This is a genomic window from Pseudomonas sp. MWU12-2345 (assembly GCF_023242385.1).
Classification (GTDB): domain Bacteria; phylum Pseudomonadota; class Gammaproteobacteria; order Pseudomonadales; family Pseudomonadaceae; genus Aquipseudomonas; species Aquipseudomonas gingeri_D.
Window position 1 is genome coordinate 1,032,919 of sequence record NZ_JALLJA010000001.1, and the last position, 56,975, is coordinate 1,089,893.

55 protein-coding genes and 1 pseudogene (2 of these 56 only partly in view) are annotated in these 56,975 nt (G+C 58.4%); 23 read left to right on the plus strand and 33 right to left on the minus strand.

The features are described 5' to 3' along the window. Positions 1–249 carry the 5' end (the start) of an MFS transporter gene (locus M5C71_RS04215; protein WP_103495297.1) on the minus strand. 1,065 nt of this gene lie to the left of the window's left edge, so only the first 249 of its 1,314 coding nucleotides appear in the window; its start codon is at positions 247–249; the stop codon falls past the left edge of the window. Between the two features lie 136 nt (positions 250–385). Between M5C71_RS04215 and M5C71_RS04220 the strand changes: the two genes are divergently transcribed. Both M5C71_RS04220 and M5C71_RS04225 read left to right on the plus strand, forming a co-directional pair. Continuing rightward, positions 386–1,297, plus strand: coding sequence for a LysR family transcriptional regulator (locus tag M5C71_RS04220; protein ID WP_103495298.1), 912 nt, complete (start codon positions 386–388; stop codon positions 1,295–1,297). Positions 1,298–2,525: 1,228 nt separating this feature from the next. After that, on the plus strand, positions 2,526–3,293 hold the full coding sequence (locus tag M5C71_RS04225) for an NAD-dependent deacylase (protein ID WP_248767306.1): 768 nt from the start codon (positions 2,526–2,528) through the stop codon (positions 3,291–3,293). 209 nt (positions 3,294–3,502) lie between these two features. Here the strand turns inward: M5C71_RS04225 and M5C71_RS04230 are convergent, their stop codons facing one another. After that, positions 3,503–4,516: a hypothetical protein gene (locus tag M5C71_RS04230; protein ID WP_248767307.1), complete on the minus strand. Its 1,014-nt coding sequence runs from the start codon at positions 4,514–4,516 to the stop codon at positions 3,503–3,505. 340 nt (positions 4,517–4,856) lie between these two features. Then, positions 4,857–4,949: pseudogene (locus M5C71_RS04235) on the minus strand (helix-turn-helix domain-containing protein); the annotation flags it as partial. A 98-nt stretch (positions 4,950–5,047) separates the two neighbouring features. Between M5C71_RS04235 and M5C71_RS04240 the strand changes: the two are divergent. After that, positions 5,048–5,362, plus strand: a complete 315-nt coding sequence (locus tag M5C71_RS04240; protein ID WP_248767308.1) for a hypothetical protein — start codon at positions 5,048–5,050, stop codon at positions 5,360–5,362. A 62-nt stretch (positions 5,363–5,424) separates the two neighbouring features. Here the strand turns inward: M5C71_RS04240 and M5C71_RS04245 are convergent, their stop codons facing one another. Then, positions 5,425–6,066, minus strand: a complete 642-nt coding sequence (locus M5C71_RS04245; RefSeq protein ID WP_248767309.1) for a hypothetical protein — start codon at positions 6,064–6,066, stop codon at positions 5,425–5,427. Positions 6,067–6,592: 526 nt separating this feature from the next. Here M5C71_RS04245 and M5C71_RS33725 point away from each other — a divergent pair. Together M5C71_RS33725 and M5C71_RS04255 are read left to right on the plus strand one after the other, a co-directional pair. After that, positions 6,593–8,131 (plus strand): AAA family ATPase, encoded by a 1,539-nt coding sequence (locus tag M5C71_RS33725; protein WP_248767310.1) that lies wholly within the window; start codon positions 6,593–6,595, stop codon positions 8,129–8,131. Continuing rightward, positions 8,132–8,962: a hypothetical protein gene (locus M5C71_RS04255; RefSeq protein WP_248767311.1), complete on the plus strand. Its 831-nt coding sequence runs from the start codon at positions 8,132–8,134 to the stop codon at positions 8,960–8,962. An 842-nt stretch (positions 8,963–9,804) separates the two neighbouring features. On the opposite strand, the gene M5C71_RS04260 is transcribed toward M5C71_RS04255, so the two are convergent. The 13 genes from M5C71_RS04260 to M5C71_RS04320 all read right to left on the minus strand — a co-directional run bounded on the left by M5C71_RS04260 (position 9,805) and on the right by M5C71_RS04320 (position 23,559). Then, positions 9,805–11,727, minus strand: coding sequence for a methyl-accepting chemotaxis protein (locus tag M5C71_RS04260; protein WP_248767312.1), 1,923 nt, complete (start codon positions 11,725–11,727; stop codon positions 9,805–9,807). Between the two features lie 24 nt (positions 11,728–11,751). Further along, entirely contained in the window at positions 11,752–12,852 is a 1,101-nt protein-coding gene (locus tag M5C71_RS04265) for an aromatic ring-hydroxylating dioxygenase subunit alpha (RefSeq protein ID WP_248767313.1), read from the minus strand. A gap of 11 nt (positions 12,853–12,863) precedes the next feature. Continuing rightward, the gene (locus M5C71_RS04270) at positions 12,864–13,817 is read right to left on the minus strand and encodes a PDR/VanB family oxidoreductase (protein ID WP_248767314.1); all 954 of its coding nucleotides are present in this window, start codon (positions 13,815–13,817) and stop codon (positions 12,864–12,866) included. A 7-nt stretch (positions 13,818–13,824) separates the two neighbouring features. Next, on the minus strand, positions 13,825–15,162 hold the full coding sequence (locus M5C71_RS04275) for an OprD family porin (RefSeq protein WP_247263251.1): 1,338 nt from the start codon (positions 15,160–15,162) through the stop codon (positions 13,825–13,827). Positions 15,163–15,300: 138 nt separating this feature from the next. After that, positions 15,301–16,653, minus strand: coding sequence for an aromatic acid/H+ symport family MFS transporter (locus M5C71_RS04280; RefSeq protein WP_103495301.1), 1,353 nt, complete (start codon positions 16,651–16,653; stop codon positions 15,301–15,303). Positions 16,654–16,708: 55 nt separating this feature from the next. Then, on the minus strand, positions 16,709–17,746 hold the full coding sequence (gene dmpG / locus M5C71_RS04285) for a 4-hydroxy-2-oxovalerate aldolase (RefSeq protein ID WP_103495302.1): 1,038 nt from the start codon (positions 17,744–17,746) through the stop codon (positions 16,709–16,711). Between the two features lie 10 nt (positions 17,747–17,756). Next, on the minus strand, positions 17,757–18,695 hold the full coding sequence (locus M5C71_RS04290; protein WP_103495303.1) for an acetaldehyde dehydrogenase (acetylating): 939 nt from the start codon (positions 18,693–18,695) through the stop codon (positions 17,757–17,759). Between the two features lie 16 nt (positions 18,696–18,711). Continuing rightward, on the minus strand, positions 18,712–18,903 hold the full coding sequence (locus tag M5C71_RS04295; RefSeq protein ID WP_103495304.1) for a 2-hydroxymuconate tautomerase family protein: 192 nt from the start codon (positions 18,901–18,903) through the stop codon (positions 18,712–18,714). An 11-nt stretch (positions 18,904–18,914) separates the two neighbouring features. Beyond that, positions 18,915–19,715, minus strand: a complete 801-nt coding sequence (gene dmpH / locus M5C71_RS04300; protein ID WP_103495305.1) for a 2-oxo-3-hexenedioate decarboxylase — start codon at positions 19,713–19,715, stop codon at positions 18,915–18,917. Positions 19,716–19,725: 10 nt separating this feature from the next. Further along, positions 19,726–20,508 (minus strand): 2-oxopent-4-enoate hydratase, encoded by a 783-nt coding sequence (gene dmpE, locus M5C71_RS04305; RefSeq protein ID WP_103495306.1) that lies wholly within the window; start codon positions 20,506–20,508, stop codon positions 19,726–19,728. 8 nt (positions 20,509–20,516) lie between these two features. Continuing rightward, complete coding sequence (locus M5C71_RS04310) at positions 20,517–21,971, minus strand: 2-hydroxymuconic semialdehyde dehydrogenase (RefSeq protein WP_248767488.1); 1,455 nt, start codon at positions 21,969–21,971, stop codon at positions 20,517–20,519. A gap of 17 nt (positions 21,972–21,988) precedes the next feature. After that, positions 21,989–22,699, minus strand: coding sequence for a class II aldolase/adducin family protein (locus M5C71_RS04315; RefSeq protein ID WP_248767315.1), 711 nt, complete (start codon positions 22,697–22,699; stop codon positions 21,989–21,991). Further along, positions 22,696–23,559: a VOC family protein gene (locus M5C71_RS04320; RefSeq protein WP_103495307.1), complete on the minus strand. Its 864-nt coding sequence runs from the start codon at positions 23,557–23,559 to the stop codon at positions 22,696–22,698. The genes M5C71_RS04315 and M5C71_RS04320 overlap by 4 nt, the downstream gene beginning before the upstream one ends. A 105-nt stretch (positions 23,560–23,664) precedes the next feature. Between M5C71_RS04320 and M5C71_RS04325 the strand changes: the two genes are divergently transcribed. Continuing rightward, a complete protein-coding gene (locus M5C71_RS04325) occupies positions 23,665–24,594 on the plus strand; it encodes a LysR family transcriptional regulator (RefSeq protein ID WP_103495323.1) in 930 nt (309 codons plus the stop codon). A gap of 314 nt (positions 24,595–24,908) precedes the next feature. Continuing rightward, positions 24,909–25,481, plus strand: coding sequence for a hypothetical protein (locus M5C71_RS04330; protein WP_103495308.1), 573 nt, complete (start codon positions 24,909–24,911; stop codon positions 25,479–25,481). 257 nt (positions 25,482–25,738) lie between these two features. On the opposite strand, the gene M5C71_RS04335 is transcribed toward M5C71_RS04330, so the two are convergent. Both M5C71_RS04335 and M5C71_RS04340 read right to left on the minus strand, forming a co-directional pair. Further along, positions 25,739–26,350 (minus strand): hypothetical protein, encoded by a 612-nt coding sequence (locus M5C71_RS04335; RefSeq protein ID WP_103495309.1) that lies wholly within the window; start codon positions 26,348–26,350, stop codon positions 25,739–25,741. 342 nt (positions 26,351–26,692) lie between these two features. Beyond that, complete coding sequence (locus M5C71_RS04340; protein WP_248767316.1) at positions 26,693–26,854, minus strand: hypothetical protein; 162 nt, start codon at positions 26,852–26,854, stop codon at positions 26,693–26,695. Between M5C71_RS04340 and M5C71_RS04345 the strand changes: the two genes are divergently transcribed. From M5C71_RS04345 to M5C71_RS04365, 5 genes are all read left to right on the plus strand, one after another. After that, entirely contained in the window at positions 26,853–27,146 is a 294-nt protein-coding gene (locus M5C71_RS04345) for a hypothetical protein (protein ID WP_103495310.1), read from the plus strand. The genes M5C71_RS04340 and M5C71_RS04345 overlap by 2 nt on opposite strands. A 476-nt stretch (positions 27,147–27,622) precedes the next feature. After that, positions 27,623–28,180 carry a GNAT family N-acetyltransferase gene (locus tag M5C71_RS04350; protein ID WP_248767317.1) on the plus strand — a complete coding sequence of 186 codons (558 nt, stop codon included), beginning with the start codon at positions 27,623–27,625 and terminating at the stop codon, positions 28,178–28,180. A 161-nt stretch (positions 28,181–28,341) separates the two neighbouring features. Continuing rightward, positions 28,342–28,635: a hypothetical protein gene (locus M5C71_RS04355; RefSeq protein WP_103495313.1), complete on the plus strand. Its 294-nt coding sequence runs from the start codon at positions 28,342–28,344 to the stop codon at positions 28,633–28,635. A gap of 369 nt (positions 28,636–29,004) precedes the next feature. After that, the gene (locus M5C71_RS04360; protein ID WP_247263237.1) at positions 29,005–29,274 is read left to right on the plus strand and encodes a hypothetical protein; all 270 of its coding nucleotides are present in this window, start codon (positions 29,005–29,007) and stop codon (positions 29,272–29,274) included. A 159-nt stretch (positions 29,275–29,433) separates the two neighbouring features. Then, positions 29,434–29,706 carry a hypothetical protein gene (locus M5C71_RS04365; protein WP_103495314.1) on the plus strand — a complete coding sequence of 91 codons (273 nt, stop codon included), beginning with the start codon at positions 29,434–29,436 and terminating at the stop codon, positions 29,704–29,706. Positions 29,707–29,811: 105 nt separating this feature from the next. Here the strand turns inward: M5C71_RS04365 and M5C71_RS04370 are convergent, their stop codons facing one another. Continuing rightward, positions 29,812–30,603, minus strand: a complete 792-nt coding sequence (locus tag M5C71_RS04370) for a DNA/RNA non-specific endonuclease (protein WP_247263236.1) — start codon at positions 30,601–30,603, stop codon at positions 29,812–29,814. A 285-nt stretch (positions 30,604–30,888) separates the two neighbouring features. Here M5C71_RS04370 and M5C71_RS04375 point away from each other — a divergent pair, with 285 nt between their 5' ends. Beyond that, entirely contained in the window at positions 30,889–31,446 is a 558-nt protein-coding gene (locus M5C71_RS04375) for a DUF4347 domain-containing protein (protein ID WP_178129999.1), read from the plus strand. Between the two features lie 134 nt (positions 31,447–31,580). On the opposite strand, the gene M5C71_RS04380 is transcribed toward M5C71_RS04375, so the two are convergent. From M5C71_RS04380 to M5C71_RS04405, 6 genes are all read right to left on the minus strand, one after another. Beyond that, entirely contained in the window at positions 31,581–31,988 is a 408-nt protein-coding gene (locus tag M5C71_RS04380) for a single-stranded DNA-binding protein (protein ID WP_103495316.1), read from the minus strand. Between the two features lie 2 nt (positions 31,989–31,990). After that, positions 31,991–32,563 carry a DUF3158 family protein gene (locus M5C71_RS04385; RefSeq protein ID WP_247263235.1) on the minus strand — a complete coding sequence of 191 codons (573 nt, stop codon included), beginning with the start codon at positions 32,561–32,563 and terminating at the stop codon, positions 31,991–31,993. Positions 32,564–32,567: 4 nt separating this feature from the next. Beyond that, positions 32,568–33,380, minus strand: coding sequence for a PFL_4669 family integrating conjugative element protein (locus M5C71_RS04390; RefSeq protein WP_248767318.1), 813 nt, complete (start codon positions 33,378–33,380; stop codon positions 32,568–32,570). Between the two features lie 307 nt (positions 33,381–33,687). Next, positions 33,688–34,239 carry an STY4526/YPO1902 family pathogenicity island replication protein gene (locus M5C71_RS04395; RefSeq protein WP_103498057.1) on the minus strand — a complete coding sequence of 184 codons (552 nt, stop codon included), beginning with the start codon at positions 34,237–34,239 and terminating at the stop codon, positions 33,688–33,690. A gap of 25 nt (positions 34,240–34,264) precedes the next feature. After that, entirely contained in the window at positions 34,265–35,929 is a 1,665-nt protein-coding gene (locus M5C71_RS04400; RefSeq protein ID WP_247263234.1) for a ParB family protein, read from the minus strand. Further along, positions 35,910–36,197, minus strand: coding sequence for a hypothetical protein (locus tag M5C71_RS04405; RefSeq protein ID WP_247263233.1), 288 nt, complete (start codon positions 36,195–36,197; stop codon positions 35,910–35,912). Before M5C71_RS04405 ends, M5C71_RS04400 begins: the two co-directional genes overlap by 20 nt. Positions 36,198–36,756: 559 nt before the next feature. Here M5C71_RS04405 and M5C71_RS04410 point away from each other — a divergent pair. Together M5C71_RS04410 and M5C71_RS04415 are read left to right on the plus strand one after the other, a co-directional pair. Continuing rightward, positions 36,757–37,227 carry an FAD/FMN-containing dehydrogenase gene (locus tag M5C71_RS04410; RefSeq protein ID WP_103498053.1) on the plus strand — a complete coding sequence of 157 codons (471 nt, stop codon included), beginning with the start codon at positions 36,757–36,759 and terminating at the stop codon, positions 37,225–37,227. 223 nt (positions 37,228–37,450) lie between these two features. Beyond that, positions 37,451–38,896, plus strand: coding sequence for a DHA2 family efflux MFS transporter permease subunit (locus tag M5C71_RS04415; RefSeq protein ID WP_248767319.1), 1,446 nt, complete (start codon positions 37,451–37,453; stop codon positions 38,894–38,896). On the opposite strand, the gene M5C71_RS04420 is transcribed toward M5C71_RS04415, so the two are convergent. Then, the gene (locus M5C71_RS04420) at positions 38,893–40,974 is read right to left on the minus strand and encodes an EAL domain-containing protein (protein WP_247263232.1); all 2,082 of its coding nucleotides are present in this window, start codon (positions 40,972–40,974) and stop codon (positions 38,893–38,895) included. The two genes, M5C71_RS04415 and M5C71_RS04420, sit on opposite strands and share 4 nt — an antisense overlap. A gap of 275 nt (positions 40,975–41,249) precedes the next feature. Beyond that, entirely contained in the window at positions 41,250–42,134 is an 885-nt protein-coding gene (locus tag M5C71_RS04425) for a LysR substrate-binding domain-containing protein (RefSeq protein WP_248767320.1), read from the minus strand. Between the two features lie 103 nt (positions 42,135–42,237). Between M5C71_RS04425 and M5C71_RS04430 the strand changes: the two genes are divergently transcribed. Together M5C71_RS04430 and M5C71_RS04435 are read left to right on the plus strand one after the other, a co-directional pair. Continuing rightward, the gene (locus tag M5C71_RS04430) at positions 42,238–42,735 is read left to right on the plus strand and encodes a heme-binding protein (protein WP_103499629.1); all 498 of its coding nucleotides are present in this window, start codon (positions 42,238–42,240) and stop codon (positions 42,733–42,735) included. Then, on the plus strand, positions 42,732–44,270 hold the full coding sequence (locus M5C71_RS04435) for an MFS transporter (RefSeq protein WP_177098679.1): 1,539 nt from the start codon (positions 42,732–42,734) through the stop codon (positions 44,268–44,270). Before M5C71_RS04430 ends, M5C71_RS04435 begins: the two co-directional genes overlap by 4 nt. Positions 44,271–44,330: 60 nt before the next feature. On the opposite strand, the gene M5C71_RS04440 is transcribed toward M5C71_RS04435, so the two are convergent. Further along, positions 44,331–44,756 carry a MerR family transcriptional regulator gene (locus tag M5C71_RS04440; RefSeq protein ID WP_103497014.1) on the minus strand — a complete coding sequence of 142 codons (426 nt, stop codon included), beginning with the start codon at positions 44,754–44,756 and terminating at the stop codon, positions 44,331–44,333. A 78-nt stretch (positions 44,757–44,834) separates the two neighbouring features. Here M5C71_RS04440 and M5C71_RS04445 point away from each other — a divergent pair, with 78 nt between their 5' ends. Then, positions 44,835–46,067 carry an NADH:flavin oxidoreductase/NADH oxidase family protein gene (locus M5C71_RS04445; RefSeq protein ID WP_248767321.1) on the plus strand — a complete coding sequence of 411 codons (1,233 nt, stop codon included), beginning with the start codon at positions 44,835–44,837 and terminating at the stop codon, positions 46,065–46,067. Between the two features lie 5 nt (positions 46,068–46,072). Here the strand turns inward: M5C71_RS04445 and M5C71_RS04450 are convergent, their stop codons facing one another. Beyond that, entirely contained in the window at positions 46,073–47,719 is a 1,647-nt protein-coding gene (locus M5C71_RS04450) for a phospholipase D-like domain-containing protein (RefSeq protein ID WP_248767322.1), read from the minus strand. A gap of 196 nt (positions 47,720–47,915) precedes the next feature. Here M5C71_RS04450 and M5C71_RS04455 point away from each other — a divergent pair, with 196 nt between their 5' ends. After that, positions 47,916–48,608, plus strand: coding sequence for a YoaK family protein (locus M5C71_RS04455; protein WP_248746073.1), 693 nt, complete (start codon positions 47,916–47,918; stop codon positions 48,606–48,608). Positions 48,609–48,621: 13 nt separating this feature from the next. On the opposite strand, the gene M5C71_RS04460 is transcribed toward M5C71_RS04455, so the two are convergent. Next, on the minus strand, positions 48,622–49,497 hold the full coding sequence (locus M5C71_RS04460) for a patatin-like phospholipase family protein (RefSeq protein ID WP_248767323.1): 876 nt from the start codon (positions 49,495–49,497) through the stop codon (positions 48,622–48,624). Positions 49,498–49,748: 251 nt separating this feature from the next. Between M5C71_RS04460 and M5C71_RS04465 the strand changes: the two genes are divergently transcribed. The 4 genes from M5C71_RS04465 to M5C71_RS04480 all read left to right on the plus strand — a co-directional run bounded on the left by M5C71_RS04465 (position 49,749) and on the right by M5C71_RS04480 (position 55,965). Continuing rightward, positions 49,749–50,354 carry a glutathione S-transferase N-terminal domain-containing protein gene (locus M5C71_RS04465; RefSeq protein ID WP_103497009.1) on the plus strand — a complete coding sequence of 202 codons (606 nt, stop codon included), beginning with the start codon at positions 49,749–49,751 and terminating at the stop codon, positions 50,352–50,354. Positions 50,355–50,512: 158 nt separating this feature from the next. Further along, positions 50,513–52,270, plus strand: coding sequence for an FAD-dependent oxidoreductase (locus M5C71_RS04470; protein WP_248767324.1), 1,758 nt, complete (start codon positions 50,513–50,515; stop codon positions 52,268–52,270). Continuing rightward, entirely contained in the window at positions 52,257–53,936 is a 1,680-nt protein-coding gene (locus tag M5C71_RS04475) for a thiamine pyrophosphate-binding protein (protein ID WP_177098685.1), read from the plus strand. The genes M5C71_RS04470 and M5C71_RS04475 overlap by 14 nt, the downstream gene beginning before the upstream one ends. Positions 53,937–53,952: 16 nt before the next feature. Continuing rightward, the gene (locus M5C71_RS04480) at positions 53,953–55,965 is read left to right on the plus strand and encodes a hypothetical protein (RefSeq protein ID WP_248767325.1); all 2,013 of its coding nucleotides are present in this window, start codon (positions 53,953–53,955) and stop codon (positions 55,963–55,965) included. A gap of 205 nt (positions 55,966–56,170) precedes the next feature. Here the strand turns inward: M5C71_RS04480 and M5C71_RS04485 are convergent, their stop codons facing one another. Both M5C71_RS04485 and M5C71_RS04490 read right to left on the minus strand, forming a co-directional pair. Next, on the minus strand, positions 56,171–56,581 hold the full coding sequence (locus tag M5C71_RS04485; RefSeq protein ID WP_152741899.1) for a hypothetical protein: 411 nt from the start codon (positions 56,579–56,581) through the stop codon (positions 56,171–56,173). Positions 56,582–56,618: 37 nt separating this feature from the next. Beyond that, positions 56,619–56,975: the 3' portion of a hypothetical protein gene (locus M5C71_RS04490; RefSeq protein WP_248767326.1), read on the minus strand. The gene runs 48 nt beyond the window's last position; 357 of the gene's 405 nt are visible here — the last part of the coding sequence; its start codon lies beyond the right edge, outside the window — the gene reads right to left on this strand; it ends in the stop codon at positions 56,619–56,621.

The window sequence follows — 56,975 nt, forward strand, 5'->3', positions numbered from 1 at the left end:
TGGCAGCATCAGGGTACTGGGTAGCTCAAACAGGACGTAACCGATAAAGAAAATTCCCGCGCCCGCGCCATAGGCCGCATCCGACAAACCCAAGTCACTTTGCATCTGCAGCTTGGCAAAGCCGACGTTGATGCGATCCAGGTAGGCAAAGACGTAGCCGATGAACAACAGCGGTAGCAGCCGCCAGTTGAGCTTGTGGTAGAGGGCATGAATGGCATCACTTCTTGCCGGCGCCAGAAAGGTTGGCATACGAGTCTCCAATTATTTTTGTTGGCCTACGTTCTTGCCAAGGAATGGTGCGCCGACTTGTAAACTCCAGCAATAGCAACTAAGTTCGTATACTGTTGCTCTACAGGCAACGCAATTTTCTGACGGGTAAACCTGCATGCGGGAAATCAATCAACAACGACTTCGCTACTTTCACGAGGTGCTGGTGCACGGCTCGATCCGGGGCGCGGCGGAGAGCATCAATACCTCACCCTCCGTGATCACCCGTCAAATCAAACTGCTGGAAGAGGAATTGGGTGCGCAGCTGTTCGAGCGCCAGGCCCGTGGCGTGCGGCCCACCGAGGCGGCGGCGCATCTGCTGGAGTTCTGGCGCGGTTATCGATCGCACCAGGAAAAGCTCGAAGACCAGCTTCAGGCGATCAAGGGCCTGCAGCAGGGCCATGTGCGAGTCGTCATCAGCGAAGGCTATGTCGATGCCTTGGTAGACAACGTGCTCGCCCCCTTCTGTAAGCAATACCCCAAGCTCGATGTCACGCTGGATATCCTGCCGGTGGACGATGTGTTGAACGAAGTGGCGGAAAACCGCGCGCACATCGGCCTGGCCTATAACCCACCCGCACATCCGCACATCGATTATCGCGCCGCGTCGTCACAGCCGGTGATGCTGCTGGTGCGCCCCGATCATCCGTTGGCGGTGCGCGGAACGGTAGTGAGTGTCGAGGATATTCTCGGCTGCAAACTGGTACTGACACCGACGACGTTTGGTATCGGGCACGCGATCAAGCTGCTGGAGTATGCCGAGAAGATCGAAATCCGCCCGACGCTGATCAGCAACTCACTGGCCGCACTCAAGCGGTTAGTGGCCTCAGGGGATTTTGCTTCGTTGGCAGGGGAGTTCGCGGCCTACCGGGAAATCGAAAAGGGCCAACTGGCGGCAATCTTGATCAACCATCCGCTGTTACTGGGGGTTGAGGCAAAGCTGCTAGTGAAGTCCGGGCGACCACTGGCCGCGCCGGCGCAAGAATTGCTGAACTGGATGCTGCAATACCTGCCAATGTTTAAATCGTGAGAGACGCAGGGTAGACACCCCACCGTCGGAGCCTAGCGGCTAAGGGCGGAACGGTCGTATCTTAAGGGGGGAACGGTGTCCTGTCTTTCATGGGGCTCGTTCACAGCCCAACCTATGACCACTTCACGCAGCGGGTTGGTGCAGGCACCTATCGCATTCATCCCCAAGCGCTTTTGGATCGTATGAATGAGCGCGGGCTGGCTTAAGGAATGATCGCTTACTCAGGGAGTACCCATGCCTTTCAGAGCTGATGTTCGTCTCATCGCGGCAGCACGAGCAGGTGGTATATGCGCTAACCCGCGCTGCTCCTGCTACCTTCTTGACCCAGGTGATGAAGGCCCAAATCAGGTCGATGTGTTCGAGGCTGCTCATATAATCTCGGAAGCCCCGAATGGGCCCAGGTATAGGTTCATACCTAACTTTGATTACGACCATATTTCCAACTGTATTCCCTTATGTCGCGCTTGCCATAGGCTCGTCGACCATCCTCAAAACTGGCGGATGTATGCAAAAGAGGTACTGCAGGAATGGAAAACCGATGCAGAAGAAATAGCTAGAATGCGTCGAAATAAACCTGTAAATGTGCCTTTTTTTGATCCCAACACGGAGTGGCAGATAAAGCAAAAATTTGCCGATCACTTGGCCAAAACTCTCGATCCGCTTTGGGGAATTCAGCATCTTGTTGATCAAGGCATCCTCCCGCAGTCCGTACACGATAAGATTTGGAACGGCTCTTTCGGATTCTCACCCGGAAAGTGGGGACATAACCATCCTGGCCGATCCCACGATGCACGTATCGCCTACGGGCAAGACGGTCTCGTTGAAACGATGACACGACTGAGAACCCTATTCGGTCAACGAAGGTGGGCGTCCTACACATGGCTTCAGAGCATCGAACACTGCTCTTTTCGAGAGATTATATACGCCGATTTGGAGCCCCACTACATTCACAGTCTGAAGCACGAACTACAAACACTTACTCGACAGGCTCATGACTTCATACATATGCCATAGAGGGCAAACATTTCTCATAAATCTTGACTGATTGAGTTACTTGAACTGCCTTATCCAATCAGCGAGATGACGGGCCACCAGTCGGCCAAAATGTCCTTGCCACACGTAGCTGGACTACCGATAACCACGATCCATTAGATTACGACCAACCGGATGCGAGTCCAAGGCCCGTAACGTCGGCACCTCAACTGAAATCCGCCCCCAAGGAGGGCTAATGACCACCAGTAACATGGCTCAGCAGTTGCGAGAGGCTAAACATGTTGTTGTATTCACAGGGGCTGGTGCATCAGCGGAAAGCGGCATCCCGACTTTCAGGGACGCTCTGACTGGACTCTGGGAGCGGTTTGATCCTGCGCACCTTGCGACTCCTCAGGCATTTCGTGCAGATCCGAGCCTGTGCTGGGGGTGGTACGAGTGGCGCCGGCTGAAGGTTATCCAAGCGCAGCCAAATGGGGCTCATCTCGCTATCGCTGAGCTTGCCAATCGTGTGCCCAAGCTGACCGTGGTGACACAAAATGTTGATGACCTGCATGAGCGCGCCGGCAGCCGGGATGTGATCCATCTGCACGGCAGCCTGCATTCACCCCGCTGCATCGATTGTGGGCAGGCGCATACGTTGCCTCTCCCGACTGACGCTCTGCCTGAGGATGGACGCCGGATTGAGCCGCCGCGATGCAGTGCGTGCAATGGGTATGTCCGACCAGGCGTTGTGTGGTTTGGGGAGATGCTGCCCGAGGATGCATGGAGCGCTGGGCTCGCCGCTGCGCAGAAATGCGATGTGTTCCTGTCGATTGGAACGTCCGGGATTGTTTATCCGGCAGCAGAGCTTCCGCTACGAGCGTTGGGGCATGGTGCGACTGTCGTTCACATCAATCCCGTGCGGTTTGATATCAGCGGTCAGGAGCACTTTCTCGAAGGCCCTGCCTCTGTGATGATGCAGAGCTTACTTCGCGAGACCTTTGGCGACCATCCTATCTCGTAGTTGGATGGCTATTTCCGGTAGATCCGTTTTGGGCTTGCCCCCTTCGGGGCACGGCTGGCGTGAACCAAACCCTGACTGCGCCAGGGTTTGGCCCTGCGGGCTTTCATCCTCAAGTCTCTGCCCCGTCGCAGGTCGGCGCGCTCCGCTTGAAGAGCGCTCAAAACGCCACGATGGATGATTGAGCAAGGGTCATAGAATTCACAGGGAATTCAGGATGAAGCAATCCCCAGAAGACGATATACCTCATAGCGTTCGTCCTCCTCCTCAAGTCCTTTTATATGCCCGGCCTCAGTGTGCAGCACAGGGAGTAAGCGCGCAAAGTCAGTGGTCATCTGATAATTGGTTGTAGTTTGGCTTTCGATCTCTTTGCGCGTCACATTCGTTACCGTGAAGCAGTCCAGCAATAACCGCAAATTCCTATCATCTGTGAAAAATTTAGTTTTCGCGTACCCTTTTCCATGAGCAATCCAAACATTAAGTATCATATTTGAAAAGTTGGCTATGCGCTGTACTAACTGAATATCTCCCAGTGCATTGCTCGCATCGAACTCGTCAGGATTTTTCTTGAACTTCACGACCTTAAAAGCAGGCAAAAAGCTATAGACGCAAGCGACTGAAACAATTACAACCGGATGATTTTTCAAGATCCCAAGACTTTGCGCCTTAGAACATATATCAGCAACGAGTTCAAGGCGTCTTTCTGCAAGCGGCTTATCATGCAGCCCCATTGAGTTAACGTATATAAGAAACTCAAGATAGGCTGGGCCCAACTCTTCAGGGTGCTCACCTTTGAGCTCGAGAATCATAGCTGGTGTTATAAGATTTTTTTCATACACTCTAGCTTTAGTGAAGAACTTCTGCATGGCGACTATGTCGCCTGAAACTTCAGCTATGAGATCTTCATCAGCTCTAGGTTTTTTCAAATCACTGATTATCTCAAGAAAAGCTGCGATATACGAGATCCCGTCCCTAGGTTTATCGAGCTTAATTAGTTCAGAAATCGACTCTCGAACCGGAACGGAGGGGGCGGGCGGCTTTTTTAAATGAGTTTTGATGTGGCTAATGGCGCAGACGTCTAGCAAGTGTAAAGTTGGCGCACCGTCTGCCGGACACAGAGACCGCATCAGAGCGGCGGCAGAGGAGTGTTCTCCAGCAGGAATCTCAAATCTAACTTTTATATTGATGGGATGAAAAACAATTTCCTTGTCAACCTGCTCGCTCACCTACTTCTCTCCTTAACTGTAGCTCAACAGACTTTAACTTACAAACACGGTGTGTTAGTACGTTCGAAAACTAGACACCATCCCCGGCTCAGTTCCATTACGAAGCATACCATCAATCTTGAGTCGACTTGAGTTAAACATTCGAATCTAATCAGCGAACCTAGGAGGTTTGACGGGAGCGTACATCAATTCGCCAATTTTCGCCCGGAGTCATCAGTTCAAACGGCAGGCTCGTTCCTAGCCAGAGCTGGTGAGCCTGCCTGACTCGTTCGTGCGTACAGCCACGAACTGCGTCGAGCTTGGCGGCTCTGGGTATACGAGAGTAACGCGGGACGAAAGGTTCTCTGAGATAGCCACGAACAGTGTTGCGGGACACGCCCAATGTCTTGGCGGTCTGTCGAATGCTGTGCCCTTGGCGGGCCAACTCTCTGATCTCCGCTGCTTGACATGGGCAGCCTCAAATGGCTGCGACGTTAGCCCACGTAAAGGGCTTGAAAGCCCCACTCAATCACCAGTCAGGTCTCAAAACTGATGGCTTACGAAATCCACATTTTAAGAGCGAACGAGATAACACTCGAAGAGTGGCAATCGTTCTGTGCTCGTGACCGAGCAATCAAATTGGAAACCGAAATTTCCGGAATCAATCCTCGCACGAGTGAAAGCATCAGCATCAGCGGCAAAGGCTCTGCAATTTGGACGACCCCTCAAACCCAGCAGAAATATCTTTTTGATTTCCGCAGGGGAAGAATCTCCTTCGTCTATAGCGATGCAGCACTGGTGAAGGGCAAGGAAATCGCCACCGCCTTGGCTGCGAGCGTCGAAGGTGACGAAGGTGAGATATATTGAGATCACTCATGGTCGAAGGCGGATATTCGTGGGAGCGCTACTACGGTCAAAGCTCCCCGCAATTACACAAGTTGACGACTGGCCTCTATAAACAAAGTGCGCAGCTTTTGCTTTGCCACCTCTGATAGACGCGGTGAGTAACGTTTATACTCTTCTTCGGCCGCCTTTTGCTTGCCGTTCATGGCCAAGACAAATGCGTAGGCCAGAGGGTGTTGCAAATAGTTGTAGAACCCAAGGCCGCCGGATGACAGGTGCTGTCTCACTAGCTCGAAGGCCTCCGGTAGATCTGATATCAAACGAGTTTTGCTCCAGAACGATTCAGCCTGTGCAATGGCTGCGTTCAGCACCCTGGGGGCATGACTGGCTATGATTTCAGGTCCATAGCAATAGGAGATATCCAATGCCCGATCCCGGGTATCCCAGGTCAGATCAAGCTGCGCTGACTTAGGGGTTCTGTGCCACTTTATATTGTTGCCGGAAACATGAGGGACGAAATCCAGTGAAAGCCCCCATGCTGGTGCTAGCGCACCGCCTTTCCACTGTTTAAGGCAGAATATCTGGCGAATGGGGGCGTCAAGGCTACGCAGCCAGCACAGCGGTCCCTGGACCTCAAACCCCAGCGGATGCAGCAGAGACTCTACTACTGGTGAAACGATTTCATGGATCTGATCTATCCGAATAACAGCGAATGTCCGTTCCTGCATACCTTTCTCCGTGGTTGAAAACCTTTGACTTCATACTCGCAGAGGTCCATTCAGGCTTGGCTCCGAACAGGAATTTTCCTTATCAACGGTATAACGTCAAGCCGATAGTTTGCGTCTAATAATTTCGCCCCCCGTCGGCTGGCTCGAAGCCGCGACCGGACTCAGTGGTAGGAGCTTTGAAGGTCTGCTTCTGGCCGAGATTGCTATCCGTTCCGAAGGGCAACTATCGACCCAAAGCTGACGGTGGCGATGGGCCGAGATCGGCCAGAAGCTGCCAACCATAACTGTTTCTCGCGAGCGAGGTAAGGTCCCCGTAGATGTATAAAATGGCGGTGGATAAGTGGTGGTGCGCACGCGTCGTCACTTGCTAGCGCGACGAAGTTTAAGGTTTTTAGCGAATTGGACGATATAGAAGGAACCTTTGCCAATCCATAGGCAAGGCGGGCTAAAATTGAGCAGCGTCGAAATGGAACGATCGGAAGGCGCCAAATCGCTAATCGTGGACAACATATAAAAAGGGACGTTTGTGTACAGAATATTATTAGAGAGTGACTATAATAAACATCCATCGTCAGGGTGGATTTATTTATCGCCTAGCAACTGGGATGACTATAATTTCAAGACAACATTTTCAGTTTCTGTGCTCTGCAAAGGCTCAGTACTCCGCCTTGGTGAAGTAAAAATAGGCTATGAAGATCAACCGGCTGGATGGACTAGGGATGCTCTTAAAGGTCAAGATCTATTAGGTCTTCCAAAGAATTTTTTCTCGATAGGCCAAGATATTGCATATTATGAAGTTCTATATGAGAGCTTTAGCTCCAGGGATGTTGATGACATATTGAAATCAATGCGTGACGCCTCGTGGATGGACGCAGTGTTACGCCAGTCCCAGAAACATGAAGTTTTCCGTCACTCACTATTAAGAACGGTGAGCCTAGCAGCTTTCCCTCAATACAAAAGAATTGTCCAAGGCCTTCCACCCCTCACCTCTTACAAGTTTTCCTACAACTACTCAAGGGAGAATGGCAGTAATATATCGTTAGGATTTAACGTTAAACCTGGCTCGATGCCGCCAACTAACATACATGTTCTTATTGGAAGGAATGGTGCTGGAAAAACAACGATACTTAACTCTATGGTTTCAAGTGTTGTTGATAAAGCTCACGATTGCGATGGAAGTTTTTTGGTAAGCATGGCAGGATCGTATTCAGAAATGCCCGAGCAATATTTTAGCAGTGTGGTTTCTGTCTCGTTCAGCGCATTTGATACGTTCATGCCACCCGATAATCGCCAAAATAGATCTGAAGGAGTAGCTTACTTTTATATCGGTATGAAGCGAAGAGTTACTTGCGATAATGGGGGAGTTTCCGCGACAGCAAAGGGGCCCTCAGATTTTCTCGCTGACACATTAGAGTCTATTGAGTCTTGCTGGAGCCAGGAAAGAAAGCGCAGTAGGTGGGTCGCAGCGATAAAACGACTAGAGTCAGACTTGAATTTTGCCGAGATGAACCTGGCCAAACTCTCCTTACAGCCTTTTGATTGGGTTAAAAATGAAATTATTGAAAAAATAAGAAGTGCCAGTTCAGGCCACTTTATAATTTTACACACTATTACGCATTTGGTTGATGTAGTAGAAGAAAAAACTTTAGTTCTAATGGATGAGCCAGAGACCCACCTGCACCCACCGCTGCTTTCGGCATTCATGAGGGCGCTGGCAGATCTCCTTATCGATCGCAACGCTATTGCCCTTATTGCCACGCATTCACCGGTGGTCTTGCAAGAGGTGCCAAATTCATGTGCTTTCGTGTTGACACGAAATGGCGATCAACAGCGGATCGATCCGCCCGAAAGAGAGACTTTTGGGGAAAATGTTGGGGCGCTCACCAAATCAGTATTCGGGTTAGAGGCAATAAAGTCCGGATTTCATGACATTTTAGCTAGCTCAGTACAAAGCGGACAGTCATTCGAAGAAATTCTATCTGACTATTCCGGACATTTAGGGCTGGAAGGGCAGTTAATATTAAGAGCAATGCTTGAGTCGAAAAGTCAGTCGGAGATTGAGTGAATGAATATTCTGCCCAAATTGAATATTGACTCAGTTGACGTTTTTGATGCCTGTGTTAGCAGCATTAAAGATGCCGGGCTTCGCGCCAGATTCATTGACTCAAAAAGCGACATTTTAGCTGAGTTTAGGAGCTACGTCGGCCACGCAGCTATGGAGAATTTATCCTCCTTGAAATCCTGCGAGCATGGAAAAGACTGGCAAATCATAATTAACTCTCTAACCAAAGGGCACTTCAAGCAACTTTATACGCAGTGCATGGTTGGCCCCGAAAGTAACGGGAGAGTTTATTATGACAAAATTCTAAACAGTATACCTCTAAGTATGTGTCCGCTGTGCGATTTAACTCATGTCGACAGTGTTGACCATTTTGCCTCGAAGTCTCGATATCCAATTTTTTCAGTTCTTACAGACAACCTAGTACCAGCTTGTATGAAGTGCAATAAAAGCAAGGGCGCTTCCGTAATATCAAAGAAAAATGAATCTTTACACCCATATTTTGAGCATTCAATTCTCACTAGCGAGCCATGGCTCTATGCTCAGTTGAAAGGGGCTGTACTACCAGTGGCCAAGTTTTTCGTAGATCCCCCTGCGCATTGGTCGCCAGAATTAAAGAAAAGAATATCGAATTATTTCCAAGATTTGGAGCTTGAGAGTCGATATGCAAAGCGCGCAGCATCCGAAATAGCAGACTTGCTTAGTTATAGTGGCGATTTATCGTCGAGAGCTAAGGAGTTTGCCACGATAGCTACAGTCGAGCGAGCCAAGAAAAAGAACTTATGGAAAGCAGCTTTATATGAGGCTTTAGCATCTCAATATAGCAGCACGCTATAAGCGATAGAACTTAGCAATTATATACTTCGCGCCAGCGTTTAACCTGGCAGCTTGTTCTACCTAGAGCTTGCTCGGCGGATCGTTGGGGGATGCCTCATTCTCTGAGAGGCTGCTTCTGGCCGGTTTCTGCCCATTGTGAGGGGCAGCTGTGGGTCGATTCTGTTGAAAAAGTCGGTTTCGGTTTTCACGACGGAAACGTACGCGTCTGAGATTAAAATCCGTGTTTTGAGCAGAGGGTGCAGGACTCAGATTTCACGTAGCAGCGTGCAAAAATGACGTTTTCACCGCTCAATGCATGGACCGTCAGCCCGGGTCGACTTTTTCAACAGAATCGATCGACTTCTGCCGGTCAAGGCGCACCCCGTGCGCTGGTCAAACCCGATGCAAGCAACTGGTCAAGTCGAATGCAAATGGGTGGTCAAGTCCATGCAAATGCTCCCCTTACCAAGGCTATTCATGTAGTTTCTAGGCATACGAACACGAGAGTCTACCTCGTAGTAGTTTTGATCAGACAAATTCGGCGCAGGCTCGCAACTGCTGCGCCGTCCAATGGATCGAAGATCGAATTGCGAACTTGGTATCACCGACGGCACACACTACTCATGCTTGAATCCAACCAAATTTTCTTAACATGTCTATTGAGCCGCTGTTGTCCCCCCGTCAAGTTCTGGGCATCAGTGCAATGATGCTTGCCACACTACAATCGAGGCATTAGACCTCACAAGGCAAGTACTTAATCGATGATTATTCCGAGTACAACGCTATCACCGCGCGAATGAACATTGAGCGCCTGGGCGGCCAGGTACATGCCTGGTGCGAACGTATGGAAACTATCTCGCTCATCAGACCTTGAAATGGCTGACCATCTTCTGCAACTGGTTGCCCAAGCGTGCCAGCTCTACGCTGGAGGTAGCGGTTTGATCACTGGAGCAAGCGGTCTGTTCAGAGACGTTACGCACGTTGATGATGCTGCGATTGATCTCCTCGGCCACAACACTTTGTTGTTCGACGGCCGCGGCGATCTGTTGGTTCATGAATTGGATGCTCGACACAGTGCGAGTGATATTGCCCAGTGCCACACCGGCTTCGCGAGTCAGTTCGACCCCGCTTTCAGTCAGGATACGGCAGTTGTCCATGGCGCTGGCCGCTTGCTCTATACCACTTTGCAAACCGGCGACCAACCGTTCAATTTCCTCGGTGGACTTCTGGGTCCGCTTGGCTAAACCGCGAACTTCGTCGGCGACCACAGCAAAACCACGACCCGCCTCTCCGGCTCGGGCAGCTTCGATAGCGGCGTTGAGTGCCAGCAGGTTGGTCTGCTCCGCTACCGCCTTGATCACGCCCATGACGCTACCGATACCGGTGCTTTCCTGCCGTAAGAGATTCATCGCCTCAGTGGAACGTACCACTTGCACCGCCAGCTGCTTAATCTGTGCGATCGCTTCGGCAACTACCTTGTCACCCTCCCGGGCTTGGCCATCGGCATCGGCAGCAGCTTGAGAGGCTTGCTCGGCATTGCGCGCGACTTCCTGCACAGTGACTGTCATTTCGTGCATCGCAGTAGCAACCTGGTCAGTTTCGAGCTTTTGAATGTTGACACCGGTACTGGTCTGTTCGGTCACCGTCGACAGCGCTTGGGCGGCAGCAGCGATCTGAGTCACGCCGTCGCGAACACCGCTGATAAGGCTGCAAAGCGTCTCGCCCATGTGCCGAATACCTTGTTGTAACAGGCCTAATTCATCGCGGCGGGTGACCACCAGATTCTGGGTGAGGTCACCCGCCGCAATGCGTTCGACGATGCCAAGGGTTTCCAGGATAGGACGGGTAATCTGGCGGGTGATGATGACGGCAGCCAAGATGCCGAACAGCAAGGTCAACAGGGTGCTGACCAACTGCAAGATACGAGTCTGGGCAACTTCGCTGTCACGGATGTCCAATTGGCCCTGATAAAGGGCTTCGCTGCGTGCCCACATCTCGCTGCCCTCATCGACCATTTCTTTACTCGTCAAGGCAACAATGTTGCTCGCCGTTTTATAGGCCAACAAGGCCGTGCGGTAGTCGCCTAACACGGTTTGCAATTGACGCAATACATCCTGCTGGGAAGCACTGAAATCTACACCCAGCTGTTTGAGCACCTCGACGGTTTTATTCAGTTGGTTGATGGCTTGCAGTTCGGTATCCAGAGCATCGTTGGCGACGTACTGACTTACTTCATAACGGGTCAGCAAGAACTGTTCTATAGCAAGGCTGATGGCCTGCAAACGTTCGGAACGATCCGTGTTGCCTGAGGGCATTTGAAGCACACTACTGCGGAGCGTGGTCATCAGCCTACCGGCCGCTTCGGCGTTGTCGCCCAAAATCTGACGCGCACGATGGCCGTCTTGAAACGCGTCGCGCATTTTATTCAGCGATTGCTGGAAATGACTGATAACGACCGATTGCTCCTTGAGCGGCTTGAGATTTCCCGAGGGCATGAAAGTACCGAGCAATTTTTGCTGCTGCTTGATAAATGCATCCACACTCACCTGCACCTTCTGCGCAGCGATTTCATCTCCATGAGTGAGCATGTATTGAAGACGAGCCACGCGAACGTTGTTCAGCAATAGATTTAGCTGCGCGATATCGCCTATTCGGTCAGTGCGCCAGATCAGGGTGTCCAGACCAGTCCTGCCCGTCAGGGCAAGCACTGTGGTAAGTGCCAATACCAGTCCGAAGCCCAAAGTCAGCTTGAGGTTGACGCTAAGATTGCAGAGCCACTTATTCACTTAATCGCTCCATAGGGAGTTCTGCTATGGATTTTCAGATCGTTGGAGAGCTGTTTCCATCGACAATGAGGGGCTTTCATGGCGAGTATTCGTCATGTTCTGTTCTTGCTGGATCATCTTCTCCAAAAGGCGCCTGGCGCGTACCGCACCACCATCACTGACCAGCAATACCGGCTTGAGCGCCCAGAAATCCTGGTCGCCTATCACCTCCTGCTGGGCTTGGAGCATGGGCATGTCTTCGGTGGTAAAGGGTTGAAGCAACCACTGGATATTTTCTTCAGCAAGCCGCCTGCCTTCTTCACCGAGTTCTTTGGGAAAGGCAATGCCAAACCAGTAGTGAGTGGTACCGGCGGTCTCCGGGGTGAAGACATGCGCGACATATACCGAGCGACCGTTCTCTCGAGGCTCTCCGCTCGGGGTGTAACCGCTGTTAAGCAGCAGATTGGACGGCGCATTCCATCGCACGTCGAGCCAGCGATCAACCCGTTGCCCACTGGGAATACCGCGTAAACGCTCCAGATCGGGCGTCAGTTGCTCGTTGTGGGTGGTACGTTTGGAGTGTACAACTTCGCCATGCTGTTCAACCTCAATGACACCTTGGGCCACGGCGGCACTGCCCAAAGAGTTACCGTGCAGAAACTCAATATGACTCAGGTCAAGAATGTTATCAGTCTCCAGCACGTAGTTGGCTTTCACGTGCAAGTAGCTCTTTCCGATGTAAGCCGTTTGCGGGTCCATCGCACTGAAATCGGTAATCAATGCCGGGTCGGCTCGGTCCGGTTCGCCCATCCAAATCCAGGCGAAACCGTGACGCTCCTGCATCGGGTAGACCCGCACCCGGGCAGCATTGGGAATCGCACCGTTGCCATGAGGGTTATGCACACAGGCACCGCTGCAATCAAAGCTCAGTCCATGATAGGCACATTGAATTCTGTCATTGTGAAGGCGCCCTAAGTGCAGTGGTACGAATCGATGAGGGCAGCGATCCTGCAGCGCCTGTAAGGTGCCTTTGCTGTCGCGAAACAGTACGATTTTTTCGTTGAGCACGGTTCGGGGCAGTAGTTGACCTTCGATCAACTCGTCGGCCCAACCGGCGACATACCAGCAATTGCGCAAAAAACTCATGATGATCTCCTTCAAATATCCAGTCGTAAAAACGCACTGCTGGCCCGGGAACAACACAGCAATATCTGATTGTTTGAAGCCTTTTCCTCCTCAGTGAGGAACAGGTCACGGTGATCGGGAATGCCTTCCAATACCCGGGTCAGGCAGGTGCCGCATACACCCTGTTCGCACGACAGCGGCACCTGGACCCCAGCCTCCAGCAACACCTGGGCGATGCTTCGACCCTCGGGCACCTGCAAGGTCAAGCCGGATCGTTCCGCGTGTAGGGTGAATCCTTCACCGGCGACGTCGACCTCGGCGGCGAAGTACTCGCAATGCACGTTCGCCACCGGCCACCCCTGCCGGTGCGCAGTGCCTATCACTGCATCCATGAAACCTGCTGGACCACAGACGTAGACATGCCGTTGTGTCTCTGGCCCTCGCAGCAAGCCAGGAATATCAAGCCGCTGCCCATCGTCATCGATATGCAGCCTCACCTTGTCGGCAAACGGTGCCTGCGTCAGCAACTCCAGGAAAGCAGCACGCCCCCGATTACGTACGCAGTAATGCACTTCAAACGATGCGCCAATCTCGTGCAGCCGCCAGGCCATGGCCAGGATCGGCGTAATGCCGATCCCTCCCCCCACCAGCAATGAATGCCCCGCTCCCTCCTGTAGGCGAAACTGGTTGCTCGGAGGGCTAATCGCGATCAGCAAGCCTTCGTGAAACTGTTCATGAATTCTTGCCGAGCCCCCCCTTGAAACAGGCTCGCGCAAGACTCCCAAGCGGTAAACTTGACGATCTTCGGGCGAACCACAGAGAGAGTAATGGCGGCTAAGACCTGGAGCGACCTGGACCTCAATGTGTGCTCCGGCCTCAAACGCTGGCAGCCCATTGCCAGCAGGATCAACCAACTCCAGAGAGATAATGCCCTCGGCTTCTTCCTTTCGGCGGGCAATACGTACTTCCAGTAAACGGCTCATCATCCGCTCCTCAAAAAAAATCGTGGGTGTAGGTCAGGTAAAGGCGGTTTTCGTCCAGGTCCCGTTGGGTGGTAACGCTGCTGCGCAGCATCGCGTTGCGCCATTGCATGCCGAATCCCCGCAACATCGGGCTCTGGAACGTGTAGCTGATCATCAAGTCACGCTCCCATTCGTGTTGGTCACCTTGATCGGACTTGATACCACCGCCACGCTGATAGATGACCTGACTGGTCAGACCCGGCATCCCCATCACCGCAAAGTTGTAGCCATACTGTGCGACCCAGGTGTTCTCTCCTGCACGCTGGAAGCGGGCACCGGTCTGGCGGTCGGTGATCAGGTAGGTCGAGGAACCGTCGCCCTGGTTGAGAAACGGAAAATCACTGGAACCATTGAGGTGCTGATAACCCAGGCTCACGGCATGGCCGCCCAGGCTGTAGGTGAACAACCCGGCCAAGGCACGATTATCCACTTCGCCGTTGTTGTGATAACCGCTGCTCACATAACCCTCCTGACGCCCGGCCAGGGTTCCGTTCAAGCCGGCGGAGGAGCTGTCGAAGAAACGCAGGTCGGTCTTGAGGCTACCCACCGGTAGCTGTTGCGTCTGCACCAGACCGAGGAAGTGCTGCTGGTAGAAGTCCTCCAGATTGCCGTAGTAGTACTGCAACAGCAGGCTCGAATCGACCTGGTAGTCGACCCCGGCAAAATTGAATTTGTTGCTGCGCCGTCCGGCCGGCCCACCTGCCCCGGCAATTGCCAGGTCTTCGTTGTTCGACGAGTTGCGGCTCTTGACCGCGCTGACCTGCCCGCCGGTCAGGGTGAAGTGATCAAAGTCCCGTGAGGTTACCTGCACACCCTGGAATGTTTCCGGCAACAGGCGCCCGTCGTTGTAGATCAGGATCGGCATCTTTGGCAGCAAGGTGCCAGCCTTGAGTTCGGTCTTGGCGATGCGGATCTTGCCGGTCAGGCCGAGAGTGGCGAAGTCATCCACGGCCCGGCCGCTGGCGTCACTGGGAAAGACGAAGCCACCCTGGGCCGCAGCGGTCGGATTGCCATGGGTGCCCTTGCCCGAGTCCAGGCGTACCCCGAGCATGCCCAGCGCATCGACGCCGAAGCCCACCGGGCCCTGGGTGTAGCCAGAGGTGAAGTTGAGGATAAAGCCCTGGCCCCACTCCTGCAGTTTCGACGGTGCCGCCGCACCGCTGCGGTTGTCCTGGTTGAAGTAGACGTTACGCAGGTCGAGCTTGGCCTTGGCATCGTCGATAAAGCCATCGGCGCGGCTCTGCTGCGCGATGACCAGGGTCAGCAGCGAGAGGCCGAAGGCCATGGGTTTGAAGGCACGCGAGATCATCTTGAGTTGACGCATGGTAGTGACACCCTTGGTTTTTTTATTGTCGGGAGCTCGGGGCCGAACGCGGGCAAAGCGCGGCCCCTCCTGCCGCGAACGGCAGGATTGGTGAAGTTGTGTCTGTGAGTCGGCGTCAGTGCCTCAGTGGGCGGCGGACACCTGCGGTTCACTCAGGTCTTCGCGCACCGCAAAGCGCTGCAACGAGAAGATCGCGATAGAACCGAGCAAGGCTGGTACCGCCAGGGCGATAAAGAACAGCTTGGGCTGGCCCAACTGGGCGATCAGCCAGGCACCGAGCATCGAACCGATGATCGAGCCAACTCGGCCGTTGGCCATGGCCCAGCTCACCCCGGTGGCCCGTGCCGTGGTCGGATAGATGCTTGCGGAGAGAAGGTTCAGGCCGTTCTGCGCCCCGGCTACTCCGAAGCCGACGAAGAACACCGCCACGGTCAGCCAGGCCGCCTGACCCAGGGCAAAGCCCACCAGCGCGATCACTAGCGCCGCGCCGAGGTAGGCCAGGCCCAGCACCTTGTACTGACTGACCCGGTCCATCAGAAGCGCCATGAAAACCGCTCCGAGGGTCCCGCCCAGAGGCACCATGGCACCGATCCGCGCCGAGCTGGCGATGTCATAGCCGGCGTCCTTGAGGATGCTCGGCAACCAACTGGTCAGGAGGTAGAAGACAAACAACGAGCAGAAGAACGTGCCCCACAGCAGCAGCGTGCGCAGCGCTCGGCCTTCGCTGAAGAGTTGCGAGATCGGTGAGCGTTCGACCACCGGCCGCTGGTCCTCGACAAAGGTCACCTCGTCCCAGTCGCGGCGCCCGCTGATCTTCTCCACCACCGTGCGCAAGGCCACGGTATAACGCGGATGCGCGGCCATATAGCGCACCGACTCTGGCAAGTACCAGGCCAGCAGCGGCAGTAACAGCAGTGGTGCCATCCCGCCGATCAGCAACACGCCACGCCAACCGAAGGTCGGGATGATCTGGCTCGCCACCGCCCCCCCCAGGGCCAGGCCCGTGGTGAAACCGCTGTAGCTGAGGGTCACCATGATCATTCGCCGCCGCAGCGGCGAATACTCGGCGCTCAAGGTGATGCAGGTCGGCATCGCGCCACCGAGGCCGATTCCGGTGAGGAAACGCAAGGCGGTGAGGCTATCGATGGAGTGGGCCCAGGCCGAGGCCAGGGTGCCGAAGCTGAAGATCAGCACCGACACCAGCAATACCTTCTTGCGCCCGTACTTGTCGGCGATGGGGCCGAACAGAAAGGCCCCGCACATCAGGCCGAACAGGCCGGCGCCAAAGGCCGGCGACAGTTGACTGGGTTGCAGGCCCCATTCCTGGCGCAGGGACGGCGCGATATAACCGATCACGGCCGTATCGAAACCGTCCACCAGCACCACCAGGAAACACAGCAGCAGGACAATGATCTGGTAGCGAGATATCCCGCAGGCGTCGATGATTTCGCCAATGGAGGCGGTTTTGTGGTTCATGGTGTTTCCCCTGTTATTGGATTTGTCAGTGGGGGTGAAACAAGTTTCAGCACGCTCAGGTCGGGTAGATTTTCGACCTCTGCAACAGGTCCAGTGCAACGTCGACGATCATGTCTTCCTGGCCGCCGACCATGCGCCGCGCGCCCAGTTCGACGAGGATGTCCACCGCCTTGAGCCCGTAGCGCTTCGCAGCGATTTCGGCATGGCGCAGGAAGCTCGAGTAGACCCCGGCGTAACCCAGGGCCAGGGTTTCGCGGTCGACCCGCACCGGTCGGTCCTGCAACGGCCGGACAATGTCGTCGGCCGCATCCATCAGGGTGTAGAGGTCGGTGCCGTGGTTCCAGCCGAGGCGTTCGGCGGCGGCGATAAACACTTCCAGCGGCGCATTGCCGGCCCCGGCGCCCATGCCGGCGAGGCTGGCGTCGATGCGGTCGCAGCCCTCCTCCACGGCAACGATGGAGTTGGCCACCCCCAACGACAGGTTGTGATGGGCATGCATGCCGGTTTCGGTGTCCGCCTTGAGCACCGCCTTCACCGCGCGAAAACGCTCGCGGATATCCTGCATGCCCATCGCGCCGCCGGAATCCACTACGTAGATGCAGGTGGCGCCATAGCTTTCCATCTTCTTCGCCTCGACAGCCAGGTTCTGCGGGCTGGTCAGGTGGCTCATCATCAGGAAGCCGACGGTGTCCATGCCCAGCTCGCGGGCATATTCGATGTGCTGGCGCGAGACATCCGCCTCGGTGCAATGGGTCGCCACCCGGACCACCCGGGCCCCGGCGTTGTACGCGGCCTTGAGGTCGTGGACGGTGCCGATGCCGGGCAGCAACAGGGTCGCCACCTTGGCATGGCTGATCACATCACTGACCGCTTCGATCCATTCCAGGTCGGTATGGGCACCAAAGCCATAGTTGAAGCTGGAACCTTGCAGGCCGTCACCGTGGGCGACTTCGATACTGTCGACCCTGGCCTTGTCGAGGGCACGGGCGATGGTCTGCACATTGTCGATAGAGTACTGGTGGCGCACCGCGTGGCTACCGTCACGCAGGGTCACATCGGAGATATAGAGTTTCTTGCCGGGATTGAAGGTCATGGGAGTCTCCTCAGTGGGCCATGGACCGGGCCATGCGTTCGGCGGTGGCCAACGCGGCACTGGTCATGATGTCGAGGTTGCCGGCATAGGCCGGCAGGTAATGGGCGGCGCCTTCAACTTCGAGAAACACCGTGGTCTTCAGGCCGCTGAACCGGCCCAGGCCGGGAATATGCAGCGGTGCTTCGGCGGGAATCACCTCGAACTGCACCTTCTGCTTGAGTCGATAACCTGGGACATAGGCTTTCACCGCCAGGGCCATCTCTTCGATGGAGGCTTCGACTTCACGTTGATCCGCCGCCTGCGACAGCACATACACCGTGTCGCGCATCATCAAGGGTGGCTCGGCCGGGTTGAGCACGATGATCGCCTTGCCCCTCCCCGCACCGCCCACGACTTCGATGGCTCGCGAGGTGGTTTCGGTGAACTCGTCGATATTGGCCCGAGTCCCGGGACCGGCCGACTTGCTGCTGATGGAGGCGATAATTTCGGCGTAGTGCACCTTCGCCACCCGCGACACCGCCGCCACCATGGGAATGGTCGCCTGGCCGCCGCAGGTGACCATATTGACGTTGGTCGCCTGCAGGTTGGCCTCCAGGTTCACCACCGGTACGCAGTACGGACCGATGGCCGCCGGGGTCAGATCGATCAGGCGAATGCCTGGCTTGTGCTGGCGTAGCAGCGCGTCGTTGGTCACGTGGGCGCTGGCCGAGGTGGCATCGAAGACAAAATCGATGTCGGCGAACTCGGCCATCCGTACCAGGCCTTCAACCCCTTCATGGGTGGTGGCCACACCCAGTCGCTGGGCACGGGCCAGGCCGTCGGAGGCCGAATCGATGCCGACCATCACGGCCATTTCCAGATGCTGGCCGTGGCGCAGGATCTTGATCATCAGGTCGGTGCCGATATTGCCGGAACCAATGATGGCGACTTTTTTCTTGTATTCGCTCATGTCGTGTTCCTCGCGGTCAGCGGCCCAGGGCCTTGGCGGTCTTGCCTGCGATGCCGAAATCGATCTTGGGCACCTCGGTGATGATCACCCGCACCGATTCGCGGGGCGCCTGGATCGACTCCACCGCCGCCTCGGTCAAGGCCGAGATCAAGCGGGCCTTCTGTTCTTCGTCACGGCCTTCGATCAGGAAAACCTGCATGATGGGCATGGTCCGACTCCTCAGGATGATTGCGACTGGAAGCGCATCGAAACGCTGCCCAGGTGCTGGTAACGCACGGTGATCTGGTCGCCGGCCGCCACCGCGATGGCTTCGGTCACACCGCCGGTCATGATGAAACAGCCAGCCGGCAATTCACGGCCCTGGGTCGCGAGCATATTGGCGAGCATCGCCACGCTCTGCGCCGGGTGCCCGAGCACCGCCGCGCCGGCCGCGGTGGCAACCACTTCGCCATTTTTCTCCAGCACCACGCCCAGGCACTTGAGGTCGATGCCGTTGGCACTGCGCGACTGCCCGCCGGTGACAAATCGTGCTGACGAGGTGTTGTCGGCGATCACGCTCTTGAGGTCGAAACGGAAATTCTCGTAACGCGAGTCGATGACCTCCACCGCCGGCAGGATGAAGTCGGTCGCCGCCAGTACATCGCCGACATGACAACCCGGGCCCCGGAGCGGGTGCTTGAGGACAAAGGCGATTTCCGCCTCGACCTTGGGGTGGATCAGCGAATCGATATCGATCACCGCGCCGTCCATGCACGAGCCGTAGTCGGTGAGAAAGCCGTGGATCGGTTCGGTAACGCCCATCTGCTTCATCTTCGCGAAGGAAGTCAGGCCCATTTTCAGACCGACGATGCGCACGCCCCGCGCCTCCTTGCGTTGGCGGATCGCATCCTGGATCGCATAGGCGTCTTCCCAGTCCATCTCTGGATGGGTGTCGGTGATCTTGGCCACCGCCTCACGGTTCAGCTCGGCGTTTTCCAGGTGCTCGGCCAGGCCGGCGATGGTTTCTGCTGTCAGGTTCATCAGGTTTTCCTTATATGAAACGCACGGAGGCCGAGCCGATACCGCCGAGGCTCATGCGCAATTGATCGCCAGGCTTGACCGGCACCATGGCCGCCAGCGAACCGGAGAGAATCACCTCGCCGCGCTTGAGGCCTATGCCCAGTCGCCCGAGGGTATTGGCCAGCCAGACCACGGCATTGGCCGGGTGCCCGAGGGCCGCCGCACCGGCGCCGGTGGCAACAATTTCACCGTTCTTTTCCAGGGTCATGCCGACACAGGCCAGGTCGACTTCATGGGGTGCGACGCCGGCATCGCCGAGGACAAAGGCCGCCGCCGAAGCGTTGTCGGCCACGGTGTCCTGGATACGGATCTTCCAGTCGCGAATCCGCGAGTCGACGATCTCGAAACACGGCATCACGTAGGCCGTGGCCCGCAGCACATCGGCCAGGGTCACCCCAGGGCCGTTCAGGTCGTCCTTGAGCACAAAGGCGATTTCGCCTTCGGCCTTGGGCGCGATCAGGTCGGCACAGGCGATGGATGCGCCATCGCCCAGGAGCATGCCGCTGAGCAGATGGCCGAAGTCCGGCTGATCCACCCCGAGCATGTCCATCACCACTTGACTGGTGACGCCGATTTTCTTGCCGATGATCCGCTCGCCCGCGTCCAGCCGGGGCTGGATCATCGCCAACTGGATCTGGTAGGCGTCTTCGATCGTCAGATCCGGGTGGCTGTCGGTCAGCGGCGCGATGGCCTGGCGTTCGCTCAGGGCGCGGTGCAGACCCGTGCCGAGTTGCTGGATGGATCGGGAATTCATGGTCGGCCTCACAAGCGAACGCAAACGTTGCGAAGTTCGGTGTAGAACTCCAGGGAGTGCACACCGCCCTCACGGCCAATGCCCGATTGCTTGGCGCCGCCGAAGGCGGTGCGCAGGTCGCGCAGAAACCACGAGTTGATCCAGCAGATCCCGACATCCAGCGCCGCCCCCATGCGATGGGCGACTTGCAGGTTGCTGGTCCAGACGCTGGCGGCGAGACCGTATTGAGTGGCGTTGACCAACCGCACCACTTCTTCCTCGTCGTCGAACGGCGCGATATGGCAGCACGGGCCGAAGATCTCTTCGCGGATCACCGCCGAGCTTTCCGCCAGGCCGGTCCAGATGGTCGGCTGAATCCAGGCGCCTTCGGCCAGTTCCGCCGGCATTTCCGGAGTCCCGCCGCCACTGACCACGGTCGCGCCGTCCTGCACCGCCTGGCGGTAGTAACCGAGGACTTTTTCTCGATGTCCCAGGGAAACCAGCGGTCCCATAGTGGTGCCTTCGGCATAAGGCGCGCCGATACGCAGGGTGTCGACCTTGGCCTTGAGCGCCTGGACAAAACGCTCGAACAATGGCCGCTGGACATAGACACGCTCAGTACCCAGGCAGACCTGACCGCTGTTTTCAAAGGCCGAGCGGGCGATGCCGGCCACCGCCTTGTCCAGGTCGGCATCGGCGAACACCACGCCGGCGTTCTTGCCGCCCAGTTCCAGGGACACCGGACGCAGGCCCTTGGCTGCGGCCTTCATGATGATTTCACCGGTGCCGGTTTCGCCGGTGAAAGTGATGCCATTGACCTCCGGGTGCGCGGTCAGGAAGGCTCCAGCAGAGTTCTCGCCAAAGCCATGGACCACGTTGTAGACCCCAGCCGGCACGCCGGCATCGCGCATCACTTCGCCGAGTAAGGTGGCGGTGGCCGGGGTTTCTTCCGAAGGCTTGACCACCACGGTGTTGCCACAGGCCAAGGCCGGGCCGACTTTCCAGGTCATCAGCAGCAGCGGCAGGTTCCACGGGCAGACCACGGCAATCACGCCCCTGGGCGCACGCACCCCGTAATTGACCGCCTTGCCGCCGTCCGGGGTGTCCATGGTGAAACTTTCGGTGGGCACGTTCTTGATCAGGTCGGCAAAGACCTTGAAGTTCGCCGCACCCCGGGGAATATCCAGGTGACTGGCCAGGCCGCAAGGCTTGCCGGTGTCGGCGATTTCCGCGGCAATAAATTCTTCGGCGCGTTGTTCAATGCCTTCGGCGACCTTGTGCAGCAAGGCCACGCGCTGGGCCACGGAGAATTTGCCCCAAGGCCCGGATAACGCCGCGCGGGCGGCCTTGACTGCGGCATCGACCTGGGCCTCGCCGGCTTCATGCACCGGACCGATCAGGCTGTTGTCGGCAGGGTTGCGGTTGTCGAAGGTGCGCACACCCTCAACCCACTGGTTACCAATAAAGTTGTGAAACTCGCGCAGAGGCAGTTTGGACATGATCAGTTTCCTTCTTCTTGTAAGCGGATACCCGCCTCGGCATCGCCGGCGGTGAGGTAATCCCACATGCGTTCGAAAATGCGTCCCGAATTGGTGGCGCGGCGCTCGGTTTCCCCGGTGCTGAGTACTGGCCCCGCCAGACCGGACGCCAGCAGTTGCAACTCGATACGGGCGGCGTCCTCCAGGTACCAGTTGAGGGTCAGTGCCTCCCCCAGCGAGCCGCCGACCACAATCGCGCCGTTGCCACGCATCACCAGCGCGGGATTGCCGGCCAGTTGCTCGGCCAAGGCTGCGGCCTGGGTGTCGTCGCGCAGCAATTGCGGGTCGTCCCACAGCGGGATCGAGGAATGGAAATAGGCGCCCATGCCATGCCGCGATTGCGGTGTCAGGCGGGCACAGGACAAGGTCATCACCTGGGCCGGCATACTGCGGATCACCGCACCGACCTCGGCACGGCGGCGATAGATCTGCTGATGAATACGCACTTCGCCGAGCACTGCGGCCGGCAATTCGGCGTCGATGGCAACCACCACGCCGTCCTCGCCTGGCTCGATCAAGCCCATGGGCTTGGCCGCGCAGACCAGGAAATGCCCGGCATCCAGGCGCAGGCTGCAATGCCCGTAGGCATGGGCCAGACCGGCCCGGGACAAGGCCCGGGCGGCCATTCGCAGTTCGATCTGTTGATGGGGCGTGGCCACGGGAGTCCGACTCATGACTTGAACTCCGGGATATCCGGCTTCGAGCCCCAGGCGCAGAACGACGACAGCGCCAGCGGGAATTGTCGAGGGTGGTGGGTGGTTTCCTGCTCGGGGGCAATGTGGCTGACCCCGGTGGAGTATTCGTAGGTCATGCCGTCCGGCCCCTCGAAGTAGAGGAACACCGCTCCCGAAGTCGGATGGCGGCCCGGCCCGAAGAGGATCTTGATGCCGCGCTCACGCAGGAAGTAATAGGCGCGCATCACGTCGTCGATGGTCTCGACCTGATGGTTGATGTGCTGCACCCCCGGATGCACCGAGGGAAACAGGGCGATCTTGTGGTGCACCTCATCGATACGCAGCAGCGGCGCATCGCCGATCCGGTCACTGACCCTGGCATTCGCCAGTTGGGTCCAGAAGGCTTCGTCGCGCTTGGCATCGGTGGTACGCAAACCGATATGGCTGAAGCCGGTTATCCCGGCATCCCGCGACGGGAAATAACGTCCGCCATAAGCATGGGGGGCAAGCACCAGTTCAATCTGGTTGCCGCTGGGATCGCGGAAGTGAATCAGCTCGGCAACCGCGCGCAGCTCGGCCTCTTCACGACTGCCATGGCGTACGGCAAAGCCGTTGTCTTCCAGTAGTTGCGCGGCGTGGTCGAGTTCGGCGCTGGAGTTGAGTTCAAAAGCGGTGGTGGTTTCGGTGGGATCACCTTCGTAGTAACACAGGGTGTGGTCGCGGCTATCGGAGCGCAAATACACCGCTCCGTTGGCGCTGCGAGCGACCTGCAAGCCCAGCACCTGCGTGGCGTACTGGCGAGCCTGGTCGATATCCGCCGTGCCCAGTCGCACGTAGCGGATGTCATGCAGATTGATCATGAGGGAAGCCTCAGTATTATTTTTGTCTGGACACAATCCTCGCGCCCTGGCTCAAATAGCAGAAGCAAATTCTAGTTATTCAATCTATTTGATATGGTTATAGTCATGCGCACAGACCTGAACCTTTTGCGAGTGCTACTGGCCATTCACGATTGCGGCAATGTCACCCTTGCCGCCAAACGTTTGGGCATGAGTCAACCTGCTACCAGCGCTGCACTATCACGCCTGCGCCACTCTCTCGGTGATCCATTGTTCGTCCGTAGCGGTACAACCATGGAGCCCACCCCGCGAGCCCGCAACATCGTTGAACGCACCCGCGAAGTCATCGCCACTATTGACCAGGAAATCCTCACCAGCCCCACCTTCGACCCAGCCCACAGCACCGAAGAGTTCACCTTTTGCCTTAGCGAAATTGGTGAAGTAGTTTTCCTTCCCGCCCTCTTCGACCGCCTTCGCGCAGAAGCCCCAAATGCCAAGATCCGCTGTTTAAGTCTCGCCCCCAAAGACCTGCTTGAAGCGCTACGTGAAGGCAAGGTCGACTCCGTGCTTGGCTACTTCCCCGACCTGGATGCGCCGAACATCTACCAACAACGTCTGTTCTCCCACGACCTCGTCTGCCTCATTCGCAGCGGCCATCGCATCACTGGCGAACAACTCTCCATCGAAGAATTTTGCGGCCTCGAACACTTGCAAGTACGAGACGGCAGCCGCAGCCAGGAAATGTACGAAGCCCACTTGGCGAACAAAGGGATTGAACGCAACATTGTTCTGCAAATGTCCCACTACATGAGCATGGCAGCGATTATCGAGCGTTCGGATTTGGTGGTGGTTCTGCCACGGACTGTGGCCAATCTATATGCCAGGAGTGCGGCGGTCAGGCTCATTGAACCACCCGTGCAGATACCGCCCTATAGCCTTAAACATCATTGGCATGCCAGGTATCATAAGGATCCGCGGCATCTTTGGTTAAGAGGACAGGTTTTGGAGATGTTCGGTGATCGAGAGAGCTCTTACTTAGCTCTCGAGAAACCTTAAGATGCAGGAACAGCATTTTTCTGCGACTGGCATCCTATGTGTGTGATTCACTTTTTCGTACAGAGTCTGGCAGGGGTAATAAGCTGATTGTCGAAGGGAGCCAGACCATGTCTTGGGCGGAAACCGGGCCATTTACAGCCGTTCGACGGACGAGTGTAAATCGGCGACCATCTGCACAGCGACGGTCAGCACACGAGAGGCATTACGTGGAGTTTCTGCGATTTCTCAAGTGCGACAATAGTCGGAAGCTGGAGTCCCAAGTTGTCAGGTTCTACTGTCCGAAGTGCGAAATAAACTATGATCACGGAGGACCGATGAATCAAACCAGTACCGAAGCAGATCAATCCCCGGTGAGCACCGCAGGATGGCTGAGACCGGCTCATTTTTATGTTTGGCTGGCGGCTGGCGCGGTGTTCTATTTTGGTGACGAACTCGACCGCGTGTATGGGCTTTGGCTCTTAATGATTCCGCTGCTTGGAGTCCCCGCGCTCATTGCAATGGGTACCTTCATCGTCGGGCTGATCGCCAGTTTATGGTACCGCCGATGGGGTAGGTTACTTTCCGTCATAGGCGCGCCGGCCCTAACGATCGGGTTGCTAGTGGCCTTGGCCCACTACGAAATCAATCCCGACTGGATACGATTCCAATTGACGAGTGGTCACTACGCGGAACTGGCCCGCAATCTACCCGGGTCGTCGCCAAAATACGGGAAGTGGGATTGGGGGGGAACCGGCGGGGCTACTGGACCGAACCTCTTCTACAACCTTGTCTACGATGAAACTGACAAGCCGCTCGATCGACCTGAGATGGCAGAACAAAAGGGCTGGACATATTCAGTGCGTTCGTATGGTCGCCACTTCTTTTTGATCACGGCACTGTACCAGTGATTTAGCGCGCCAAAATAGGCAGGACTCTGCTCAAATCGAAACATTTTGGCTCTTGTTGCAATGTCTTCTCCATTCGAGGCCGTGTCTGACACATTGCGTTGAATATGCCTTTCGGGCGGTTTGACGGACCGCTCAGGGTCGCCTGCGGCCTCCCACGACGGCCAGAAGCGGCCTGTCGCAACAGATCGACAACCTGACTGACAATCTGTTGCAGTGATGGTCACGGGGAACGGGTCAAACCTTCGCCCCGCCCGTCGCTACTCGCTTGGATATTCGACATAAGCGATGACCTTACCAAAGGGCGCACTGGCCATACCGATAGGCATGCTCAACGTTGGGTGCCCTGGTACCTGAGTATTGATCACCGAAACCTGCTCTCCTGGGGCGGAGTTGTCGGCGGCAACCATCAACAAGTAGGCACCATCAGCCGGCGCAACGCCGGTCCAAACGATCGCCAGGGCGTTGGTACCGGTCAGGTTGTCAGCCACGACATTACCTTGCACATCGAGCACCAGCGCCTTGGGTTTCAGTGCGCTCTTTGCCAACCCCATGCACATGTTGTTGCACAGCGAGATGACATTGATCTTGTAGCGTTGGCCCTTGCGTAACGAGAACTCGAACAGTCGATAGTTACTTTTTTCTGCACCTGAAGCGATACGGGGATCCGTTGCGCTGATTTCCCAGCGGGTGGGAAACAGACCACGATTGACCGGCAACGGCACCGCCTGTGAGAGGCGGACCGCCTCCTGGAAAGAGTGAGCAATGGGGGTACCGCTCACCTGGACCTGGTCGGTGTACTGCTGCCCAGAATTGTTCGAACAGCCGACCAGCAGTAGAGCTGCCACCAAGGGAAGTATGTATTTAAGCATCGCGAATCGTCCACGGAGTTCTGTTGAATTTGAATTCCGCGCTTTTATGTGAAATCTGCGAGAATTTGGTCAGCCAAACACTTTTGGTAAATAGACCTCATTGCTTTCCCTGCTCGTCATCTTAGCTGAAGTGGCGCAGGCTAGCCTTCAAGCCTGGGCAATAGGCCATCATAATGGTTATTTTAGGCTTTTTCCAATGAATGGAGTCTGGCCTTGATCGAGAGAAGAGTACGGATGTTCTCTAGGGCTGGGGCTGTCATCGAGTAGCGATCAGGTGTAATTGGTGAGGAGCGCCTTGTATTTCCCCCTATAGATTACGCCATCCAGCGATGGCCTGGTCGGTCAGAACTGAATCGCCCCGGTTTCGTAGACACCCGAAGGCCGTTTGGGGTCGATTTCTGCCCTTGGTGACAGGCAGAAATCGGCCAAACCCGGACCTTCACTTTCAAAGGCAGGTGTTCGCTTGTAGTAGAATGCTGCTTTAAACAAAATAAATTTCACCATGGATGTTCAAGCGCTCGAACAAAGCAACGTCTTATCGATCACTGTGGACCAGGCCCATCGCTATTTCGAGATGGTTGTCAGTCTAGATGACGAGACTAGATACAAGCTGATGGCATGGAACGCCGACGGCGCTGAGCTGACTATCAGACTTGGCGCGCTTCACGTCCAAAACTCCAGCGGGCTCGGAGAGCTTGAAGGGATAAACATTGTTGAAAACGTTCTATTCCTTGAGGGTGATTTTGGAGATATGGCGATTAAAGCCACTACGTTTTTGCTCGAAAAGCTGATGTAATTCCCCTGCGCGGGCGGAAACCTTGTGGCGTCACAGTGGCTCTGATTGCCTTCGCATCAAGCCCCAAGACACCTTCATCCTCCCTGGTAGGTCGTAGCCAACAACTCATGCGCTCCCACTACTCCATTCAAATCACACCAGCGGGACCATTGCCCGCCTTCTACAGCATCGCCGAACATCTCTGGGGAACAGGCTGTGATGTTGATTCTGATGGTGACTGCACCGCTTTAGATGATCGCCATTGGACGGAACTGACGTTGTCGCTACGTGGTACCCCAGGAGAACGCCTCGACATTGACCCTCTCTCGATCAGCCCCCTTGCGTTGGTAATCCGCTCATCACGAGCAGCTCTCTGCCGAAAAGCGGCTGACTTCATCGTATCTGTTTCTGGAGGCTCCATCGGAGCTACTGTGAATGTCGAGCCCACATGAGCGCAGACGCTAGGTTCGATTCCTGACACTTGAGAGGTCCTTCTGATGCTCCCTTTCCTGCTACCCGACAGATTGCAAACCGAACGCCTGACGTTACGGCCATTGCGAGGGGAAGACGCGCCTATCCTCTACTCCCAATATACCAACGATGCGGAAGTCGCCAGGTATCTGCCATGGGGCCGGCATAGCGCCCCCTCCCAGACTGTTACCATGATCCATTACGCTGCGGAACTCGCAGAACAACGTACGGCCTATCTGCTCGCTATCACACTAGCTGACAGCCCTGAAGTACCCATCGGCCTTCTCAACCTTGGCGACAGTGAAGAAGGAGTATCCGTCGGCTTCGGATTGGTCCGCCATCAGTGGGGTAAAGGGTATGGCCGTGAACTGGTCGCCTACCTCAAGAGCTGGCTCCTGGAGCAGACTGGCGTCACGCAGGTATGGGCCTACTGCGACGACGAAAACGAAGCGTCCGCTCGGGTCTTGATCCAGGCCGGGCTACAACTCAAAGATAAGATCCAAGGCTACGCAGTACACCCCAATCTGTCTTCGGAGCCGCGTGATTGCACGCTGTTTGCTGCCCATCGTGATACAGGAGTATAGGGATGGCACTTGCCCTTACTACTTGATGGCCCCTTCGGGTTGATTGCAGCCGGTGGTGACAGGCTGCAATCAACCCGACGCAGACAACAACACCGCCCTGTCATAAATATCGCGGCGCCTAGCCCCACCGGCAAACTCAGTTTGCCGAGTTCGAAAACACCATGAATGAACGTCAAAAAACAATTAAAAGCAAAATCGACGCCGTGGTGGCCGCCAGCGAATCTGGCGAGATTACCTACAAATCAGAGTGGCTCGGTTACCTTCCCTTCGGGGTGTATCACTGGGTTGAGCACCAGGGCAAAGACGTTTCCAGCGACTTTCCCGCGGGATGGATTCTGGAGGACCTGGATAGACTTGAGCAGACAGGGTTCCTGGAAAAGCTTGAAGCTTACGAGAATCCGGAAGACGAGTTTGAGCGGCATATCATGTATCGAGTTTGTGTTGAACGCATATAACAGTTGGCTGACTACAATTTGACCGCGTACGCTTTCAGCCAAAAGCGACCATCCCCCGAGCAGCCCGGCTAGAGTCTGCGACTCCGTCTCCAATGCGTCAAAGGTACCGCTCAATGTTTAACCGCTATGTCGCCTCCCGCGAAAGGATGGTTCAGGATCTAGGCAATGCGCGTTTGCTGCTGGGTCAGCGACTTTCCGAGTTGTTGCATGACCAATACTACTTCAACGATGAGAAGTATCCGGGAGACATAGGATCGTTAATGTGGCGATGTGGCGGCCATCAAGCCGTTGCGATGTACTTGCTGAGCGATGGGGAAAGCGTCGGTGCTGATCTACTAGATCCAGGTCCCCCTGCGCCCTTCGAGCTTGATGCAGCTAGCACCTGCTCTTGGCGTAGAGAAAATCTGCTTACCGGCTTATCCGTCCCCCTTTTTTGAAGGCAAGATCATCACAGAGGTTCAAGGAGTCGTCGACAACAGATGGGACCAGGGGGCTAGGCTTGTCGCCTTCAAAATCACCTTCGAAACAGGCGACTACCTAATCTATCAGAACCAGGGTGACGATGCAGTTGTGCTGATCAACGAGCCACCGAAGAATTTGGTCGGTACCGAAACCAGCTTGGTGACTTCGTTGGGGTGACCACCCAGGTCTGATTGCGGCCAGTAGTAATCGACCAAAAACGGGACTGCTGCAGACAGAACACATCACTTAAAAACAGGCGATTTCATGACGCGATTCAGTATCTACAGCGGCACGGTTCTGGTGGGCCACTCGGCTCTGGAGTCTGGAGACCCACCCATGGGTGTTGCTTTCGGCGAATTCGAGCCTGCTGATGGATACGTGGGCATACAGAGCGAGTGCAGAACAAACCACTCCGATCAATCTGCTTTAAACCTCTCTGTTCAGACCCGAACAGGCCGTGTCATTCCGTGTGCTGGCGTGGGCATTCTGGATTACACCGAAGAACTCATGCCTCCTTGCATTGAGGTCAACATTCTGGGTGTTCCACATGCGGTGTACATTGAGTTGTTTCCCAATCAAGTCGCTAGATACACGCGCCAATTCGACTAATCGGGCAAGTGCATCAAGCAGCTTTTGCTCGAAGGCGGCCTATTACAACCCGCCGCAACCGGCCAGAAGCCAACATCGTGGCAATAGCCCAATTCGCCTATAGGCTCAGCTGAGGTCACACCCACTCGGCTTAGGCCACGTAGCCGCCGGCCTTTGCGCCTTCACACTGGCCGACACCGGGATGTTCACGTTCTCAACACCGACCTCGGCTTCGAGCTCATTGATGCTTCGAATGTAGGTATCCAGATTGCCCAAGCCGGCCTGATTGGGAATGTACCAACTGATGGCCTGTGTCTCTCCTGCCGCATTCGTGGTGACGACCGTTTTCCAGAAATAGTCCGGCGTACGGATGCCATGGGAGGCCACGAAGTAATCGTTCGACGGATCGCTGTACACCACACCGCCATAGACATGAACCGTCGCCAAATCCCGATAGCACTCCGCAACCTCCTCGGCCTGCTTCCAGATACCGCGGTTGAAGGTGCCCACCTGCGGCACGATGTTGGTCATGTAGTTGGCTCGTCGAATGTAGGTCTCGTCGTAATCCATGTGGTTGGAGGTCACGAGATGTCCCCGGTCCCAACCACCGACACTGGAGTAAGTCACCGCACTGGACTGCTGACCGCAGCCACTGGGCAGATCCGGGTCCAGACGAAACGACGAGGGACGCGGCACCGACCCGGTATCGGCAGTCAGCACATACTGATAACGCAACGCAGTATGGTTCGTGCAGTCATACGTCAGCACGAAGCCCCCCTTGTCGAGCGTGACGATGTTTGAGGCGACGGAGGCCCCCACGGTAGCCGATGATCGAAGCGCTTCATGCGTAGGGCTCTGACAGCCCGACATGACAAGGAAGGAGAAACACAGCGTACCCAGGAATAAATTCGTTCGCATGACATGTCCCTATGACGTGAACTGAGGATGACGCGCTGATTGTAGGCCACGGCCAGACGCCACCTCTATCCGCATCTATTGCGCACTGTTTCGAGCCCGCTCCCTGTCCCCACGATTATCGCCCCCGACAAAAACCACCTCTTCGCTGCAATGCTCAGCGACCGGCAAAAGCTCGCAGTGATTCCAGTGGAATCACAGTGGCGAACAGCCCACGTTCCAAGGAAAGTGGCTTGACGCACGATAGTCCCCATGCCCAGGATGAAGCATCTTGAGGAGGGATCCTTCATGCCAAACGTGCTTTACTTTGCGAGCGACGACAACTTGAACTGCGTCCAGGTGATGCGAAAGCGCTTCTCTGCAAGCACTTTCACCTCCGTGGCGGCCACTCCCGACCCCGCGACCCTCCTCGCCGCCCTCATCAAAGCCCAGCCGGTCGATTTGCTGCTTATTGGCACGCACGGCGCACACGCGGCCTTTCTTACCATCTCCGGCCACTCGGAGTCCGATGTACCAGGTTGTGACATCTCTTACGAAACCGACCACGCGCGACACACTCACCCCACCAGCTTCGGTACGACGATCAAGCCCTACCTCGCGGACAATGCCGTGATATCACTCATCTCTTGCTCCGTGGCCGGGGGCGATCACGGGAAGACCTTCATGATGGAAATATCAGCGGCGACAGAGGCCACGGTACGCGCGGCCGACAACGAGGTTCAGGTCAACACCGTGGGAGATGAAACGGTCAACGTCACCGTCAACAGCGGCGGCGTGTGGGAGAGTACGAAGGGGAGCTACCCAGTGGAAGTCACCAAACGCGGGCATCGCTACCAATATTGGTGAGGGCAGCCTTTTGCCGAAGGATCGACGCGATGTGCTCTCCTTGAACTGGCGAGCACCGATCAAACAGAAGAACTGATTAAAGCGGCAGCGGCCCTTCCAAGGGGCCACTGCCCTCCAGCTCAAAGTCTCCACCGTCATTCCGGCTCATCAGCCTCAGGAGCCGGCACAGGACGCTCTGGCACCATCATGGAAAGGCTCTCGACACGATGCGGCAAAATCCCCACGCGACTGGCCTGAACCTTCATGGCCCGACATTCGACACCGTTGTCATCCTCCCACTTGTCCATGAGCATTCGCCCTGTGACCAGCACCCGCATCCCTTTACAGTAGAGCTCGGAATAGCGCTCAGCGTCCTTGTGCCAGACCTCAACACCAGCCCAGTACCCGCCTCGATCCTCGTACTTGCCATCATTTTTCGGAATCGGATTATCGAAGTAAACATTCAACCGAAGCAGCCGGTAAGGCTCGTTGTTACCGTTGGAGATCTCCTTGAACTCAGGCTCCGTGCCGATGTTGCCCTCACCCCAAAAATTGGTGGCCATGGTTAGTTCCCCTCCGTGTGATGACTGACGTCTTGATCCATTCGCTGGCGATAAACCTGGTCAGCCACCTCCACCTTGCAAGCACACAAAAACGCCTGACGACTAATGCTGTGGGTCAGGCTGATCTGCATATTGATCACGATCCGCTGCAGCTCCAGCGCATGAAGCTCGGGCACCAGGCCAATCGAGGTGCGCTCATCGCGGATCAACTCCGCCCACAGGTCTACGCCCATCTTGCTGCGATCCACCCGGCTCCAACGCAAGAACACTGTGCCCGCTCCAGTGGGCTGTCTCGTCAATCGAATGGGCAACAACGTGAACGGATAACGCTCGGCTTGGGCCAGCACGCCCTGGATGGCCAACTCGATCAGACTGCCCGTCAGTTGACTGCACACATCCCCGAATTCAACCAGCTCCCCCTTACCCTTAAAAGGCTTTAAAAGCCCTTTAAGGAAGGCTGTGTATTCCAATGCCTGGAAGGCAGTGTGTTGCAGCGGCTGGAAGGCAATGTGTTCTGCCTCAACGCCCGACGCCGCCGAGTGATCGCCCCCAAAAATATCGCCTGAAATACTCATGGCATCACCCTCCCACGCGTTCGGAACCCATCGCCGGCTCAGCCAAGCCCGCACTGGAAGATACCTGGCCATCGCCCACCGCATCCTCAACCTCGGCCCCGCCCTCAATCTCTTTTTCAACAGCCTCCAGCCGTCCCTCGTCATTGACCCGACGCCGAATGATCTGAGGCGCAAACTCGCAACGACGCGTACCCTCCAGCACATCCGCCGGCAACTCCCCAAACCGCTCCCGAGCTTCACGCGCCGCGGCATTGTTGGCGGCGAAATCCTCACGGGTCACCCCTGAAAACTTGAACTGCTGGGCCAAGCCAAACAGGCTGCGCAACACATGCCCGCCCGCATTGATCCAGCGCTCCATATCTCGACGCCCCATCAAAGCCGTGTGATTAGCCAACAGCAACTGGCGGGCGATGTTGTCGTAGTCAATCAGCAGGTAGACGGCCAAAAAGCCCAACGGAGTGTTGATATAGAAAGGCACCGTGACCGGGTGAACATTGAAGTTTTCACCCACCTGCATTGCAGAGGGCAGACATCTCATCAACTCGTCCAGTTGCCCCCGAATCAGCGTCAACGCGTCTTTCGAGTGCACGAGCTTCTCGTGGATACGGATCATCCAAAAGTCGGCGTAAGGGTCATCCTGCTCAGCCCCGTGCTTGATCTTGTTCACCAGGCTGACAAAACCGTTGAGGCTGATGATGCTGCTCTTCTCCTGGTCCGCCGGCCTGCCTTGCCAGATGCGAACAGCGTAGTGAGTGTGAAGCGTGAGCTCCATGGCACTGCGCAAAGGACCAAGACTGAGTGGAAATGGATTAGACATGGAAGGCTCCTGATAGATTGAGGTCAAGGCATCAGTGTCATCAGGAACAGGCGAGGCGTCAGTCGACAAACAGGTTTACGTATGATTCGTTTTAACGCGCGAAGGTCGAGAAGCGGAACTCACAGGATGGGGGATGGGGGATGGGACAGGCGAGCCGCGTGCCGATTCACTGAAAATTCAGTAGCACCAAGCCAGTATGATTCCAGTGGAATCACCTGGAGAACTTCCCCCCAGCTCCCCACTTGCCAGGGCGAACGGGGACCCACTGCGGTCCCCGAGATAAAGCCGTGGAAGGATCCGCTGGCGATCACAGCAGGTCTTGAGTGATCCAGCTTTGGATAATGCTCCAGACCTTCGCCAGACTCTGCGTTGACTCTCGCTCAGTCATCAGCATGGCTACCTTCAAAACGGAGCGCATACACTGCAGGTTGGTACTCTGCTCCTTCGTGAGTTTGGCCCAATGCTCCCGGAGAATGGCCTCATGCTCAGGGCCGACTTTAGGTAAGCGTCCCTTACGACAGGGAATCCCCAGAATGTCACGCCGGACAGCGACCTCCTTGGGTGGCAAACCAAAGAGTTCAGTAATCATGGCCGTACTCGCGCCCAAGCTGATCGCACGCCGGATCATGCCCTCCTCATCCATATTTCTGGCATGGGCCAACAACCGTTGGACAATGGTGCCATCCACGATAACCCTAAACCAGGGGACCGGTGAGTTCACCAAGGCCACCATGTTGTGAGGATCACTCAGGGTTTGTAAGTCCTTTTCTTCAAACCCCATGGCCAGGCAGCTACGCAGTTGGCCATTTTTGATGTTGTCTAAAACTTGAAAGGCGACTGCCAAATTCAAAGGGAGCACATGTACCTCCACCATTCCATGGTAATTAAACAACCTGATTCACAGGTCGATCTTCCTGTCGTTCAACAAGACGCCGAGCCAAACGTATGACCCGGAACAGCTTGATCAGGGCGATATCACTGAGACGCTCTGGTCTCGACACCGGCTGATCGTTGAGCGGCAAACCGCCCAGAAGTAATTGCCCGAGCTTGACCGAGAATCGGTCGCCGGACATTTCAAAGGGCAACGCCAGATTAGTGTTGCCCCTGAGTGGTGCTGGCCCTGAGACCAGTCCACAACCGTCGCTCAATCCCTCCAAGAGATTGAGGATAATGAGCGCCTCAGGCGTGGGCCCCTCTGGCGTGATAGTGAGCGAATCATTGCCCCAGTCCACCGGATAGATGCACTGATAACCGATACCCTGGCTCCTCGCGCAGAAGAACTCAGGCGCTAGTGCCACCTCATCGGCGATGTCCCGCACCAAACCAAAAATCGCCTGGCGCAAACCCTCAGGATCATCGACAGCACCTTCGAGATCGTCACAATCCACCGCCCCATTGGGTTCATCCACCTGCACGGCAACGAACGGTTGAGGCATCGACTCGACAGCCGCTGTCGCATCACCGTCGTCACTGATCTGCAGCGGCCCGACCACTTCAGTGCAGGGCATTTGTTCCGGTGTGATCGAGCCTATAGGGTCCTGAAGGCCTGTAGGCTGTTCCTCTGCCGTGAGCGTGAACGGCAGCTCGCCCAAGGGCTCAGGCGGGACCACTTCGCCAACCCTCAAAGGATTGCCAGACGCCGGCACCTCGGATACCCCAGGAGCGTTGTCAGTGGCCTGCCCTGCTTGCGGCGATAACAATGGAGTTGTCTGGGAAAGCTCCATCGCATGCTGTTGCGACACCTGACGTTCGGGTTCAAGGAGGTCCAGTTTCAGCGCGTTGTAATCCTGCCCCAGTAACTGCGCCATCTTATGCAGCAACTCATCTTGGAAACGTTCGTAGCTGAAGTCTCCCTGGTCAAACAGAGCAAGAGTCTCCTGGAACAGGGGGGCGTGATCCATCGCTTGCCCCACTGCCCCCGCGTACTTCAACCAAGTTCTTTCACTCAACCGGCGCAGCGCGGTCAGCTTTTCGATTTGGGGCTTACCCAAGCCTGCGTGCAACGTATTGGGAATGGCCGGCAGCAAATAGCGCAGCGTGTCCTGCATCTTGCTGATGTGGGACTGCGAAACCGGGTAACCATCGGCCATAAGGCGCCTGGCCAACTCACGCTGGGAAAGCGGCGCTTCCAGCTCCTGTTCATAGAACGCCTTCAGCCGCTCCACCCCCAGCGCCCGCTCGATAAAGGTCAGCCCACCGTGCAGGTCGTTCTCCGTCAGGTGCCCTGCCAGGGCAACGATCTCCCCACGAGCCGGCCAAGGACGAAACAAGCAGTGAATACGAAAGAACTGCTCGTCTCGGGTTTCCTGCCAGAGGTCATTGAGAATCGCCAGCCGTGTATTACCACCGTTGCGGATGATGAAGTGCGCCTCTCCTGGCCTACGGGTGATGGGTGGTGGCGCGTCCAAACCACGGCTGAGGATGGAAGCCCGTATCTCGTCATACAGCGGGTTGCGGTTCACCCGGGGGTCGTATTCATAGGCCCGCAGTTCGTCCAGCGTCACAATCATCGGGGTGTCGACAACGGGATCAGGTAATCGCGCCGTCATCGTCTCTTCCTTGTCGTCCCTCAAAGACCTCGAGAGCCTCTGCCAAGTCCTCAAGATCGGATTGAGACTCATAGCAGTACCCCTCAAGCTGAACACGCAGTACCTCAACCTCTGCCCAACCCTCCAGGCGGCAAGCCAGTTCGTACAGAAAACCACGGCTGTCCAACAACTCTTTGCTGAGTTTGAACAGTACCGTGCAGGTGTCATCGACACCCTCATCAAGGCCCAAATCCATTTGTGCATTCTCCCTGTTGTAGCGATCGCCCACAGCGCCGGCCGCCTTCTACTTCGCCTTGTGGCAGGAATGACTCAGCAGCCCCACCGAACTCTCCTCCTGCAAGATCCGAACCCGCACCCATCGTCTATGAGCGTCATCGTGCATGTCATCGGATCCATTCCGTAATGACGCTCTTGATTTTTAGTTCATTTCCTAAGAGGTCTCTGTCAGTAAAAGCGCCTCATCAAAGAGAAAAGCAGGCGCTCATTGTGAGAAGCCACAGTAGTTATCAATCCATGGGGGGAAATGTCGCCACGATCACTGACAAAAAAGAGCAACCCAACACCTGTACCCGAAGTAATCACACGTCGATGCTTGAACCTGAGTGCATCTGCCAGAGCTCCCGTTACGCCTCAAGGCTGACGTTTGATGCGGTGAAATACTTAGCCTCACGGGCATGGGAAGCGGACGCCCGCAATCCACCTTGCTATCCTGCTGCCCGGGGCTGCTACAGGCGACTTCATGGATGATGTGGCTGCGCCAAACGTGATGAGCCCCGCGCCACTGCACAATGCCAATCAGTACAACCTGAACCACGAGGTCATGAACAGTGAGAGTTGCAATTACGTTGTTGTTGAGCCTGCTGCCGTTTCTGGCTCAGGCGACGGAGATCGGCGAGCGCCTGGCCCCCTGGACCTTGCTTGATCAATATGACCAGCCCTATAGCCTGGATGCACATACCCAGGTTCTGTTGGTCGCCCGCACCATGGACGGCGCCAAGCTGGTCAAGGCCGCCTTGCAGGACAAGCCCAAAGGCTTCCTGGAAGCCCGCCACACTGTCTTCATCGCGGATATCCAACGTATGCCCGCACTGGTCAGCAAACTCTTCGCCATTCCCGCCATGCGTGACTACAACTACCGCGTCATGCTCGACCGCGACAGTCGCGTGGTGCCACGTTACCCAGGCGCTGAAGAGAAGGTACTGTGGCTGCAACTGGACAACGGCCGGTTGGTGGCACAACGCGAATTCGCCAGTGCCACCGACTTGCGCACAGCATTGGATCACGTAGCAAGTCCATAATGGCTTTGTCGGGCCGGGACTGTTTATCGTTCGAGAAATCGCCAAGGTCCATGGCCGAGGTGTAACGGGCAGCTCAGATGCACAGAATGCGCACGACCTTCGACATACACTTTCCGATCATCTATCCACGGACCTGAAGCCTTAACAACCTCCCTACACTCTCTCTATTGAGCCCGGCGCGACCCACGACCTAAACTCCCCGGCCCTCACACGAGAAGCCCTCATGACAGCACCTGCCTCCCCCATCGCCGGGTCGGACCACCGCTGGCTCGCCTTGATCGTCCTGTGCCTCGGGGTACTGATGATCGTGCTCGACACCACCATCGTTAACGTCGCGCTGCCGTCGATCCAGACCGATCTGCACTTCACGCAAACCTCCCTCGCCTGGGTGGTAAACGCCTATATGCTGACCTTCGGCGGCTTTCTACTGCTGGGCGGTCGCCTGGGTGATCTCTACGGCCATCGACGCCTGTTCCTGCTCGGTATCGGCTTCTTCACCCTCGCCTCGCTGGCCTGTGGCCTGGCCCACAACCAGGAAACGCTGATCTGGGCGCGGGCCTTTCAAGGCCTGGCCGCCGCCGTGGTGACCGCCGTGGCCCTGTCGCTGATCATGGACCTGTTCAGCGAACCGGCCGACCGGGCCAAGGCCATGGGCGTCTACGGTTTTGTCTGTGCCGGTGGCGGTAGCCTGGGCGCCCTGCTCGGCGGCGTGCTCACCAGCACCTTGAGCTGGCACTGGATCTTCCTGGTCAACCTGCCGATCGGCGTGGTGGTGATCGCACTGTCCCTGCGCCTGCTCTCGAAAACCCTCAACCAGCACCCGTCCCGCGACCTCGATGTGGCCGGCGCACTCAGCGTGACCGCCTCGCTGATGCTGGCGGTCTACGCCATCGTCAATGGCAACGAAATGGGCTGGACATCACTGCGCACCGTCGCGCAACTGCTGATTGCCGTCGGCCTGCTGCTGGCCTTCCTGGTCATCGAGACCCGCGTAAAAGTCCCGCTGATGCCTTTGCGCCTGTTCCGCCTGCGCAACCTGGCCATCGCCAATATCATCGGCGTGCTCTGGGCCGCCGCGATGTTCGCCTGGTTCTTTCTGTCAGCGTTGTACATGCAGTTGGTGCTGGGCTACACGCCCTGGGAGGTGGGTCTGGCGTTCCTGCCCGCGAACCTGATCATGGCGGTCTTTTCCCTGGGTATCTCGGCCAGGCTGGTGATGCGTTTCGGCATTCGCCTGCCCCTGGCGGTCGGGCTGGCGCTGGCGGCCCTGGGGCTGCTGCTGTTCGCCCAGGCGCCGGTCGACGGCCACTTCCTGCCCAACATTCTCCCGGGCATGCTGTTGCTCGGCCTGGGCGCGGGCATTGCCTTCAATCCGTTGCTGCTGGCGGCGATGAATGACGTCGCGCCGTCCGAGTCGGGGCTGGCTTCCGGCGTGGTCAATACCGCTTTCATGATGGGTGGCGCACTGGGATTGGCGGCACTGGCCAGCCTGGCCGCGGCGCGTACCGAATCGCATCTGGCGGCAGGAGTGTCGGCACTCTCGGCCCTCAACGACGGCTATCAGAGCGCCTTTCTGGTGGGCGCGGTGTTTGCCGCGCTGGGTGCGGGCCTGGCCGCGGTCATGATGCGCAACAAAAGCGGTGAAAGCCTGGGAGGTGCCGAGGTCTAGCTTGCAGCCTGACGTTCGAGCCGGCCGATATCAGCCATGAATTTCTCCGCTGGCAAGGGGTGCCCCAGCAAGTAGCCTTGCAGGGAGTCGCACCCCAGACGGGTCAGGAAACTCTGCTGCATATCGGTTTCCACCCCTTCGGCGACGATCCGTAACCCCAGCGCCTGGCCCAGGGCGACAATGGCCGAAACGATCGCCGCATCATCAGAGTCATGCTCCAGATCACGGACAAAACCGCGGTCGATCTTCAACTCGTTGGCCGGCAGACGCTTGAGGTACATCAAGCTCGAATAGCCGGTGCCGAAATCGTCGATGGACAGGTCCACGCCCATGTCCGAAAGCTTCTGCAACACTTCCATACTCGCATCGGCGTCACTCATGGCCGTGGTTTCGGTGATCTCCAGGGTCAGGCTGTTGGCCGGCAACTGATGCCGGGCCAGGGCGTTGGCCACGCTGTCGACCAGGCCCACATGGCAAAACTGCAGGGCCGAGAGATTCACCGCGATACGCCAGTCCTGGTAGCCCTGCTCATACCACAAGCGCATTTGCCGACACGCTTCGTTCAGTACCCAGTCGCCGATGGGGATGATCAGGCCGGTCTTTTCCGCCAGGGCGATGAACTTGTCCGGCAGCAACAACCCTTCCTCGGGGTGCTCCCAGCGCAACAGAGCCTCGGCGCCGATCGGTGTGCCCTTCAGGGCGTCGAACTTGGGTTGGTAAAAAAGACGGAACTGTTGCTGTTCCAAGGCCTGGCGCAGGTCCTGCAAGAGTTGCAACTGCTTGCGGGCGTTGCTGTTCATCGATGCGTCGAAGAAGCTGTGGCCGTTTTTGCCCGCCCCCTTGGCGTGATACATCGCCGCGTCGGCGTTCATCAGCAATTCTTCGGCGGTCTGACCGTTGCCCGGGAACAGCACGATGCCGAGGCTCGCGGAGATCAGCAGGTCGTGGTCGCCCACCCGGAACGGCCGGGAGATCAGGCCGACCTGACGCGACGCCACTTGCAGCGCATCGTCCGGCTCGGCCAACTGCACCAGCAACACGAACTCATCACCACCGATGCGCGCCAGGGTGTCCTGGCCGCGCAGATCTTCGCGCAGGCGCAGGGCGACTTCGCGCAGCAACTGATCGCCCATGTGGTGGCCGAACGCATCGTTGACCGGCTTGAAGCCGTCCAGATCGATAAACATCAGCGCAAAGCAACCGCCTTCGTCCGTGGCCTTGTGCATCGCCTGGTCGATCCGGTCCGCCAGCAGCACACGGTTCGGCAAGCCGGTCAGGGTGTCATGCAGCGCCAAATGGATGAGTTCCTGGTTCGCCTGGCTCAGCGAATTGGCCAGCATGGCGGTCCGGGCTTCGAGTCGGGCATCGAGCAGCGAGGTCAACAGGGCGATGGACAGCACCGCCAGGCTGGTGACCAACACCAGATTGTCCAGCCCCTTACCGGACAACCCGCTGCCCACCGCGCCACAGAAACTGCCCTGGCTGAAGTTGGCGGCCGCCATGCCGGTGTAGTGCATGCCGACAATCGCCAACCCCATGACAACCGACGCACCGCTACGGGCCAGGCGCACATAGGGTGTGCTGCGCCGCAGGTGAAAGGCGATCCACAAGGCCGCCGCCGAGGCCACCACGGCAATCACCAGTGAGGCGCCGAACAGGGTCGGGTCGTAATCGATACCGGGCTGCATCTGCAGTGCCGCCATGCCGCAATAGTGCATGGCACTGATGCCAGCCCCCATGATCAGGGCGCCGAGGGCCAATTGCACCACCGGCAGGCTGGGCTGGCTGACCAGCCAAAGGGCAAAGCCGCTGGAAAGAATCGCAATCAGCAGTGACAGCAACGTCAGTGGGCCGTCGTAGGCCAAGGCAATCGGCAGCTTGAACGCGAGCATGCCGATAAAGTGCATGGACCATACCCCCACGCCCATGGCCATGGCACCGCCGGCCATCCACAGGTACACCGCCCGTCCGCTGGCCGTGGCAATGCGCCCGGCCAGATCCAGCGCGGTATAAGAGGCCAGGATCGCCACACAAAGGGACATGAAGACCAGCGCGGAGGAATAGCTACCAATGAGCATGACGAATCTCTGAAACATCGAACCGGGCAATGCCCGAACTCGGTGAAAAAACGGCGGATTGTACCTGCTTCCCTGCGAGTGCACGGTGGAATATTGGCTACTGGCCATTATTCAGGAGGACCTGCCCGACGTATAGGTCAGCGCCCAGGGAAGACCGACCAACGGCATGCTGTATCGATTATGCGCAGGTTCGACCGGCCCAACACTATTTGACGTGCTGGTCGCCTAATCGATGATAGCCGATCAGGCGTAAGTCGCTCCGGTCTCAGGCCTGATCAAGCCCTCTCTCCCGGAGATTCACGTTTGACCCGCTCGATATAACGCGCCACCGCCGGGGCCTTTTCAAAACGCCGATAAATCAGCGACAACCAGGAACTTGCCTCGAAGCCGTGGATCGGTCGATACACCACATTCGGCAGGTTCACATGGCCGACCACCGATTCGGGCACCACCGCCACGCCCTGCCCCAGGGACACCGCCGCGATCACCGCCACCAGCCCGCCGGGCTGCGGCCCCAGCTTCGGCGCATAACCACCCTGGGCGGCGACCTGCAGGGTGCCGCTGATCTGCTCCGGGAGAATGAAGGTTTCATTCTGCAAATGTTCGGCGCCGATCTGTTTCAGACGGCACAACCAGGCATCGTCCGCCACGGCCAGCACAAACCCTTCGGCGTTCAGGCGCACCGCATCCACGCCCTCGGGCAAGGACATCGGCGAGCGCACATAACCGATATCGAAACGTCCCTCGGCGATCAACCCAGGCAGCACCGCCATCGGGCTTTCGCGCACCGTAAGGCTGACCTCGGCGAACTCCCGGCCGAAGGCCTTGACCTGGCGCTGCAGCACCCCGGAATACACCGCCGAGGCCACATAACCGAGTTCGATATGCCCGACTTCACCGCGTCCGGCCCGCTGCGCATTGCGCTGGGCAAACTCGAACTGGCGCACCGTTGCTTCGGCTTCCGGCAGCAGTGCCGCACCGGCTTCGGTGAGGGTGACCTCACGCTGCCCACGCAAAAACAGCCGGGTGCCGAGAGCGACCTCCATATCCTGGATCTGTCGACTCAGGGTCGGCGGCGCGATATCCAGCTGCTCGGCCGCCCGGGTGAAATTGCGTTGCCGGGCCACCGCCAGGAAATAGCGGAAATGACGAATTTCCATACAGGCATTAGCTCAAAGGTAATGAAGTACCGAAGCCCACCTAACAAAGCCAGGTCCGAGCCGCGATAAGCTGCTTCTACTGCCACAGTAGAGAGCTTGTACCATGCGCGTCAAATCCCTTATTCCCTTGTTTTTTGCCTGCTTGAGCCTGCCGTTGGTGGCAACAGCCGACTCATCACCCGCCGTTGCCCACAAGGCAATCCTTGACCTGGGGCTGGCCCGTACGCTGCTCGAGGCCGCCGAACAGGCAGCCACGGCAAAAGGCTGGCCCTGCGCAATTGTGGTGGTCGATGACGGCGGCTGGCCGGTCCTCGGCGAACGCATGAACGGCGCCCCCGTAGTGGCCGGTATTCAACTGGCCGAAGGCAAGGCCCGAACGTCGGCGCTGTTCAAACGGCCGTCGGGCGATCTGGAAAACGCCGTCAACGGCGGACGCCAGGCCGCCCTCAGCGCCGGCCTGGTGATGATGAAAGGGGCACAGCCGATTCGCCTCGAAGGCCAGGTGATCGGCGCCATCGGCATCAGCGCCGACACCCCGGCCCATGACGATGAAATCGCCCTGGCCGCCATCGCCGCCCTGCCGTCGCAGGCCCAGCCATGAGCCGGGTCAGCCCACGCTTGACACTGCTGACAGCCTCCGGCGTCTGCTCGCTGATTGTCCTCGATACCAATATCGTTGCCGTCACCCTGCCCAGCATTGCCCGCGACCTGGGGGCAAACTTCGCCGATATCGAGTGGGTGGTCAGTGCCTACATGCTGGCCTTCGCCGCCCTGCTGCTGCCGGCGGGGAGCATCGCCGACCGCTTCGGCCGACGCAAAACCCTGCTCTGGGGCCTGACCCTGTTCATCCTCGCGTCACTGGGCTGTGGCGCCGCACCCGACAGCCTGTTCCTCGATATCGCCCGCGCCATCAAGGGCGTCGGTGCCGCGCTGTTGCTGACCTCCGCCCTCGCCTCCATCGGCCACGTCTTTCACGACGAGGCCGAGCGGGCCAAGGCCTGGGCCTTCTGGGGTGCCTGCATGGGAGTCGCCATGACCGCCGCGCCAACCCTCGGCGGGCTGATTACCCAGTACCTGGGCTGGCGCTGGATTTTCTACCTAAACCTGCCGGTGGGCCTGCTGCTGATGGCGATGGTCCGCCACGCCGTGCCGGAGTCCCGGGACAGCCAGGCGGCGCGCCTGGATCCCTGGGGCAGCCTGGCCTTCAGCGGCGCCTTGCTGTGCCTGATCTGGGGCTTGATCGAAGCCAATCGCATCGGCTGGAACAGCCCGCTGACCTACACCCGGCTGCTGGGCGGCGCTGCGCTGCTGGGCCTGTTCGTGTTCGTCGAACGGGTGCAACAACGGCCGATGGTCGACCTGCAACTGTTCCGCCACCCGCGCTTTATCGGTGCCCTGCTGGGGATGTTCGCCTATGCCGGTTGCGCCCAGGTGATGATGACCCTGCTGCCGTTCTACCTGCAGAACGGCCTGGGCTTTTCCGCCGTGGCTTCGGGCCTGGGCATGTTGCCCTTCGCCCTGGCCATGCTGATCTGCCCGCGTATCGGTATTCGACTGGCCTCACGGTTCGCCCCGGCGACAATGATGGCGAGCGGCCTGACCCTGGTCGGTTGCGGCAACCTGCTCAGTGCCTGGGCGGTCGGCAGTGGCAACTACCTGCCATTTGCCCTGGCGATTACCGTGACCGGTGCCGGCGCCGGACTGCTCAACGGCGACACCCAGAAAAACATCATGGCCTGCGTACCCCGGGAACGGGCCGGCATGGCCTCGGGGATGAGCACCACCATGCGCTTCAGCGCGATCATGCTGACCATCGGTGTGTTCGGTGCCCTGCTCGCCAGCCATACCGAGCAATTGCTCCAGGCCAGCCTCGCCGCCCAGGCCGCGCCCTGGCTCGATCAGGCCCGGGCGATTGCCTCGCGGGTGGTCGCCGGTGATATGCCGGCGGCCATGGCAACGCTGCCGGAGTCCGCACGCCAGGTGGTCCAGCCTCTGGCTCGCGCAGCCTTCGTCGGGGGCTTTGCCACGGTGCTCTGGGTCGCGGGCTTGCTGGCGTTGTCAGGGGCGTTGGTGGTGGGCAGTTTGATGCGCCATCCGCTGCCCGCCAGCCGCTCTTATTCATTGGCCAGGGAATAAATCCGTACGGGGCTCGTCGTACGGGCACTGAAATTATTCAGCCGCCCAATTTAGAAGCCCTTACAGTGGTAGCCGTGGTTGCGGGGACTGGATCGACGCCAATACCCGCTCGGTGTTTTCCGTGCAACTGACCCCATCGGGTCGGTTGCGGATGCTATTGACGATCCCCAACAACTGCATTTTGCTATGGGCCAGGCGCGCCTGCATGGCTTCGATCTGATCGATCTTGCGCTCCAGGCTGTCAACCATGACCTCATGGCCCAAGCCCCCGGTCTCGGCCACCGGCACCAACGCCCGTAGTTCCTCGAGACTGAAACCCGCCTGCTGTGCGCACTGGATGATCGACAATGTCTGCAACACCTCGGCCGGATACTCACGGTAGCCGTTGGCCTGGCGCTGTACCTTGCGAATCAACCCCTGGGCTTCGTAAAACCTGATCTTCGACGCCGCCAGGCCACTGCGTAGGGCCAGTTCACCGATCTTCATAAGAGGCCTCGAATGGACGCTTGACATTAAAGTTAGGTTTAAGCTTAGCCTGAACTCCCCACTACCCCGGAGTCAAGCATGTCCCCCTTTCAAGCACTGCTCCTGCCCAACGGCGTACAGATCCCGAATCGCATCGCCAAGGCCGCCATGGAAGAGAACATGGCTGACCTGGATAACGCGCCTTCCGCTCAGTTGATGGAACTCTACCGCGCCTGGGCCGACGGTGAACCGGGTTTGCTGCTGACGGGTAACGTGATGATCGACCGTCGCGCCATGACCGGCCCGGGCGGTGTGGTGCTGGAAGATGAAAAACACCTGGAAAAATTCCGCCAGTGGGCCGCCCTTGGCCGGGCCAAGGGCGCGCAATTCTGGATGCAGATCAACCATCCCGGACGCCAGACCATGGCCAATCTCGGCCAGATCGCCTGGGCACCGTCCGCGGTGGCGCTGGATATGGGCGGCTTCTCGAAAATGTTCGCCGAACCTCGCCCCATGAGCGAAGCGGATATCGAAGAGGTGATCGGCCGTTTCGCCAACAGCGCCCGTCTCGCCGAGCAAGCGGGATTCACCGGTGTAGAGATCCATGCGGCCCACGGCTACTTGATCAGCCAGTTCCTCTCACCGCTGAGCAACCAGCGCAAAGACCGTTGGGGCGGCTCGCTGGAAAATCGCGCCCGCTTGTTGCTGTCGGTGGTCAAGGCGATAAGGGCCGTTGTCTCGCCGGACTTTTGCGTGGCGATCAAACTCAACTCGGCGGACTTCCAGCGCGGCGGCTTCGACGCTGACGATGCCCGCCAGGTGATCGAATGGCTGAACGACTTGCCGGTGGATCTGGTCGAGCTTTCAGGCGGTAGCTATGAGGCTCCGGCCATGCAGGGCGAAGCACGGGACGGTCGCACCCTGGCGCGGGAGGCCTACTTCATGGAAATGGCCGGCGAGTTGGCGAAGGTGGCGAAAATGCCGGTGATGGTCACCGGTGGCATTCGGCGCTTGCCCATCGTCGAACAGGTGCTGGACAGCGGCATCGCCATGGCCGGTATCGGCACTGCGTTGGCCGTGGAACCGCACCTGCCCCGACACTGGCGCGAAGGCCGCGACAGCCATCCGCAATTGCCACCGATCCACTGGAAGAAAAAGCCACTGGCGGCCTTGGCGAACATGGCGGTGGTCAAGTTCCAACTGCAGCGCCTGAGCAAGGGCAAGCGCCCTCACCCCGAGGTTTCGGCGGTGTGGGCGCTGGTGCTGGATCGGTTGTTTATCGGTCGAAGGACAAAGCAGTATCGCGCGGCGATGAAGAACCTGAGCGCCTGATCCCGTTAGCGCCCGGCAAACCGCAACCGAGACAGCATCTTCAAATCGCCATCCTTGTAATACCCATCGCTCCAGCTGTTGTCCGGCGACAGCGGCTGGACCTGCTTGAGCTCCAGCTTCTTCGCGTAATAGCGAAACCGGTAGTGCTCATAAAAGCGCAGGATCTCCAGGCCATAACGATCCGCCAGATCGGTATCGCCACGAATCACCAGGTAGTTCTCGTCATTGCCATCGCTGGCGCCGACGCTGAGGTTGTGGCTACCACTGATAATGGTCGGCGCGTCGGTGGTGAAGTCAGTGACGATGGCCTTGGTATGCACCAGCAGGTTGCCCTTCTGGCCAAGGAGCCCCTCCTTGATCCAGCCCTCCAGGCCGGTATTGAGCAGCGCCGTGGCCACGAAATCATCCGTCCGATCGGCATGAATCCCGGAGATGCTGCTGGCGGTGTTCTGCAAGCCGAAACGCAGCACATCGTCGTGGGGCTTGCCGAGCAAGGCGTCGAGGATTTCCTGGGGCAAGGCAAAGGCCGTGGCGAACAGCACATCCTTCTGCGCCGCCGTAATGATCTGCACGAACTCCTTCAGATCGCCCTGTCCGGTACGCGGGGAAAACCCGGCGAACAGCGGCTGGCTCGGGTCCATGGGATTGTTCTGGGTGATCCACTTGCGGGTCGCCGCCACATCCGCCGGCGCCGCCCAGATCTCCTCGAAGACCTGGGTGTACTCGGTGGCCAGGCGGACGTCGTCAAGCACGTGCACCACGTTGGCCTGACGATAGACACCATTGGCGGTGAAGTTGGTGCTGCCACAGAGCACGGCTTCAGGCCGGTACTCGCCACCGGCGTCGCGCTGACTGAGCACGATGAACTTGTCATGGAAGATATTGCTGGTGACCCGACCCCGTTTGCTCTCGGCCGGAATCGGCGCCAGGCTCTGCTCGTTCAGGGCGGTGTCCTCATCACCGACCTTGGCGTGGTAGAGCACGCGAATCCGCACACCGCGCTGCTGCGCCGCGTTCACCGCATCGACTATCGCCTTCAACTGATACTCGTAGATGGCGATATCCAGGCCCCACTGCACATCCGTTGCACGGGCAATAAAACCCAGCAACTCTTCCAGCAGGCCGTTTTCCAACCACAGGCGCGCCGCATCGGGCCAGGCTTCGATGGGCAGGTTTTTCTGGGTGGTGATCAGTTTGTCCAGATCCGGAAATTTGCGTTCGAAGCCCTGGCTGGCCGCCACCGCACGGTTGAAGATCACCCGCTGGCCCTTGGGCAGGCCATTGTCGGTGGTCACCGTCACCGCCAGTGATTCGCCCAGTTGCGGCGCATCGGGCGTGCCGTAGGCCAGGTGCACCCGATAGTTGCAGGTGCTGCCGGGCTCGACGTTGTAGTCGGCCCAACGGAATTTCTGCAAAGGCGCCAGATTGCTCGGGGTCGCGTGGTACTGGGGGAAGGTGTGTTCCTTGCCGGGGAATGTCAGGCTGTTGAACAGGAACTCCCAGGGCGCGCTGCCTTCCTGGCGTTCGATGGCAAAACCGAGCAGGCCGGCCCGCCGCGATTCGGCCAGGTCGATGGCCAGCAACACGCCACTGGTCCCGGCGTAGGCCTTGACCCGAAAATCGTCCTGGGGATTGCTCTGAAGTACGCGCATGCACCACATCCTTGGGAAGTCCGCTGAGGTGTTCGAGCGTAGCGAATTTTTATGACGCCAGGCACTTCATACGCGACTTTCACCATGAAATTTTCCATCCAAGGTTTCAGCCGTCCGACCTTGATCAACGACAAGCGGCGAGTTACCGTCTGACTCCATCCGGTGCCCCCGACGCCAGAACCAGAGAGGACATGCCATGGAATCCCCCTTGCACCCCAGCGTAGGGCCGGCCCTCAGTTTCAACGGCGGCTTCGTCGACACCCTGGGTTTCCTCGCCTTGCAAGGGTTGTTCACCGCCCACGTCACCGGCAACTTCGTCACCCTGGGGGTAAGCATTGTCCATGGCACCTCCGGCGCACTGCCCAAGCTGATCGCGCTACCGGTATTCGTGCTGGTGGTGGGGCTGACGCACCTGGCCGCGGTGGCCATCCATCGTCGGGGGCTGACGCCGCTGCGCCTGCTGCTGGTGACCCATACGCTGATACTGGCCGCCTTCGCTTTCCTGGCGATTTTCTGGGGCCCCTTCATCGACGGCGACAGCACGACGGCGCTGATCACCGGCATGACCGGGGTCACCGCCATGGCGATTCAGAACGCCATTTCCCGCCAGCATATGAAAGGCACCCCGCCGACCACGCTGATGACGGGCAACGTCACCCAGTTCGCCGTCGATGTGTTTGCCCTGTGGACCGAGCGAGACATCCAGCAACGGAGCGTGATCAAACAACGTCTGAAACCGATTTGCACGACGCTGCTGGCCTTTGCCTCAGGCTGCGTCAGCGCCGCCCTGCTCTATCTGGCCTGGGGATTGTGGGCACTGATTCTGCCGGTAGTGGTTGCCGTGGGCGTCTGTCTGGGTGTCTACCGCGGCGACCGGCTCAAGCCGTAACCGGCGTTACCCCTCAATGCCCGTGCGTCGAGGGGTGAGTGTGGGCCTGCAATGAATCGGGCACACCGGTACGAACCAACCCGCCCTCCTCGATCCAGGTGCAGGTTTGTTCATAGGCACGCTGCAACAGGGCGTCGGTCTGGCTGAAGTCAAAGACCGAGACCCCCAAGGGACACAAAGGCACTACCACGTGAATACCCGCCCGGTGCGCGTAGAGTTCGATATCCCGCACCAACTGCCGCATGCTCATCAGGTTCAACGTGTGCAGCGCCAGGGCCACCAGGCCGGCGGGCGGTTGTGGGCAGGCGCAGCCGAAGCCCGTCGGCACCACCACGATGCGGTTGGCCCCCAGGTCGACCGCGCTGGCAATCGGTGTATTACTCGCCACACCACCGTCGATCAACAACTTGTCGCCAACCCTCACACAAGGAAATACCAACGGGATCGCCGCACTGGCCAGCAGCGCCTGTTCCGCGCTGCCGCTGGACAACAGCTCTTCGGCCCCCGTCAGCAGGTTGGTGGTGACGATATGCAGTGGCAGGACCGTGTCTTCGATCCGTGCCACGGGCAACGCTCGCTTGACCAGTCGCTCCAGCGCCGTGGCCTGCAACAGAAAGCCGCGCCGATTGATCAGCGCCCCCAGGGTATCGAGTAACGACAGGGGAAACACATCGCCCTTGCGCAAACTGCGCCAGAAGTCCGCCAGCTCCGCCACCCCCTGCGCGGTGGGCCGTGCGGCAAAGTAGGCGCCGTTGATGGCACCGACCGACGCGCCGATCACCAGGTCAAAGTTCACCCGGGCCTCCACCAGGGCCTTGAGCATGCCCACCTGGACCGCGCCGAGGCTCCCACCTCCAGCCAACACGAGGGCAGTTTTGACAGCGTGCATGGCAGGCCTCGCTCGTACTCAATGACGGTCATACAGGAGCATAGCTGGTGACTTGAAACTCAACGCGATAGCCAACTAGTATTGGGTCCGGACTCAATCCTCCTTGGCCGTGAACGAGACAGTGCTCCTTTCTTCAGATCGAGAGGGCGTTCTTCATGGAGCCTCAGGATAGTTGCGTGTCCAGCACAGTAACCGGTTCAAGCCCCAGGGGCTGCCAGGATTCCCTTCACCGCATCAAAAGGACAGGATCAATGAAGCTTATCGGTATGCTGGACTCTCCCTACGTGCGCCGGGTCGCTATCACCCTCAAGCACCTGGGCATCGCCTTCGAACACCAGTCGGTCTCGGTGTTTCGTGACTTCGAGCGCTTTGCGCAGATCAACCCGGTGGTCAAGGCCCCGACCCTGGTCTGCGACAGCGGTGAAGTGTTGATGGACTCCGGACTGATTCTCGAGTACCTGGCGCTGATCGCCGGTCCCGGCCAGGCCTATGCCAGCCTGGCCGAGCAGGTGCGCGGACTGCGACTGATCGGGCTGGCCCTGGCCGCCTGCGAAAAATCGGTGCAGATCGTCTATGAGAAGAATCTGCGTCCCGCGGAGAAACAGCATGGTCCCTGGCTGGAACGGGTTGGCGGCCAGTTGGCAGCCGCCTACACGCAGATCGAGAACGAACTGTCACGCCAGCAACTGCCCCAAGACGGCACGATTCGTCAGGAAGGCATCAGCCTGGCGGTTGCCTGGAGCTTCAGCAAGATGATGCTCCCCGAGCAATGCCTGGCGACACACTATCCGCACCTCGAACAATTCACGGCCTATGCCGAGCGCCTGGAGATTTTCGTCAGCACTCCGGCCACCTGATTCCCCGCTTCCTCCCACACCTGTTGATCCTGTCGGCGGTCAGTGACTAGGCCGCCGACACGGCACCATAGTGGCGAACTGGCATTTCGGCAAAACTCGACAATACTTGGTCGCGATCGGAATGCTCAGTCACTCTTCTCCTCGAAATGGAGTTCGCCATGAAGTCGCAAGAACTGGAACTTGATGTGGCGGTGGTCGGCGGTGGCGTCTCAGGTTGCTACAGCGCCTGGCGACTGCAGCAGGTTCATGGCGATACGCAGAACATTGCCTTGTTCGAATACAGCGACCGGATCGGCGGACGCCTGTTCAGTATCACCCTGCCAGGCTTGCCCAATGTGGTCGCCGAGGTCGGCGGCATGCGCTACATCCCGGGCCCTGACGGCCATGTGGTGGTGGACAGCCTGGTCAAGCACCTCAAGCTGCCCAGCCAGGATTTCCCCATGGGCGCGCCCAAGCCGGTCTATTCGAAGAACAACCTGTTCTACCTGCGCGGCAAGCGCTTCCGTTATCGCGACTTCGTCGAAGCCCCGGAAAAAATCCCCTACGACCTGGCCTGGTCCGAGCGCGGCTTCTGCCCCGAGGACTTGCAGGTCAAGGTGATGAACTACGTCTACCCCGGCTTCGACAAACTCAACCTGTGCCAGCAGATGCAGGTCAGCGTGTTCGGCAAGGAAATCTGGCGGTACGGCTTCTGGGACCTGCTCTACCGGGTGATGAGCAATGAGGGTTACCAGTTCATGAAAGACGCCGGCGGCTATGACGCCAACGTCGCCAACGCCAGCGCCGTGACCCAGCTTCCGGCCACCGAATACAAGGACACCACCGAGTTCCTGACCCTGACCAAGGGTTTCCAGAGCCTGCCCCTGACCCTGGCGGCAAAGTTCGCCAAGCTGCCCGGAAAACTGCCGGGCAAGCAGCGGGTACAGATGAACCAGCGGCTGACCGCCATCAGCTACGCCAAGGACGCCGACTTCCCCTACCGCCTGCACTTCCAGGCCACCACCACGGTGGACGGCAGTACCCGCGACAGCGACGGCCAGTCCGTGGTCAAGGCGAAGAAAATCATCCTGGCCATGCCCCGTCGGTCCCTGGAACTGATCGAGTCGCCGTTCTTCAGCGATCCCTGGCTCAAGGACAATCTCGGCTCGGTGCTGGTGCAATCGGCCTTCAAACTCTTCCTCGCCTACGAGCAACCCTGGTGGCGCGCCCTCGGCTTGATGGCCGGGCGTTCGGTCACCGACCTGCCGGTGCGGCAGATCTACTACATGGGCACCGAATGCGAGCAGAAAGGCGGCGAGCCGACACTCAACTCGTTGCTGATGGCCTCCTACAACGACATCGGCACCGTGCCGTTCTGGAAAGGCCTGGAAGGCGGTGCGCCCTTTGTTGGCCACACGCCTGTCAACCTGGTCGGCCTGCTCAAGTCCGAGCCGGTGGTGCCCAGGACCCAGTTCACCGTCAGCGACGAAATGGTCCGGGTAGCGCAGATGCAGGTCACCCAGGTCCATGACCAGGTGGAACTGCCGCGTCCCTACTCGGCGGTCTATCACGCTTGGGACGCCGACCCGTACGGCGGCGGCTGGCATGAATGGAAAGCCAATTACCGGCTCGACCAGATCATCTGCCGCATGCGCCGGCCGGTGGAAAACCAGCAGATCCATATCGTCGGCGAGGCCTACTCCTATGGCCAGGGCTGGGTCGAAGGCGCCCTGACCGTGGCCGAATCGACACTCCAGGACTTCTTCGGGCTCAAGCGTCCGACCTGGTTACCCAAGCACTACGCCCTGCTGCCAGTGCCGACACCCGACGGTTGTGCCCTGCAACCGGGCCAGCGCCCGGCCTGCAAGGACTGCGCGGACACCCTGAATGAAGTGACTCAATTTGCCTATAAGGGGATCGACCATGGCAATACGTAGAGACTTTACTGTCGCTGACTACCTGCTGGCACGACTCCTTCAACTGGGTGTGCACAAGGTGTTCCAGGTCCCCGGCGATTATGTGTCGGGATTTATGGATGCCCTGGAGAAGTCCGCCGATATCCAGCCGGTCGGCGAAGTCAATGAAATGAGTGCCGCCTACGCCGCCGACGGTTACGCCCGTTATGCCGGGATCGGCGCGGTATCGCTGCAATACGGTGTCGGCACCTTCAGCGCGGTGAATGCCATTGCCGGCGCCTATGTCGAGCGCAATCCGGTGGTGGTTATCAGTGCCAGTCCGTCGGCGAAGAATCGCCAGATCATCTGGGCGGCGGACGTCCTGTTCCACCACTCCACCGGCGACCTGGACGTCGGGCGCAAGGTGTTCGAGAACATCACCGTCGCCTGCGAACTGCTGGATGACAGCCGCACCGCACCGGCACTGATCGACCGGGCTCTGGTCGCCGCCATCAGCCAGCGCCGGCCGATCTACCTGGAAGCCTGGCAGAACGTCTGGGGCGAACCTTGCGAGGAACCCGTCGGCGAACTGTCTCCCGTGCCAGCCGCCTGCGATCTGCTGTCCCTGGAAGCGGCGGTCGAGACCTCGGTGCAACGCCTGCGCGAGGCGAAAAAGCCGTTGATCATGCTCGGCATCGAGATCGCCCGTTTCGGCCTGCAAAAGCAGGCGCTGCACCTGATCGAAGCCAGCGGCCTGTCGTTCACCACCTCATTGGAAGCCAAGACCGTTGTCGACGAAAACCACCCGCAATTTATCGGCACCTATGCCGGTACCGCCTCTCGGCTGTGGACCCAGGAGCTGGTGGACCAGACCGATTGCATCCTGGCCATCGGGGTCATCTTCACCGACGACTACCTGCAACTGCTGAAGAAGGATTTCGGCCAGATCATCCTGGTCAACACCCAGCTGGCCCGCACCGGCTTGCAGTACTACCCCCATGTTCCGCTGCCGCAGTACCTCACCGCGCTGACCAGCGCACTCGGCCTGGACGATGATTTCCCGCTGCCCCTGCGCCCGCGCGAACCACTCTCGCCGCTGCTCAAGGCAACCGACCATGACACGCCCCTGAGTTACGAGCGGTTCCTCGACACCCTCGCCGATTTCGCCCGGGAGCAACGCCTGTGGGACAACAGCGCGCTGATCCTCGGTGAAAGCTCGGCGCTGTACGCCGCCAGCAATATCATGGGCATGCCCGAGAACAGCTTTGTCGCCGATGCCATCTGGGGTTCCCTCGGTCACGAGACCGGCTGTGCCCTGGGAGTGGCCATGGGTGGCCAGCGCCGGCCGCTGGTGGTCGCCGGCGACGGCGGCTTCATGATGATGTGCCAGTCGCTGTCGACCCTGGTGCGCAATCGCGTGAATGCCGTGGTGTTCGTCATGAGCAACGAGGTCTACGCCATCGAGCAGGCCTTTGTGAACATCAACGCCTTCAAGGAACACGGCGAGTTCGCAGCGTTCGACATCCTGCCCAGCTGGGATTACCTGGCCTTGGCCCAGGGTTTCGGCGCCAAGGGCTACAAGGTCTCGACCCTGGGTGAGTTGCGCGAACTGCTGCTCAAACTGCTGGTGATCGACGAGACCGTGCTGGTCCAGGTGGTCATTCCGCAAAAAGACCTGGCGCCCCAGATCGAACGACTCGCGTCCTGAAAGGAGCATTCACTACATGGCTGTATTGCGTCTTGCTGTCGCTGCCCTGCTGCTCACCGGTCTGTCCGTGGCCCAGGCCCATACCCACGGGCCTGAAACGGCCGAAACTCCGAAACGTTTCACACCCGTCTCGCCGGACACCCCGTACCTCGAAGTCCTGCACCAATGCGTCAGCCAGAAGGACACCGAACAGGGCCAGTTGCTCTCGGGCCTGGGCGGCACGCGCTACCCCATGGTCAGCCTGAAGGACGCCGACCGGGTCGAAGCTTTCTATAGCCAGGGCATGGCCCTGCAATACGGCTTCAACTTCTCCGAAGCAATCCGCGCCTTCTACCAGGCCAGCCGTTTCGACGAAGGTTCGGCGATGCCTTATTGGGGCATTGCCCTGTCGGCCAACTCCAATATCAACAGCGACGCCACTCCCGGTTGCGACCAGTTGGCCTATCGCTCGGCGCAGATTGCACTGGAGCACGCCAATGCCCGCCTCAAGGACTCGGACGCCAAGGCCCGTTTCAGCGAAGGGCAGTTGCAGCGTGAAGTCGATTACGCCAAGGCGTTCCTGAGCGCCTATACCCTCAAGGACGACCAGGTCAGCCTCGACGGCGACGGCAAACAGCACTACGCCGACGCCATGAAAGAATTGTCGCAGACCTATTTCGACGACCTCGATGCCGCCACCCTCTACGCCGACGCCCTGCTCAATCTGACACCCTGGAAATGGTGGGACGGCGAGGAGGCGGTCTCCGATCAGGTCCACCCGACGCCGGCGGCCTATCAGGCGCTGCAAGTGCTCAACCGCGTACTGGTGCAGGACAAGCTGCACACCGGTGCCAATCACTTCTATATCCACGCCATCGAGGAGTCGCCGTTCCCCGACAACGGGTTGCCCATGGCCAATCGCTTCCGCGACCAGAATCCGGCCATCGGGCACCTGGTGCACATGGCCTCGCATATCTACCAGCGCACCGGCAATAACGCCCTGGCCAGCGTCGCCAACTACACGGCGGTTTCGGTGGACCGGGCCTACGCCCATCAGGTCGGCCCGCAGAGCCCCTACCCGTTGCATTACCTGGGCCACAACATTCACTTCCTGATCTGGACCCTGTCCATCGAAGGCCGTCAGAACGAAGCCATGAACATGGCCGAGGAACTGGTGGAGAACACCACGCAGTATTCGGCGCTGGAGTTCCTCTGCAAGCAGTACCCCGACGAGATCCGCACCAAGTCGGACTACTTCTATGCCGTGCCCTATTACTTTGCCGTGCGCTTCCAGGACTGGGCAGCGCTGGAGCGTATCGAACCGAAGATCGAGCAGGGTCTGAAGACCATCAACGAGACCTGCACCCAGGCCGACAAGGATTGGCAGCCACTGACCGCGCCTTACACCCGGGTAATGGCCGCTTATGCCAAGGCTTATCGGCAGTTGGCCGAGGACGGGGCGGACAAGGAGAAGGTCAACGACGCGCTCAAGGGCTACTGGCAGGCGGTGACCGATACCCTGAAAGCCACACCGGCTCTCAACTACGGCAACAACAAGGCCTCGGAGCTGTTTCGCATCGCCAACCTGATCCTGCTGAACAAGGCCCAGGACAGCAGCCACGGCAAGCTGGACTTGGCGTCACTGCGGGAAACCGCTGCGAAGGTGTTTGGCAAGGATCCCTCACAGGCCCTGGCCACTGACCTCAAGTCACTCCAGGGCGATAACCAGGAACAGATCATCGACGCCTGGCGCAAGGCGGTCTCCATCCAGGACGCACTGAGCTATAACGAGCCGCCGGACTGGTATTACACCTTGCGTGAGTCCCTGGGCTACGCACTGTTGGCCCAGGGCAAGGCGGCCGAAGCCGAGAAGGTTTTCCGTGAAGACCTGATGGGCAATCGCCTCAGTGGTCGTTCGCTCAACGGGCTGAAGCTCAGCCTGCAACAACAGCCGGACAAGCCGGTGCCGACGCTGCTCGACAAACAACTGCAGACCGCCTGGCGCAACGCGACCATCAGCGCCGCGCCGTCTGGCTTCACCACACAATAATTGCTCACACCGTTCTGTAGGAGCAGGGCTTGCCCGCGAAGCTTTTGGCGCCATCAAGGGCCTCTTCGCTGGCAAGCCAGGCTCCTACAAGGGACCGGGCTCTACAATAGTTTGCGGTGAAACACGGACCTATGTAGGCGCTGGCTTGCCGGCAATAACGGCAGTGAATCCACTATCGCCATCGCTGCCAAGCCCGGAATCCGGCTTACCCCGGCAGGCACTGGAAGTCACCCGTTTCGGCGACTTGCTTGCCATGGGAGTCCATCAGGCGCGCGTTGACTTCCTGGCCCAGGCTCGACTCCACCAGCTTGTAGTGCTCGCCGGCCTTGAACTGGTTGAAGCTGACTTCACCCGAACAGTCCTGCTGGTTGCCATCGCCCCACGGCATCTCCACCAGCATCACGTCCAGCTTGTGGGCGCCAGGTGGCACTTCGAAGAAACGCCCGTCATCGATTTTCTTGCCATCGACCTTCTCGGCGAGCATGTCGTTCGGCGCTTCATTTTGCAGACCGATCCAGGCTTCGCTCGGATCCGCTTTCGGCATCGGGCCGGCACACGCGGACAGCAGAAAAGCCAGGCCCAGGGTTGGAATCAGCATCAGGGGTTTGAATGTCATGGTGTTCTACCTCAAAAAATGAAAAAGCTGTCAGCGGTTAAATGCAGGAAAACTTCCTGGAATGGGCCACGATCACGCCTTGGTCGTTCACCAGCTCAGCCCCTACATCCGCACCCGATCCCGACTCCACCAGGTGATAGCGCTTGCCGGCCTTGAACTGGTCGTAGTCCACCTGACCGGTGCACTCGGGCTGTTCGGTATTGCCGTTGGCCCCCTGGACCAGGAGCACTTTCAGATCGTGCTTGCCCGGCGCCACTTCGAAGTAGCGGCCGTCATCGACGCGCTTGCCATCCACACGCTCTGCCAGCAGGTCGTCGCTCGACTCCTGCCCCAGGCCGATCCAGGCTTCGCTCGGATCAGCCTTGGGCACTGGCGCTGCGCAGGCAGACAGCAG

Bases quoted from the DNA above. Each gene is read 5' to 3' on its own strand.
- M5C71_RS04220 (WP_103495298.1), top strand. From the start codon at position 386: ATGCGGGAAATCAATCAACAACGACTTCGCTACTTTCACGAGGTGCTG.
- M5C71_RS04225 (WP_248767306.1), top strand. From the start codon at position 2,526: ATGACCACCAGTAACATGGCTCAGCAGTTGCGAGAGGCTAAACATGTT.
- M5C71_RS04240 (WP_248767308.1), top strand. From the start codon at position 5,048: ATGGCTTACGAAATCCACATTTTAAGAGCGAACGAGATAACACTCGAA.
- M5C71_RS04245 (WP_248767309.1), bottom strand. From the start codon at position 6,066: ATGCAGGAACGGACATTCGCTGTTATTCGGATAGATCAGATCCATGAA.
- M5C71_RS04255 (WP_248767311.1), top strand. From the start codon at position 8,132: ATGAATATTCTGCCCAAATTGAATATTGACTCAGTTGACGTTTTTGAT.
- M5C71_RS04265 (WP_248767313.1), bottom strand. From the start codon at position 12,852: ATGAGTTTTTTGCGCAATTGCTGGTATGTCGCCGGTTGGGCCGACGAG.
- M5C71_RS04270 (WP_248767314.1), bottom strand. From the start codon at position 13,817: ATGATGAGCCGTTTACTGGAAGTACGTATTGCCCGCCGAAAGGAAGAA.
- M5C71_RS04275 (WP_247263251.1), bottom strand. From the start codon at position 15,162: ATGATCTCGCGTGCCTTCAAACCCATGGCCTTCGGCCTCTCGCTGCTG.
- M5C71_RS04280 (WP_103495301.1), bottom strand. From the start codon at position 16,653: ATGAACCACAAAACCGCCTCCATTGGCGAAATCATCGACGCCTGCGGG.
- dmpG (WP_103495302.1), bottom strand. From the start codon at position 17,746: ATGACCTTCAATCCCGGCAAGAAACTCTATATCTCCGATGTGACCCTG.
- M5C71_RS04290 (WP_103495303.1), bottom strand. From the start codon at position 18,695: ATGAGCGAATACAAGAAAAAAGTCGCCATCATTGGTTCCGGCAATATC.
- M5C71_RS04295 (WP_103495304.1), bottom strand. From the start codon at position 18,903: ATGCCCATCATGCAGGTTTTCCTGATCGAAGGCCGTGACGAAGAACAG.
- dmpH (WP_103495305.1), bottom strand. From the start codon at position 19,715: ATGAACCTGACAGCAGAAACCATCGCCGGCCTGGCCGAGCACCTGGAA.
- dmpE (WP_103495306.1), bottom strand. From the start codon at position 20,508: ATGAATTCCCGATCCATCCAGCAACTCGGCACGGGTCTGCACCGCGCC.
- M5C71_RS04315 (WP_248767315.1), bottom strand. From the start codon at position 22,699: ATGAGTCGGACTCCCGTGGCCACGCCCCATCAACAGATCGAACTGCGA.
- M5C71_RS04320 (WP_103495307.1), bottom strand. From the start codon at position 23,559: ATGATCAATCTGCATGACATCCGCTACGTGCGACTGGGCACGGCGGAT.
- M5C71_RS04325 (WP_103495323.1), top strand. From the start codon at position 23,665: ATGCGCACAGACCTGAACCTTTTGCGAGTGCTACTGGCCATTCACGAT.
- M5C71_RS04330 (WP_103495308.1), top strand. From the start codon at position 24,909: ATGAATCAAACCAGTACCGAAGCAGATCAATCCCCGGTGAGCACCGCA.
- M5C71_RS04335 (WP_103495309.1), bottom strand. From the start codon at position 26,350: ATGCTTAAATACATACTTCCCTTGGTGGCAGCTCTACTGCTGGTCGGC.
- M5C71_RS04345 (WP_103495310.1), top strand. From the start codon at position 26,853: ATGGATGTTCAAGCGCTCGAACAAAGCAACGTCTTATCGATCACTGTG.
- M5C71_RS04340 (WP_248767316.1), bottom strand. From the start codon at position 26,854: ATGGTGAAATTTATTTTGTTTAAAGCAGCATTCTACTACAAGCGAACA.
- M5C71_RS04350 (WP_248767317.1), top strand. From the start codon at position 27,623: ATGCTCCCTTTCCTGCTACCCGACAGATTGCAAACCGAACGCCTGACG.
- M5C71_RS04355 (WP_103495313.1), top strand. From the start codon at position 28,342: ATGAATGAACGTCAAAAAACAATTAAAAGCAAAATCGACGCCGTGGTG.
- M5C71_RS04360 (WP_247263237.1), top strand. From the start codon at position 29,005: ATGCAGCTAGCACCTGCTCTTGGCGTAGAGAAAATCTGCTTACCGGCT.
- M5C71_RS04365 (WP_103495314.1), top strand. From the start codon at position 29,434: ATGGGTGTTGCTTTCGGCGAATTCGAGCCTGCTGATGGATACGTGGGC.
- M5C71_RS04370 (WP_247263236.1), bottom strand. From the start codon at position 30,603: ATGCGAACGAATTTATTCCTGGGTACGCTGTGTTTCTCCTTCCTTGTC.
- M5C71_RS04375 (WP_178129999.1), top strand. From the start codon at position 30,889: ATGCCAAACGTGCTTTACTTTGCGAGCGACGACAACTTGAACTGCGTC.
- M5C71_RS04380 (WP_103495316.1), bottom strand. From the start codon at position 31,988: ATGGCCACCAATTTTTGGGGTGAGGGCAACATCGGCACGGAGCCTGAG.
- M5C71_RS04385 (WP_247263235.1), bottom strand. From the start codon at position 32,563: ATGAGTATTTCAGGCGATATTTTTGGGGGCGATCACTCGGCGGCGTCG.
- M5C71_RS04390 (WP_248767318.1), bottom strand. From the start codon at position 33,380: ATGTCTAATCCATTTCCACTCAGTCTTGGTCCTTTGCGCAGTGCCATG.
- M5C71_RS04400 (WP_247263234.1), bottom strand. From the start codon at position 35,929: ATGACGGCGCGATTACCTGATCCCGTTGTCGACACCCCGATGATTGTG.
- M5C71_RS04415 (WP_248767319.1), top strand. From the start codon at position 37,451: ATGACAGCACCTGCCTCCCCCATCGCCGGGTCGGACCACCGCTGGCTC.
- M5C71_RS04420 (WP_247263232.1), bottom strand. From the start codon at position 40,974: ATGCTCATTGGTAGCTATTCCTCCGCGCTGGTCTTCATGTCCCTTTGT.
- M5C71_RS04425 (WP_248767320.1), bottom strand. From the start codon at position 42,134: ATGGAAATTCGTCATTTCCGCTATTTCCTGGCGGTGGCCCGGCAACGC.
- M5C71_RS04430 (WP_103499629.1), top strand. From the start codon at position 42,238: ATGCGCGTCAAATCCCTTATTCCCTTGTTTTTTGCCTGCTTGAGCCTG.
- M5C71_RS04435 (WP_177098679.1), top strand. From the start codon at position 42,732: ATGAGCCGGGTCAGCCCACGCTTGACACTGCTGACAGCCTCCGGCGTC.
- M5C71_RS04440 (WP_103497014.1), bottom strand. From the start codon at position 44,756: ATGAAGATCGGTGAACTGGCCCTACGCAGTGGCCTGGCGGCGTCGAAG.
- M5C71_RS04445 (WP_248767321.1), top strand. From the start codon at position 44,835: ATGTCCCCCTTTCAAGCACTGCTCCTGCCCAACGGCGTACAGATCCCG.
- M5C71_RS04450 (WP_248767322.1), bottom strand. From the start codon at position 47,719: ATGCGCGTACTTCAGAGCAATCCCCAGGACGATTTTCGGGTCAAGGCC.
- M5C71_RS04455 (WP_248746073.1), top strand. From the start codon at position 47,916: ATGGAATCCCCCTTGCACCCCAGCGTAGGGCCGGCCCTCAGTTTCAAC.
- M5C71_RS04460 (WP_248767323.1), bottom strand. From the start codon at position 49,497: ATGCACGCTGTCAAAACTGCCCTCGTGTTGGCTGGAGGTGGGAGCCTC.
- M5C71_RS04465 (WP_103497009.1), top strand. From the start codon at position 49,749: ATGAAGCTTATCGGTATGCTGGACTCTCCCTACGTGCGCCGGGTCGCT.
- M5C71_RS04470 (WP_248767324.1), top strand. From the start codon at position 50,513: ATGAAGTCGCAAGAACTGGAACTTGATGTGGCGGTGGTCGGCGGTGGC.
- M5C71_RS04475 (WP_177098685.1), top strand. From the start codon at position 52,257: ATGGCAATACGTAGAGACTTTACTGTCGCTGACTACCTGCTGGCACGA.
- M5C71_RS04480 (WP_248767325.1), top strand. From the start codon at position 53,953: ATGGCTGTATTGCGTCTTGCTGTCGCTGCCCTGCTGCTCACCGGTCTG.
- M5C71_RS04485 (WP_152741899.1), bottom strand. From the start codon at position 56,581: ATGACATTCAAACCCCTGATGCTGATTCCAACCCTGGGCCTGGCTTTT.